The following is a 55,775-nucleotide window of genomic DNA, read 5'->3' as shown; positions in this document are numbered from 1 at the left end:
CGTGCGCTCGCTGGCCACGCACCCCGCGTCCACCACGCACCGCCAGCTCAACCCGGCCGAGCTGGCCAAGGCGGGTGTGTCGGAGGAGACGGTGCGCCTGTCGGTGGGTATCGAGCACATCGACGACCTGCTGGCCGACCTGGACCAGGCATTGGCTGCGGTCTGATGTATTTATAGAAAAAGTGTCTTTAGCGCAGGTTCTATCTGCGCATGAAGCTCTTAATTTAATAGCAAAACCAGATTTTCATGACCCAACTCAACGCTTTGTCCGATCTGTCGCTGGACCAGCTGTTCCGCAAGGCCCGCACCGTCCACGCCTTCCAGCCCGTGCCGGTCACCGATGCCACCATCCTGCAACTGTACGAGCTGCTCAAGTGGGGCCCCACGGCTTTCAACGCCCAGCCCGCACGCTACGTGTTTGTGCGCAGCGCTGAGGCCAAGGCCCGGCTGCTGCCCGCGGTGTCGTCCGGCAACCGGGCGCAGACGGCAGCGGCGGGTGTCACGGTGATCGTGGCGCAAGACACGCAGTTTTACGAGCACCTGCCCAGCCAGTTTCCGGCCTACAACGCCAAGCCTATTTTTGAAGGCAATGCCCAGGCCGCCGAATCCACGGCCTTTCGCAATGCCAGCCTGCAGGGCGCCTACCTGATCCTGGCGGCGCGTGCCCTGGGGCTGGATGTGGGCGCGCAGTCGGGCTTCGATGCGGCAGCGGTGAACCAGGCCTTCTTTCCCGATGGCCGCTGGCAAGCCAATTTTCTGGTCAACCTGGGTGTGGCCGACCACCAGGCCACCCACCCGCGCGGGCCGCGTCTCGCGTTTGACGAAGTCGCTCACATCGTCTGAATTTTTTAGTTTTTTCAACCCTCAGGAGTATTCCCATGACCATCCAAGCCATCAACGTCCGCAACCAGTTCCGCGGCAAGATCAAAGAAATCATCCGCGGCGACGTGGTTTCTGAAATCGACGTCGAGACCCCCTGGGGCATCGTCACCTCGGTCATCACCACCCGCTCGGTGAATGACCTGGAACTGAAGGTCGGCAGCGAAGTGGTCGCGCTGGTGAAGTCCACTGAGGTGTCGATCGCCAAGCTGTAAGGGTCTTCAGGACTGCCAAAAAACGCCCCTCGGGGCGTTTTTTCTTTCAGACCGTCGTTATCTGGCTGATGCACAGCCATGGCCGCTTCCAATGGTTAACCAATGTCGGTGGTTAATGATCACAGTTTGTATAAAAAGTCTTTTAAAATCAAAATCTTGTTGATATTATTACAGTAAGGTAACTAAGCAGGAGTTGAAGCCATGAACATTGTTAACCGCATCAAGCGCTCGGTGGCGAATCGGAACGCCGATGTTTTTTTGCGCGCTGATTTCATGTCTTTTGGAAGCCAAGCCCAGGTTGGCCGTGCACTCACTGAACTGCAAAGTGAGGGTGCGCTGGTGAAGCTGGGGGTCGGTGTCTACGCCAAGGCCAAACCCAGCGTGCTCTCGGGCAAACCCATCCCCATCAAGCCACTTGAGGTCTTGGCACCTGAAGCCCTCAAGAAGTTGGGCATTCAGGTCGGAGAGTCTCGTCAGACGCGCGAGTACAACGCTGGCAGCAGTACCCAGATTCCGACCGGTGTCGTATTCAGCGTTGGCAAACAGCGCATTCAGCGCAAGTTGGGCTTCAACGGCAAGCTCGTTGAGTACGAACGTGCATGAGGGTTCTTGCCAAAGACCGTGCCGACCTTATTGAAGCCTTGGTTGCCGAAGCCGATATCGGCAGAGTAACGACCGGTCTTCTGGAAAAAGACGAGCACCTGACGGATGCACTGCGTGCAGTGTTTGCACTGGAGTTTGAATGCGTGCAGCTCGTCTTTTGTGGCGGAACGAGCCTGTCGAAGGCGCACAGCTTGATCGAGCGCATGTCTGAAGACGCTGACATCAAGCTTGTCCTTACAGAGGCAGGTCATCAGCTGAGCCGTACAAAGCTCCGGCGCTATCTCGGCGACGAAGTGCGAACCCGAGTGGCCAACGCGTTATCTGGCATCGGTTTGGTCGAAGAGCTCGACAAAGCCGTAAGCCTTAATGAACACCACTACTTGCATAGCCAGTGGATGTACCAGCGCAGCTATCCTGTGACTGCGGGTTTGCGTCCAAACCTCCAGCTTGAGCTGACTCTGCGCGCGTCGGCGCTTCCAGTCGAGCGCACCTCACTCTATGCGCTGGCTGATCGCTTTGCTGGGCAGTCTGGCTCACCCTTCGAGGTGTCGACCACCTCGGTAGCAGAGACCCAGTGCGAGAAGGTGCTCTCCTTCTTGCGCCGCTTCGCACAGCACCGCTCGGGGCAAATGCAACGAGCCTGGGACACTGCGCTCGTGCGCCATATCTACGACGTGCATTGCATCTTCACGCGCAACCCAGAACTCGTGGCCGTCAGCGCACAGGCTTTCGCAGCGCTGGTGCAGGGCGATGTCGCTGAGTTCTGTCAGCAGCAACCAGACTTTGCCACCGATCCACTGGATGTACTGCAGAGCGCTTTAGCCCAGGTCGGTATGGACGAACAGAGTCGGGCCGAATACGAACAGAACCTGCTGCCGCTGGTGTACGGCAGTTTCAAGCCCCACTTCGATGAAGCTTTCGCTTCGTTTGACAAAGTTGCACGCACGTTCTTTAGCCCCACCATCGACGGTGGTGTGCGGACCAGATCTAGGTAGGCTCGGTTTTTCGCCATGTCCCGATGGTTTCAGAGCCACCGGAAACTCGCCAGTGCATCAGCAGGATTAGCCCGCGAGCGGAAACCCCGTGTCAAACGTCTCTCGCACATCCAGCCGCTGCTTGAGCAGCCCTGCCTCCAGGTAGAAGTCGGCCGTGCGCTGCTGGTCGGCCAGCACGGGGGCGTCGATGGGCTGCCAGCGGGTTTGGCGGCGTTCGAACTGCAGGCGGGCGGCCTCGGCGGGGATGCCGATGATGCGGGCCAGGCTGGCGCTGAATTCGGTCGGGTGCTGGGTGGCCCAGGCCTGGGCGCGCACCAGGCGCTGGTGGATGTCTTTCAGCGCGGCGCGCTTGTCGCGCAAGGCGTTGTCGGTGGCGGCCAGAAAGCTCAGGCCCGTGGACAGGCCGCGCCCGTTCACCAGCACGCGGGCGTGGCCGCCGGTTTCGGCCAGCGCGGTGTACGGCTCCCAGGTGGCCCAGGCATCGACCGAGCCCTGGGTCAGGGCCAGCTTGGCATCCGGCGGGGCCAGGAAGCGCAGGTTGATGTCGTCGGGCTTCAGGCCCACCGAGGCCAGGGCTTTGAGGGTGACAAAGTGGCCGATGGAGCCGCGGTTGGTGGCCACGCTTTTGCCTTTGAGGCTGCTGGCATCTTTGAGTGGCGAGTTGGGTGCCACCAGCACCGCGGTACCGTAAGCGTCCGAGCGGTTGGCAGCAAAGGCCTTGACGCGGCTGCCTGCGGCCAGGGTGAACAGCAGGGGTGCATCGCCGATGGGGCCGAAGTCCACCGCGTCGGCGTTCAATGCTTCGGCCAGCGGGGCGGCCGCCGGGAATTCGGTCCACTGGATGTCGTAGGGCAGGGTCTTGAGTTCGCCTGCGGCTTCCAGCAGGGCGCGCAGGCCGCCTTTCTGGTCACCCGCGCGCAGCAGCAGCTTGGTTTGGCTGTGGCCCAGCACGGGGGAGAGGAAGGCCGCAGCCGACAGGAATTGTTGGAAAGTACGTCTTTGCATGGTGTGAGAGCTTTCGTTAGGAAATCAGGATGTGTTTGCCCGCCGCAATGCGGGCGCTGTCGTCTTGCGGCGTGTGGATGCGCCCGCACAGCACGTCGCGCAGGTGGCGTTGCAGCGGGTGGTGGCGCGACAGGCCGTGGTTGCCGGCCAGCGACAGTGCGGCCTCCACCGCCTGCACGGCGTTGTTCGTCAGCAGCGATTTGAGGAGACCGCTGTCGGTGGGGGATACCGGTACGCCCGTGTCCACATCGCGGGCCAGGCTGGCCAGCAGGCGGTCGTTGGCCAGCAGCAGGGCCTGGATGCTGCCCACGGTTTCCTGGGCGCGGGGCAGGGTGGCCAGTGCGGCCCCCAGGTTGGCGGGTTTGCGCTGGCGCAGGAATTCCACCGTCCAGTCGCGGGCGGCGCGGGCCACACCGGTGTACAGCGCGCCTAGCAGCACGGCCATGTCGGCCTGCAAACCGGCATCCACGCCGCCCCATGCCTGGGGTTCGCGCAGGTCGATGGCGTTGTCCAGATCGACCAGCACGTCGTCAAATACCACGTCGTGGCTGCCGCTGGCGCGCAGGCCCAGGTGGTCCCAGGTTTCCACGATGCGGGTGCCGGGCAGCCCAGCGGGCACCAGCAGCGTGCCCACGCGTGGCGTGGGCTCGTCGGTGCGCACCCACACCGCGTACCAGCGCAGGATGGGCGCACCGGTGGAATACACCTTGTGGCCCGATACGCGCCAGCCGTCGGGGGTCCAGCGCGCGGTGGTGCTGGGCAGGCCGCCCCGGGCGGGCGAACCCAGCTCGGGCTCGACGCGCAGGGCGTTGATCAGCGACACGCTGGCCACCGACTCGCGCACCAGCCGTTCGGCCAGGTGCTGCGGCCAAGTGCGCCCCGCCTGGCCGGTCTGGCCCATGCTGCGGTGCTGGATGTACTGCATCACCAGCACCAGGGCGGTGGCCGGGCAGCCGTAGCCCACCGCGCCAATCACTTCGCCCAGTTGTGCCAGCGTGGCCCCCTGGCCACCCAGGGCACGGGGTGCGGCCAGGGCCAGCAGACCGGCCTGCTGGAGTTCGGCGAAGTTGTCGAACGGAAAGCTGGCATCGCGGTCGTGGGCATCGGCGCGGGCCGCAAATTCCACGGCCAGGGTGCGGGCCAACTGGCCGGGGTTGAGCGAGGCATTCATGGCAACCCCAGTCAGGCGGCTTTGCGCGCCAGGTGTTCGGCTTGCTGTTCGCGCTCGGCCACTTTCTGGCGCACCAGGGGCAGCAGGTCGCGGCCATAGGTGATGGTGTCCACCAGCGGGTCGAAGCCGCGGATCAAAAAGGTGGTGATGCCCAGGTCGTAGTACTTCAGCAGCGCGTCGGCCACCTGTTCGGGCGTGCCGACCAGCGAGGTGGAGTTGGAGCGGCCACCGTTCTCGCGCGCCAGCGCGGTCCACAGGTGCGCGTCCACCCGGTCGCCCTGGGCGGCATCGGCCAGCAGGCGGCGTGCGCCCTCGCTTTGCTGCGGGCCACCGCGCGAGAAGCCCTGGCTGACCTTCAGGCGGCGGGTATCTTCCAGAATCTGTTCGGCCTTGGCCCAGGCCTGCTCCTCGGTGGCCCCCAGGATGGGGCGGAACGAGATGCTGAACTCCACCGTGCGCCCATGCTGCGCGGCAGCGGCCCGTACCTGGCGCACCAGGTCCCCGGCCTGCGCCAGCGATTCGCCCCACAGGGCGTACACGTCGGCATGCTTGCCCGCCACTTGCAGCGCCGGTGCGGATGCGCCACCGAAGTAGATTGGTACGTAGGGTGACTGCACCGGCTTCACTTCGGACCACGCACCCTTGGCCTGGTAGTAGGTGCCCTCGTGGTCAAACGGCTGCTCGGATGTCCACACCCGGCGCAGCAGGCCGATGTACTCGTCGCTGCGGGCGTAGCGCTCGTCATGGCCCAAAAAGTCGCCGTCGCGCTGCTGGTCTTCGTCCGATCCGCCGGTGATGTAGTGCACTGCGACGCGGCCGTTGGTGTAGTTGTCCAGCGTGGCCAGTTGCCGGGCCGACAGCGTGGGCGACACAAAGCCGGGGCGGTGCGCCAGCAGAAAGTGGATCTTCTGCGTGACCGAGGCGGCATAGGCCACCGTGAGCAGCGTGTCGGGGCTGGTGGCGCTGGCGGGCACCAGGATGCGGTCAAAACCCGCATGCTCGTGTGCCTGGGCAAACACCCGCACATACGCAGGGTCTACCGCCGGGCCGGTGTGGGGAATGGCTTCAGAAACCTCGTGCGGCTGGATCATGCCGATGAACTGGACACCCATGTGAATTCCTTGTTGTGGATTGATGGGTGGACGATAGAAGCGATGCCTTGCTGCGACAACGAAGAAAACCGTGTGTCTACATGCGGTTTCTGATTCAGCCCGCTAGTGCGGAAACCCGCCGCGTAGCAGCTGCACCGGTTCGTCGTCCATGCGGCGGATCAGGCCGTCCAGACCATCACTTGAAGAGGCTTCTGGGGCTGCGCTGGCCACGGTGGTGGTGCGGCACACCAGGTCGTCCACCGACCACGCCGCCTTGCCCGGCTGGCCCCGGGCGCGCAACCAGCCGCCGCGGTCTACCAGCAGCTGGTTGCCCGCCAACTGTGCAGTCGGCACGCCCACCACCAGGGCCAGGGCGGTGCGCAGGGTGGGGGCATCGGCCTGGCATTCGGCATCGGGCGCAGCAGTACCCACATAGACAGTCACCAGCCGGGGATCGTCTTGCAATGCGTCTGCGTCGGCGGCTATGCGCAGCCGTTGGCCGGTGAGTTCACGCACACTGCGGTGCGTGCCTTGGCGGCACAGCACGCGGGCATCGGGCATGCGTACCGGGTAGGTCCAGGCACCGGATTCCTGCAGTGTCTGGCCCGAGGCGTTGGCCTGCAGGTCGTCCAGCACCTGCCACACCTGGGTATCGCTGAGCTGCTGGTCGAAACCGGGCATGGTGGGGCTGCCATCGCGCGCCTGCATGCCGTGGCGTACGCGCCAGAAGAGTTCGCCGTCCAGCCGCTTCCACAGCAGGGAGCCGTTCAGCGTGGGCGGCCACATGGGCAGCTTGGCGGCATCCACGCCTTCGCCTTTGCCATCCGCGCCGTGGCAGCGCAGGCACTGCTGCTGGTACACGGCCTGGCCGCGCACGATGCTGTCGGCGGTGAAGCCGCTGGGCGAGATGTGCAGGCTGGTGGGCACGGCGGGAGCCAGCAGCAACTGGCTTTCAGGCCAAGGGGCCAGCAACAGCACGGCCACAGCGCCTGTCCACAGACCGTAGCGTGCACGCCGCCAGAAAAGGGATACCGCCAGAGTGAGCAAGGCCAGCTGCAGGCAGGCCAACGAGAGGGCAACCCGGCGCGCATGGCCTGCGTCCAGCGCCAGCATTTCCCCGGCAATGCGCTGCGCAAACGGCCAGGCGGGCTGGCCGTGGAGGTCGGGGGCCAGCCCCAGGGCGTGCAGCAGCGCCCGCAGGCCGAGCTGGGTTTCCTGCAGCAAAGCCAGCAGCCCGTTCAGCGCCTCGGGCGATAGAGATGCCAACCCAGGTCTACCAGCTCGCGGCCAGGCCCAGCAGCGACAAGGCCTGGTGGCGCAGCTCCGCCAGCCGCGGGTCGCCCCGGTGGCGCGGGTAGGGCAGGTCGTTGACCAGCACCTGTTTGATGCGCGCAGGCCGGTCGGACAGCACGACCACGCGCTGCGCCATGAACAAAGCCTCTTCCACATCGTGCGTCACCAGCAGCACCGAGAACCCATTGCGCTGCCACAGATCGACCAACTCAGTCTGCATGGCCAGGCGGGTCAATGAATCCAGCTTGCCCAGGGGTTCGTCCAGCACCAGCAGGCTGGGGTCGTTGACCAGGGCGCGGGCAAGTGCCACGCGCTGCGCCATGCCGCCCGACAACTGGTGCGGCAGGGCCTTGGCAAAACTTTGCAGACCTACCAGTGCCAGCGCTTCGTCCACGCGGTGGCGGTGGGTGGCGAGCAGCCCGCGCGCCTGCAGGCCCAGCGCCACGTTGTCCCACACGCTGCGCCAGGGGAACAGCGTGGGGTCCTGGAACACCACGATGCGCGACGGGTCGGGCTGGGTGATGGCCTGGCCGTCGTGCTGCAGGCTGCCTGCGGTGGCGGGTTCCAGCCCCGCCACCAGGCGCAGCAAGGTGGATTTGCCGCAGCCGCTGGGGCCCAGCAGGGCGACAAATTCGCCGGGCTGGATGTCCAGGTCGAGGTCGGCGATTACCTGCAAAGGACCACCGGGTAGTTCAAACCAGTGGCTGACGTTGCGCACGGCAATGTGCGCACCGGTGGTGGTTGTTTGTACGGGGGCTACCATTTCACAATTCCTTTTTGCCAGGACAGCACCCGGTCGCGCAGCAGAAACAGCAGGCTGATCAGCCCGGAAAACAACAGCGCCATCACCAGCAGTGCGGCGTACATATTGGGGTAGGCGGCCCAGCCCTGGGCCCAGGTGAGGTACCAACCCAGACCGGCTTTGACACCCAGCATCTCGGCCACCACCAGCGTGGCAAAGGCGTGGCCCAGGCCCATGAACAGCCCCACAAACACCTGGGGCAGGGCGGCCGGAATGGCCACCCGCAGCACTAGAAACCAGGGCGATGCGCCCAGGGTGCGGGCCACGTCATATAAGTTCTTGTTCACACTGGCCACGCCGGACGAGGTGAGGATGGCCACCGGAAACGCCGTGCCAATGGCGATCAAGAAGATGGCCGTGGACCAGCTGGACGGGAAGAAGTAGAACGAGATCGGCAGCAAGGCCGTGGTGGGCAGCGGCCCCAGCACGCGCAGTACCGGGTGCACCCAGTAGTTGGCCCGGCGCGACCAGCCAATCAGCACCCCGATCAGAAAGCCTGCGGTGGCCCCCATGCCAATGCCCAGAGCCAGCAGTTGCAGCGAATGCGCCGCGCTCTCCAGCAGGCGTGCCCAGTCGGTGATGTAGACCTCGGCCAGGCTTTGCGGCGGTGCAAAAAACGGCGGCGGTAGCGTGCCCAGCTTGGCGGTAAAGACTTCCCACACGCCCAGGCCGAGCGCCAGCGCGATCAGCCACGGCCCCAGCACGCGCACTTTGGCGGGTGCGGAAGGCGTCAGCCCCAGCACCAGCAAGGCCACGGCCACCGCCCCAGCGAACCAGGCGAATTCTGTCGTGTAGGCCCATTCGTTGAAGCCCACGGGCTTGTTGGGCCAGGCGGCGGTGAGCAGCCCCAGTGCGCCCCAGGCCAGGGCCGCGGCCAGGCCGGTCCACCAGGGCGTGTAGGTGGACGTAAAGCGTGCTGCGGGTCGGCTGCGCAGGCGCGGCAGGGTCAAAGCGTTTTCTGCGGTGGTCATGGTGTCAGGTCAAAACGTCGGCATACACGTACTCGGCAAACTTCACGGGGTCGGTGCCGGGCTTGAGCACGCCCACCAGCTTGAAGTCGCGGGCGTAAAACTCGATCTCTTTTTTCAGGTCGTTGCCGCTGGGGTGGTTGCGGTGCGTCAGCGTGCCTAGCACGGCGCGCAGGTCTTCTACCGGCACCTTGGAGTACGGGCTGTAGATGCGGGCCGTTTCATTGGGGTAGTTGGCGATGAAGTCCGATGCCTCGGTGATGGCGCGGGCCAGCGCGGCGGCGGCGGGCTTGTCGTTGCGCACCAGCTTGCCGCTCACACCCAGCACGCAGCAGGTCTTGTTGGCATACTCGCCCGACAGGTTGGTGGCCAGCTCGACCAGGCCCTTGGTGCGGCGCTCGACCAGGAACAGGTTGGGGTCGCCATCGGCGATGGCATGGGCTTCGCCTTTTTCCACCGCCAGGCCCAGCATGTCGGCGGGAAACTGCCGCCAGCTCACGTCTTTTTCCGGGTCCAGCCCGGCCTTGACCAGCAGCACCGAGAAGAAGTTTTTGCCGGGGCTGTTCAGGTCCGACACCGCAATGGTTTTGCCCTTGAGCTTGGCCAGGCTGGTTACGCCCGCCGGGGCGTAGCCCACCAGCCGGGTGCAGCCGCCGTGCGAGCTGCTGACCAGCTTCACGTCAAAGCCCGACTCCAGCGGCTTGATCCAGCGGTGCACCATGCCCACACCGGCATCGGCCTTGCTGGTGGCAATGCTCTCCAGCAGCTGGTCGGTGGAGCCCGCGAAGTTGACCAGCTCCACGTTCAGGCCGTGCTTTTCGAAAATGCCGCGCTCCAGCGCCACCGGCACTGCCGACAGGCACACCGCGCCCGCGTTCCAGGCCAGTTTGATGTCGCGCAGCTTGCCCGCCGCACGCACATTGCGCCCCGCGATGGCCGCCGCGCCTGCCACACCGGCCAGGCCCGCGGCGCGCAGCCATTGGCGGCGGGACCAGGGGGGAATCAAGCCCGGGTGATCGGGAAAAGTGTGCATGCCGTACCTCGTAGTAAATCTTGGATGGATGGCGATTGCACCGGATTTCGCGCCCCATGGGAAAGAAGGAAAACAGGAATCCATATGCAAAGAATCCGCACGCAAGCGCCCCCGTTTGGGGTGCAATGGCAAACTTCCCGCGTTTCTTCCAATGGACTGCTATGACTACCCCGATTCCTGAAAAAACCTACCTGGACGTGCGCCAGGCCCTGCTCGAAAAGCAGGAGATCGCCCTGATCGACGTACGCGAAGAAGACCCCTTCGCCCAGGCCCATCCGCTGTTTGCCAGCAACATCGCCGCCGGGCGCATCGAGCTGGATGCCTGGAGCCGCATCCCGCGCCGCGACACGCCCATCGTGCTGCTGGACAACGGCGAAGGCCTGGCCGCCCCGGCGGCGCGCACCTTGCAAAAACTGGGCTACACCGATGTGGCGCTGCTCGCCGGTGGCCTGCAAGGCTGGGTGGAGGCGGGTGGCGAAATCTTCAAGGACGTGAACGTGCCCAGCAAGGCCTTTGGCGAGCTGGTGGAGTCGCAGCGGCACACGCCGTCGCTTTCGGCCGAAGAAGTCAAGGCCCTGATCGACCGCCAGGCCGATGTGGTGGTGCTGGATGCCCGCCGCTTTGACGAGTACCAGACCATGAGCATCCCCAGCGGTATCAGCGTGCCCGGGGCCGAGCTGGTGCTGCGCGCCCAGGCCCTGGCGCCCAACGCCGGCACCCGCATCATCGTCAACTGCGCGGGCCGCACCCGCAGCATCATCGGCACCCAGTCGCTGGTGAATGCGGGCATTCCCAACCCCGTATCGGCCCTGCGCAACGGCACCATCGGCTGGACGCTGGCCGGCCAGGTGCTCGACCGGGGTGCCGCCCGCCAGGGCCGCACCACCACCGAACAGACCAGCCCCGATGCCGACCGCCAGGCCCGCGCCGTGGCCGACCGCGCCGGTGTGCAGCGTGCGCTGCCTGCCGACCTGCAGCGCTTTGCCGCCGACACCCCGCGCACCACCTACCTGCTGGACGTGCGTACCGCCGAAGAATTTGCCACCGGCCACCTGCCCGGCTTTCGCAACGCGCCCGGCGGCCAGCTGGTGCAGGAAACCGACGTGACCGCCCCCGTGCGCGGTGCCCGCATCGTGCTGGCCGACACCGACGGAGTCCGCGCCAACATGACCGCGTCCTGGCTGGCGCAAATGGCCTGGGATGTGTGGGTGCTGGACGGCACCCAGCCCGCCGACTGGAGCGCCACCGGCCCCACCGCAGAGACGCTGCCCGACCCCGTTGGCCCCATCGCCGCCACCGACCCCGCCCAGCTCTCCGCCTGGCTGCAGGCTGGCCCCGACGGCTACACCGCCGTGCTGGACCTGACCACCAGCGTCAACTACGTAAAACGCCACATTCCGGGTGCCTGGTACGTATCCCGCACCGGCCTGGCCGCGGCGTTGGCGAATATTCCGCCCGCCCACCGCTACGTGCTCACCTGCGGCAGCAGCCTGCTGGCGCGCTACGCGGTCGCGGATGTCGCCCGTTTAACCGGCGCGGAAGTGTGGGTGCTGGAGGGCGGTACCGCCGCCTGGATCGCCGCAGGCCTGCCCCTGGAAGAAGGCGAAACCCGCCTCGCCTCCCCGCGCACAGACCGCTACCGCCGCCCTTACGAAGGCACCGACAGCCCGCGTGAGGCTATGCAGGGGTACCTGGATTGGGAGTACGGACTGGTGGAGCAACTGGGGCGGGACGGGACGCATGGGTTCAGGGTGATTTGAACGGTGCGGTCTTGAGATTGCTATTGAATTAGTAGCTGCTTGTGCTGGTTGGATAAGCACGGGCGGCATATTTTGTTTGAATATTTAGCCAAAAATACACCGAGTTTCTAAACCCGTAAACACCTCATGCGGAGTTAGGTGCTAGGTGTGACCTCGTACGGGGTCATATATTGCGATTTAGATTTCGTTTCGTAAAACCTTCCAAATCATCAATTCTATTAATCAATATGCCAAGGTTTGCGTATGCTGTTTTGTATGAATTCCAGTCCAGCACTTTAGAGGAGAACTCTTCTTCTCCTCTAGCGTAATTAAAAGTATTGTTGATGAGCGCTTGAAGTTCTCCTAAGCGGAAGATGTATGTGACTACATTTTGGGCAATGGTGAGCCTGTGACTGTTTGGCTTCTGGCTCTCAATCAGTTCGCAGATTCTTGAATGGTGAATTTGTAGGCATGTGAGGATGTAGGAAAGATGCTCCGCAAGCGCCGTATCGGCAAGAGAAATACAGCGACTAAAAACCTCTTTGTGGTGATTTGGCGGGGGAATAGGTTTTGCATCGAGAGCTTTTGCCGTAACTCGATCATCTCGCTTGGCGAGTTGGTACGCCGTAAATAAAAGGCTGCTGCACTCCTTGAAGTACTGTGTCAGTTCGCTAAGTGAATCTGGAAGGAATGCGCGTGCTGCTACAAGTTCGCGCCTCCGCTGTTGTGTAGCTTGATATCTAGAGATGTTGAATGCAATAACGCTGGCCGCAAATGCAAGAATTCCAACATTAAGGGATTGCCACTCCAGCCAAACCGCATGGGCGTACTTCCACCCCCCGTTGAATAAAGGGTGGAAAAGCATGCTGTATATGTACATGGAAAATAGTGCAACGAATAACCAGTTTGCAAATACAAGTCCGCGCTCAACTAATGAATTCATATTTATAGAGTCGATGTGTTCGTACAAATACTTAATTGAGCCACCCGAAGATGCCTTGTGCTGATGTGGCATTTGTCTCACTGCTTGCAGTTACTGACGAAAGCTGAGATTCGGCCCTTGTCCTGCTGGGGCACGTCGATCATGAGGCCTACGAAGCTAGGTGCTTCTCTTGTTACCTGCATGGCATAGCCGATACTGTTTGCCATGCTCAGACTTCTGGCTTGGCTCACAGACAAAGTGTTGTAGGTGAACAGGTAGTTGCCGTCATACCGCATGGCCTTTTTGTCGCCCTCGAGTGGAGATGTTTCGGAGTCAAGCAACATGGAGTGAAGCCATTCACCCCGTTGCATGGAGGCGGCTTGTTCTCTGTCTACCCCTGTGATCGCCGTCATGACCACTCCCTTGCCGCACACAAAGAGGAGTCGACCTAAGCCCCAGACCGTGGATTGCTCGCCTCGGAGGTAAAGGGTGTTGTCTATCGCATCAATGCTCCACCTGGGCTTCAGCCTGCCGTTGTTGACCACGTTCAGGTCAACCATTTGCTTGGTGGTCAGCACATAGATTTCGTCTTTGGAGGCGGTTGCCATCAGGTCAAATAGACCGGTGTCCACGTCCATTTCCTTCATGTAGGCCGTGATTTGGGAGGAGACGATTTGGGCCAGCTCCAGATCCCGTGGGGACGAACTGGTACTGGAGAACCTGTGCACTCCGTACCTTGATCCAGTGGTCGGATACCTGTAGAGGCCACCCAAGAAAGTAAGGGAGCACGAGCTATAGCAAACACCGGGACTAGGCTTCTCTCCTTCGCCGTTGAAGGTTCCAACATTGGTGGAAAGGCCTGTCTTCCTGATAATGCGTCCGAGCTGCAGGCCAGCAGCTAGGTTGCCACCAGGTGAATTTAGGTAGTAAGTGGTCTGGTTGCGCGGCAGCCGGTCTAGCTGGGCCTGTAGGCGGGCTGGGGCCCCGGCATCAATCGTTCCTTCTAGCTGGACAATATAGCTGTTGATATTCATAACTATGGAGCCCATTCCTGGCTTCCAGACCTTGATGGTCATTTCTTGGGCATGAACACAGAAGCTCAGGAGGAGTGCGATAAGGGTGCTAGTGATCTTGAGCATAGACAGTTCTGATTTTTCAGGATTGTCGTTCAGCAGAATGTCTCGGCCAACGATGGACTATGGTTTAGAAGTTCGTTGTGCTCAAGCGTCTCAATATTTGTCGTCTAGAGCCTGTAGTGACCCGATCTACAGATGGATAAGCGTTCTGTGTGACAGCTCTCGAATATATAGCTGTCAGTGGCAGTTCTATAAGCACGAGCGGTACTTTTTTCATCGAACTTTATGTTCGGAAGAGACCCCTCAAGCCTTGCCCGCCACCACGTAACGCCCAAAGCTGTCCAGGATGGCCTGCCAGCCCGTGCGCTGTTGCTCTTCGGGGTAGGTGTCTTCGGCATCGAAGGTCACCGTCACGGTGACACCGGCGGGGCCTTCGGCAAATTCCACGCGTCCGGTGCGCTCGCCAAAGCGGTACTCCAGCAGGTGGGGTGCCTCGACCTTGGTGTACTCGCCTGCAAAGTCGAAGCCAAACGAGCCGTCCTTGGCTTCCATGCGCGACTAGAACTGGCCGCCCACCCGCAGATCGACCGTGGAGGCCGTGGTGTGCCAGTCGGGCGAGGCGGTGTTCCAGACCTTGATGGCTTCGGGGTTGTTGTACGCGGCCCAGACGGAGGCGATCGGTGCGGCGACAACGGTGGACACGGTGATTTGCATGGATGCTCCTGTGTGGGTGGACGCGGGCGGTGCTGGGCTGAAATTTAACACCAGGCGTGCACCGCCCCGGGAGGCGCTAGCCGGTCTGCCCGGTGGAAGCTGCCGTGCTGCTGGCGGGCCCATCGATGGGTTGCCACCATGCGTGCACGTGCGGCGGCGACAGGGAAAACCGGAAGTAGTTGCCCCCGTTGTTGGGCGGCTGGTCAAAGCGGCGGCTGATGGCCTGGCCGGTAAGCTGGCAGTAGAGCAGGGTGCCCACGGCCCCGTGGGACACGATGGCGATGGCACCCGTAGTGGTGTCTTGGGCGGCGATGCGGGCAACGGCCGATGCGATGCGCGCCTGTGCGTCCACCGCTCGCTCCCAGCCGCGCACGGACACGTTGGGCTGGGCAAAGAAGGCATCGGCTACCTGCTCAAACTCTGCGGGCACCAGGAAGCCCGTGGCGCTGCGGTCGTTCTCACCCAGATCTTCCACCTGGGTGAAGCCCAGCGACAGGTGCTCCGCCAGGATGGCCGCGCCGTCGATGGCTTTTTGCTCTGTGCTGCAATAGACGGCGGTGATGTCGGCCACCCAGGGCTGGCGCAGCGATTGGCGCATACGCTGCTTGCCCAGTTCAGACAGGGGCCATTGCGGGACCGGTACGTCGCGGCTGATGACGACGTTGGGGTGGGTGATGAAGTAAATGGATCGGGTCATGGTGAGAGGGGGGCTGTATCGTCTGAATCGTACTGCGTGGGGCTACCCGGTCGCCATGCTACTTAATTGAGAGCTGCTCGTGCTTGTTCCATCAGCACAGACAGCTCTTTTTATCCACGACTCGCAGGTCTTTGGCCATTGCAGGCGGGCCCGCCAGAACCATGAAGACACCCATTTACACCCATTCCACACGGCGAGGCAGTCGGCGTGGTGTTGGGTACGAGCCCAGGTGACCCCGTCGCTTGATTGCCTCCGAAAAAAGTTACGTTCGCTACCAAATAAAGAGCTGCTCGCGCCCATTCCATCAGCACAAGCAGCTCTTTTCATTCACAAACTGCAGGCGCTCACTTCCTCCTCGCCGCCCTCGGCCTCTTCCACCTCCACATAGCGGTTCACCGGCACCGGCAAATCCAGGTTGTCGCGCAGCGTGCCCTGGCCGTACTCGGTGCGGTAGATGCCGCGCGCCTGCAGCAGCGGCACCACCAAGGCCACAAAGTCTTTCAGCGAGGTGTTGGGCAGGGCTTCGAAGAAGTTGAAACCGTCGGCACCGCCCAACTCGAACCAGCGCTGGATTTCGTCGGCCACCTGCTCGGCGGTGCCGACGAAGCTGCGCTTGGGGCGTGCGTGCCACAGGGCCACTTCGCGCAGCGTCCAGCCTTTGTCCTTGGCGACCTGCTTGATGCGGTCGCTGGCGCTTTGCTGGCTGTTGCGGCCCAGGTCGCCCAGGTCGGGGAAGGGGGCATCCAGCGGGTAGGCCGAGAAGTCGTGGTCGTTGAAGGGCCGGGCCAGCGCGGCGATGGCGTTCTCGATGGGCACCAGGGCGGCGGATTCTTCGTACTTGCGCTCGGCCTCCTCGGCGGTGCGGCCCACGATGGGGCGGATGCCGGGCAGCAGGTGTACGGCGTCGGGGTTGCGGCCCGCAGCGGCCACGCGGGCTTTGACATCGCGGTAGTAGGCCTGGGCTTCTTCCAGGGTGTCGGCGTGGAAGAAGATGGCATCGGCCTGGGTGGCAGCGAAATGCTTGCCGTCTTCGGAGGCTCCGGCCTGGAAGATCACCGGCTGGCCCTGGCGCGAGCGGCTGATGTTCAGCGGGCCTTCGACTGCAAAGAAGTCGCCCTTGTGGTCCAGCCGGTGCAGCTTGGCGGGGTCGAAGAACACGCCGGTGGCCTTGTCGCGCACCAGCGCGTCGTCTTCCCACGAATCCCACAGGCCTTGCACCACGCCCAGGTGTTCCTTGGCCAGTGCGTAGCGCACGTCGTGGTCGTAGTGGGTGGGCTTGCTGTAGTTGCGGGCGCTGCCGTCCAGCCACGAGGTGACCACGTTCCAGCCCGCGCGGCCGTTGCTGATGTGGTCCAGCGAGGCGAACTGCCGTGCCACGGTGAAGGGCTCGCTGTAGCTGGCGGTGACGGTGGCCACCAGGCCGATGTGCGAGGTCACCGCCGCCAGCGCCGACAAAATCGTCAGCGGCTCGAAGCGGTTCAGGTAATGCGGGCTGGAGCGCGGCGTGATGTGCACGCTGTCGGCCACAAACAAGAAGTCAAACCGGCCCTGCTCAGCCAGTTGCGCCTGCTGGGTGTAGAACTTGAAGTTGACGCTGGCATCGGTGACCGCCTCCGGGTGGCGCCAATCGCCCCAGCCTGCGCCCACCCCGTGCAGCACGAATCCAAATTTGAGTTGTCTGGCCATGGTGGCGCTTTCCGAAAAGTTGAAGAACTTCAACACCTTAGTGGCGTGGACGGGGTGGGGGAAGGAAGGGTTTCAGATATGGATATGCGGGGAAGTGGCACCTCCCTCAAATCACATAATTGATCGCCTCCGCATTCCCCGCCAGCGCCTGCTCCACCGCCCCCCGGTCCAGCGTGGGCGCAAAGGACTCAATGAACGCGTACACATACCCCCGCAGATAGGCCCCGCGCCGCACGGCCAGCTTGGTCATGTTGATGCCGAACAGGTGGCCGGCATCGACGGCGCGCAGGGCCAGGTCGCGTTCGGCCTCGAAGGCGATGGAGGCCACGATGCCCACGCCCATGCCCAGCTCCACATAGGTCTTGATCACGTCGGCATCCATGGCGGCGATGGCGATGTGCGGCACCAGTTGCTGTTGCGCAAAGGCCTGGTCGATGCGGGTGCGGCCGGTGAAACCGTTGTCGTAGGTGATCAGCGGGTAGCGGGCCAGTTGCTCCAGCGTCAGCGGGCCGTCCAGCAGCGCGTGGCCGGGCGGCACGATGACCGAGTGCGTCCAGGGGTAGCAGGGCAGGGCGACCAGTTCGTCGTACTGGGTGAGCGCCTCGGTGGCAATGCCCACGTCGGCCTCGCCAGACAGCAGCATCTCGGCCACGTGCGCGGGCGAGCCCTGGTGCAGGTGCAGGGTGACGTTGGGGAACTGGCTGCGAAACTCCTGCACCGCCATGGGCAGGGCGTAGCGGGCCTGGGAATGGGTGGCGGCAATCGACAGCATGCCGCTTTGTCGCGAGACGAATTCTTCTCCGGCTTTGCGCAGGTTGCTGCTGTCTTGCAGCATGCGCTCGATGATGGGCAGCACATGGCCGCCAGGGTCGGTCAGGCCGGTGAGGCGTTTGCCTGCGCGCACAAACAGCTCGATGCCCAGCTCTTCCTCCAGCTCGCGGATCTGGCGGCTCACGCCGGGCTGGGAGGTGTGCAGCACGTTGGCCACCTCGGTGAGGTTAAAACCGCGCCGCACGGTCTCGCGGACGGAGCGCAATTGCTGGAAATTCATATAAGAGTGCCATATTTAATAACTGAATTTGATTATTTGCCAGATCGTGGTTTACACAAACTAACAAATCGTAGATTCGATATGGCGTAACTGTCTGAGGGGTTGGCGGCGTGGGGTAGCCGCATATGCATAAACGTTTTGCTTCGTTGGCAGCGGCAGGGGGCAGACTTACGCTTGGCTCCATTGATATACCGGATGCCCACCATGCCCCACCTGCCAACCTCCTTTGGTTCCGACATTGCCAGCCAGCGCGCCCAGGCCATCAGCGTGTTTTTGGACACCGTGCGCGGCCTGCTGCCCAACCCCGCGCAGGCCCAGCCCGCGCAGTTGGCTGCGGTGGCCCGGGCGCTGGAACAGTTGGGCCTGCGCCAGGATTTGTTTGTGCCCGCGCACTTTCCGGTGTCGGTCGCCGACCCGGCCCACATCTACCGCCTGGCCGAAGATGCCGATGGCCGCTATGCGCTCTACATCTCGGCCGCGTTGCCGGGCAAGGGCCAGCCGCCGCACGACCACACCACCTGGGCCATCATTGCCGGGGTGCAGGGGAAAGAGCGCAACGTGGTGTATGGCCGCCAGCCCACCGACGACCCGGCGCAGGACCGCCTGGAGCCGCTGCGCACTATCGACGTGGTGCCCGGCACCTCGGTCACGCTGACCCCCGACGAGGTGCATACCATCGTGCTGCTGGACGGCACGCCCGGCCTGCATCTCCACCTCTATGGCCTGGCACTGGACCGGCTGGTGAACCGGGTGGTGTTCGCCGGTACGGATGGCGGCAGCTACCGCACCTTTGCGCCACCCGCGTTGATCCGCCATGCGCGCATTGCGCCCCAGGCTTTGCAAGCTGCGCTGGAGGATGGCCACGACATTGCCGTGCTGGACGTGCGCGAAAAGGCCGAGCGTCTTGTTGGCCACATCCCCTATACCGTGTCCGCATCGCTGGAGCGGTTGGAGCAATGGATTGAGCGCCTGGTACCCAACCGCGGCACGCGCACCGTGCTGGTCGATGCCGACGAGACCCGCGCCCACCTGGCCGCTGCCACATTGGTGCGCCTGGGTTGGTTGAACGTGTCGGTGCTGACCGGCGGCACCGATGCCTGGTTTGCGGCAGGTTTTGCACTGGTGGGCGGCAGCCAGCAGGTGGAGGCGCTGGCTAGCTGATGCTATGTTAAAAGGAGCTGCTTGCGCTGAATTAATAAGCGCGGGAGGCACTTTTCATTTAAATTTTTGTAGAGGGCAACTGTGGGAACTTAGGCTGGTGGCTTGCATGCGGGCCACCAGCCATTTTTTTGCCTGCAGCAATATCCGCATAAGCACATGTGGAACGCGTCGTTGGCAACGCTCGCCTGGGCCGCTACCGTGGTGGTTTCGTTTTCTGCAAAGTGAATCCATGCAAGTGCAAGCCCTCGGCCCCACCATTGGTGCGCTGGTGTCCGATATCGACCTGACCCTCCCCTTGAACGACCCCCAGCGCGACGCGCTGCTGGCGGCGCTGCTCCAGCACCACGTGCTGTTCTTTGAAAACCAACCGCTCACCGCACCCCAGCACCGCGACCTGGCGGCCTGTTTTGGCAGTCTGCACATTCACCCCATCTACCCGCAGCACGCCGAGGCCCGCGAGATCATCCTGCTGGACACCGACCTGGACAACCCGCCCGACAACGACAACTGGCACACCGATGTGACCTTCATCGACACCCCGCCCATGGGGGCTTTGTTGTCGGCCCGGCATTTGCCCCCATCCGGCGGCGACACGCTGTGGGCCAGCGGCATTGCGGCCTACGAGGCTTTGTCGGAGCCGTTTCGGCGCTTCATCGACCCGCTGCACGCCGAGCACGACTTTGCCCAGTCGTTCCCGGCCTGGCGCTATGCCCGCACACCCGACGAGCGGCAGCGCTGGGAGGCCGCCTGTGCCAAGAACCCGCCGGTGGTGCACCCGGCGGTGCGCACCCACTCTGTCAGCGGGCGGCGCGGCCTGTTCGTGAACGAGGGCTTTACCAGCCGCATCGTCGAGCTGGAGAAGAAGGAGAGCGATGCGGTGATGGCCTTTTTGCGTGTCCACATCGCCAAGCCCGAGTTCACCGTGCGCTGGCGCTGGAAGCAGTTTGACCTGGCCTTCTGGGACAACCGGCTGACCCAGCACTACGCCACGGTGGACTACCTGCCGCACCGCCGCGTGATGCACCGGGCGACCATCGTGGGCGACAAGCCGTTTTAAGAAACTCTACTGCCGGATGTCGGCCAGAAACTGCTGCGCCCGTGGGTGCTGCGGTTGGCTGAAAAAGTCCTGCGGCGTGGCCCGCTCCAGCACCCGGCCCTGGTCCATGAACAGCACGCGGTCGGCCACCTCGCGGGCAAAGCCCATTTCGTGGGTCACACACACCATGGTCATGCCGTCCTGGGCCAGAGAGCGCATCACCTGCAGCACCTCGCCCACCATCTCGGGGTCGAGCGCGCTGGTGGGTTCGTCGAACAGCATCAGCGGCGGGCGCATGGCCAGGGCCCGCGCAATCGCCACGCGCTGCTGCTGGCCGCCCGATAGCGCGGCTGGAAAGGCATCGGCCTTGTGCGCCAGGCCTACGCGCTCCAGCAGGTTCAAGGCTTCTTCGCGCGCCACGGCCGGGCGCAGGCCGCGCAGGCGCAGCGGGGCCAGGGTGCAGTTTTGCAGCGCGGTGAGGTGCGGGAACAGGTTGAACTGCTGGAACACAAAGCCGATGCCCGAGCGCAACTGGTTTACGTCTACGCCCCGGCGGTAGATGTTCTGGCCGCCCAGCTGGATGCTGCCGGACTGGATGGATTCCAGCCGGTTCAGCGTGCGGATCAGGGTGGACTTGCCCGAGCCGGACGGCCCGCAGACCACCACCACCTCCCCGCGCGCGATGGTCTCGCTCACGTCCACCAGGGCGTGGTAGTCGCCGTACCATTTGTTGACGTTGTGCAGCTGGATCATGCGGAAACTCTCACGGTGTGGGTGCGTTGCTCCAGCCAGTAGGCGCATCGCGACAGGCCAAAGCACAAAACAAAATAGGCCAGCGCCAGCAGGGTGTAGACGGCGGTGCTCTGGGTGAACACCTGCATGTTGATCTGCGCGGCGATGAAGGACACCTCGGTCAGCCCGATGATGTAGCCCAGCGAGGTGGCCTTGATGGTGGCCACAAACTGGTTCACCAGCGAGGGCAGCATGTGGCGCAAGCCTTGCGGCAGCACCACCAGGCGCATGGTGGCCAGATAGCCAAAACCCAGCGAGCGGGCTGCTTCCACCTGGCCCTTGGGAATGCCCTGGATGCCTGCGCGCACGATCTCGGCTAGGTACACGCTGTCAAACACCACCAGGGCCATCAGCATGGTGCTGAACTGGTCGGTCTTGTGGCCGGTGAGGCTGGGCAGAAAGAAGTAGGCCCAGAAGATCACCATCAGCAGCGGCACACCGCGCACGATGTACACCCCGGCAGTGACCGGCCAGCGGATGGCGCGCCAGGGGCTGACCCGTGCCAGGCCCAGAGCTATGCCCAGCGGCAGCGACAACAGCAGCGCCAGCGCGGCCAGCAGCACCGTCAGCGCCAGCCCGCCCAGGGGGCCGTTCGGGTACTGCCCGACCAGAAAATAGACCCAGTAGGTCTGGATAAGCTCCCACATGCTGGTGGCCCTAAACGGTGCGCACCGGGTAGCGGTGGTGGTACCACGCGCCCAGTCCGGTAATGGCCAGCGACACCAGCAGGTAGGCGCTGGTGGCAAAGGCAAACGCTTCGGCGCTGCGGAAGGTGGCCGACTCGACCTTGGCCGCCTGGTACATCATCTCGGCCACGCCGATGACGGTGGCCACGCTGGTGTCCTTCCACAGGTTCAGGGTTTGCGACAGCAGTGGCGGGATGGTCACGCGCAGCGCCTGCGGCAGCACCACCAGCCGCATGGTGGCCAGAAAGCCAAAGCCCAGCGCACGGCTCGCCTCGGTTTGCACCGTGGGTATGGCGCGGATGCCACTGCGGATGTCTTCGGCCATGTAGGCTGCCGTGTACAGCGTGAGCGCCACCACGGCGCTGATGGCTTCGATATTGCGGGCGTACAGCCATTCCTTCAGGGCATCGGGCAGCAGCTCGGGCGCACCGAAGTACCAGAACAACAGGTGCGCCAGCAGCGGCACATTGCGGATACTTTCCACATACAGCCAGCCCAGGCCACGCAGCAGCCTTAGCGGCGACAGGCGCAGCAAGGCAATGGCCGCGCCCAGCGGCAGCGCCAGCACCAGGGTGGTAGCCGCCAGTTGCAAGGACAGCACAATGCCGCTGACCAGCCAGTCGTGGTACTGCCCGGCGCGCAGCAGGTTCAGATCAAAATTCAACATGGAAATAGGCACAGGCCGCAGTGCGGCCTGTTGTGGGTACCAAAGGGTTTAGATCTGGTCGCTGTCGATTTTGAAGGTGCGCTTGTCGAACTGCAGCTTGGTCTCAGGCCCGTACCATTTGACGAACAGCTTGTTGGCATCGCCCGAGCTTTCCAGGTCGCGCAGAACGCCGTCCACCAGGGTCTTCAGACCTTTCTCGCCCTTCTTCAGGCCCAGCGCCAGCGGCTCCACGCTGATGCTTTGCGACAGGATGGCGTAGTCTTTCTTGGCCGCGCCCAGCTTGGCGTGGTCGTTGACCAGCGAGGCCTCGTCGTTCACATAGCCCACGCCTTTGCCCTGTTGCAGCGCCAGAAAGGCCTGCTGGGTGGTCTCGAAGGTCACCACGTCCACGCCGGGGACGGCTTTGCGGATGTTGGGCTCTTGCGTGCCGCCCTTGACGGTGAGCACCTTCTTGCCGCTGAGCGCGGGCAGGTCGGTGATGCCGCTGCTGGTCTTGACCAGCACCTTCTGGCCGGTGACAAAGGTGGTTAGCGAGAAATCGATCTGCGCTTCACGCTCCTTGTTGTGCGTGAGCGAGGCGGCCAGGATGTCCACCCGGCCTTGCTGTAGCTCTGGGATGCGGGCGGCCACGGCCAGTTGCTTGAACACCGGCTTCACGCCCAGTTTCTTGGCGATGGCGTTGCCGATGTCCACCTCGTAGCCCACGATCTCGCGCGTTTTAGGGTCTACGAAACTGTTGGGTTCGTCCGTGCCGAGTACGCCAATCACGATCTCGCCTTTCTTCTTGATGTCGTCCACCTGGTCGGCCCAGGCGGCGTGGGCAAACAAGGATGTGGCGAGCGTGGCGGCCAAAACAACGGAGGGGCGAATGTGCATGGTGTGGATTTCCTGTAAGTGGTGAGGAGCCCGAATGTAGAGAGCTAAATCGCCGCCGTGAACGAAGCATTTGGGATATGCAAGCGAGGAAATCGCATAACCGGACCACAGACGATTTGCTTGTTTACAACTGATTTTTAAGTCGTTGGTGCGCGCCTGCTTTCGCCCTAGAGTGGCCGTTTTTATCCATCTAGAAAGCACTGCCATGTCCTCGATTTATGCCGACAACTCCCTGTCGATTGGCCGCACGCCGCTGGTGCGCCTGAACCGCATCACCGACGGAGCCGCAGCCACCGTGCTGGCCAAGATCGAGGGGCGCAACCCGGCGTATTCGGTGAAATGCCGCATCGGCGCAGCGCTGATCTGGGACGCGGAAAAGCGCGGTCTGCTCGGCCCCGGCAAGGAAATCATCGAGCCCACCAGCGGCAACACCGGCATCGCGCTGGCCTTTGTGGCGGCGTCCAAGGGCATCCCCATCACCCTGACCATGCCCGAGACCATGAGCATCGAGCGGCGCAAGATCCTGCTGGCCTATGGTGCCAAGCTGGTCCTCACCGAAGGTGCCAAGGGCATGAAAGGGGCCATCGCCAAAGCCGAGGAAATCGCGGCCAGCGACCCCAAGTACGTGCTGCTGCAGCAGTTCAAGAACCCGGCCAATCCGGCCATCCACGCCACCACCACCGGCCCGGAAATTTGGCAGGACACCGATGGCCAGATTGACATTCTGGTCTCCGGCGTAGGCACCGGCGGCACCATCACTGGCGTGTCGCGTTACATCAAGCAGATCCAGGGCAAAGCCATTATTTCGGTGGCGGTAGAGCCCACGGCCAGCCCGGTGCTGACGCAAAAGCGCGCGGGCGAAGAAATCAAACCCGGGCCGCACAAGATCCAGGGCATAGGCGCAGGCTTTGTGCCCGATGTGCTGGATTTGTCGCTGGTGGATGCCATCGAGCAGGTCAGCGTTGATGAAGCCGTGGAATACGCCCGCCGCCTGGCCCGTGATGAAGGCATTCTGGCGGGGATCTCTTGCGGCGCGGCGGTAGCGGCGGCGGTGCGCTGGGCGAAAAAGCCCGAGAGCGCGGGCAAGACGATTGTGGTCATCCTGCCGGATTCGGGCGAACGCTACCTGAGCTCGGTGCTGTTTGAAGGCGTGTTCGACGCTGCAGGTGTTGCGGCCTGAGATGTATAAAAAATCGGGCTCTAGCGCTTATTCCATTGGCGCTACCAGCTACTAAAAATGTAGCGTAGGTAAAAACACAGGCAACGGTTCATTTCGGCCAACTTGCGCCCTGGGGCGGCCAAGTGGGCCAGGGCCTGCCCGCTTGTGCCGAAACGCGGGGCGATGCAGCATTACATTCGCGGCGAAGGCAGCACCGGCTGCCAGCCCCGAAACCTGTGCATTGCAAGAGATACCCCATGAAAACCAAAGCCGCCGTCGCCTGGAAAGCAGGCTCCCCCCTGACCATCGAAACCGTGGACCTGGACGGCCCCAAATTCGGTGAAGTGCTGGTCGAGATCAAAGCCACCGGCATCTGCCACACCGACTACTACACCTTGAGCGGTGCCGACCCCGAAGGCATCTTCCCCGCCATCCTGGGCCACGAAGGCGCAGGCATTGTGGTGGACGTAGGCCCCGGTGTGACCACGCTCCAAAAGGGCGACCACGTCATCCCCCTGTACACCCCCGAATGCCGCCAGTGCAAGTTCTGCCTGAGCCGCAAGACCAACCTGTGCCAACTCATCCGCGGCACCCAGGGCAAAGGCCTGATGCCCGATGCCACCAGCCGCTTCAGCCTGGACGGCAAACCCATCTTCCACTACATGGGCACCTCCACCTTCAGCAACTACACCGTGGCCCCAGAAATCTCGCTGGCCAAGATCCGCAAGGACGCACCGTTTGACAAGGTTTGCTACATCGGCTGCGGTGTCACCACCGGCATTGGCGCCGTGCTGTTCACCGCCAAGGTCGAAGCCGGTGCCAACGTGGTCGTCTTCGGCCTGGGCGGTATCGGCCTGAACGTCATCCAGGGGGCCAAGATGGTGGGCGCCGACAAGATCATCGGGGTGGATATCAACCCCGAGCGCCAAGCCATGGCGCGCCAGTTCGGCATGACCCACTTCATCAACCCCAAGGAAGTGCCGAATGTTGTCGATGCCATCGTGCAACTCACCGACGGCGGGGCCGACTACAGCTTCGAGTGCATAGGCAACACCCAGGTGATGCGCCAGGCGCTGGAATGCACCCACAAGGGCTGGGGCCGCAGCATCATCATCGGCGTGGCCGAAGCCGGGGCAGAAATCAGCACCCGGCCTTTCCAACTGGTCACGGGTCGCAAATGGGAAGGCTCGGCCTTTGGTGGCGCGCGTGGGCGCACCGATGTGCCCAAGATCGTGGACTGGTACATGGAGGGCAAGATCAGCATCGACCCGCTGATCACCCACACCATGCCGTTGGAGGACATCAACAAGGGGTTTGACTTGATGAAGAGTGGTGAGTCGATTCGGGGTGTGGTGCTGTTCTAACTTCCAGAATCGGTGCGCGGCCGTTCCGCGTGAACTTCCAGGAGACAACAACATGAGCCTCTTAGCTTTGCACCCGGCCATCGGCCAAAGCAAACAGCCCGGCGCAGCGGGTTTCAGCGGCGGCACGCTGACCTGCCATTGCAGCCACGACCCGGTGGTGGTCCGGGTGGAGTCCCAGGTGGCGCACAACCATGCCTGTGGCTGCAGCAAGTGCTGGAAGCCCGCGAACGCGCTGTTCTCCATCGTGGGCGTGGTCCCGCGTGACAAGGTGCACGTCACATCGCGCCCGGAAAAACTGCACGTGGTGGATGCCAGCGCCACCATCCAGCGCCATGCCTGCAAGGCCTGCGGCGTGCACCTGTTTGGCCGCATCGAGAACAAGGACCATGCGTTTTACGGGCTGGACTTCATCCACACCGAGCTGTCCAAAGAGACCGGATGGACCGGGCCGGAGTTTGCGGCCTTTGTGTCGTCCATCATCGAAACCGGCACCCCGCCCGAGCAGATGGCGGACATCCGCAAGGAGCTGCACGGGGTAGGGCTGGAAACCTACGATTGCCTGTCGCCCACGCTGATGGACGTGCTGGCCACGCAAGTCGCCAAGCTGCGCAAGGCGGCTTAAAAGAGCTTTAAGGCCGGGCCCCGCCAAAGCGTTCGCGGTACGCCTGCGGCCCCACGCCCAGGCGTTTGAGGAACAGCTTGCGCAGCGGTTGCTCGGACGCAAAACCGACGCGCCCGGCGATGGACTTCAGCGGCAGGTCGCCTTCTTCCAGCAGGCGGCGGCCCGCTTCCAGCCGGGCAGATTCGATGAACTGCAGCGGGCTGCTGCCCACCTCTTTGGCGAACACGCGGCGAAAGTTGCGCTCGCTCATGGCTGCCCGGTCGGCCAGCAGGGCCACGTCCAGCGGCAGTGACAGGTTGGACAGCACCCAGTCCTGGATGGCGCGGATGCCGGGGTGGCTGGTGCTCTGGCTGCTCAGGTGCACGCTGAACTGCGACTGCCCTCCCGGGCGCTTGAGGTAGACCACCAGGTCGCGCGCGACCTGCAGCGCCAGGCCGCGGCCAAAGTCTTCTTCCACCAGGGCCAGCGCCAGGTCAATCCCGGCGGTGACCCCGGCCGATGTCCACAACCGGCCCGAGCGCAGGTAGATCGCGTCGGCCTGTACCTGCACCTTGGGAAACTTCTCGCGCAGCAGGGCGGCCACGCTCCAGTGGGTGGTGGCGGGCAGGCCGTCCAGCACGCCCGCAGCCGCCAGAAAAAAGCTGCCCGAGCACAGGGCCACCAGGCGCTCGATACGCGGTGCCACGGCCACCGCCCAGTCCACGATGGCCGGGTGGGCCGCCAGCGCCACCTCGATCTGCCGCGCCCCCACGATGATGGCCGTGTGCGGCAGGTCGTCCGCCTGCAGTGCCTGCGCCTGCAGCAGCATGTGGGTGTCGGAGGCCACCGGGCCCGCCGCCACCGACACGATGTGCACCGCATAGCCCGTGGGGCGGCCCTCCTGCACCAGGTGCAGGTTGGCGTACTCGAACACGCTCATCGCGCCGATGGCCTCGATGGCCTTGAACCCGGGGTAGACCACCATGTCTACGCGGCGGCTCCCTGTGCTGATTTTTTCCATGCTGGATTGTCCTACGGATGTTTTCGTTGTTTAGAACTGATTTCTTAGTCGTTTGAGATTGGCGGCAGGGCTTCTACAGTGGCTTCCAACAACCCCGCACGCAGGTGTGCGGGGCCAAACCACAGGAGTTGCCATGTCTAGCGCTATCGCTGAATTGATCAGCCTGCCCCCCGAACTCGAGTCTGCCCGCGCGGTCGCTCTGTCTACCAATTTGCCTTACGCGGGCGGTGTCAGCCCGGCAGTGGCCTGGCGTTTGTTTGAAGCTGGTGCGGCCCAGTTGGTGGACGTGCGCACGGCGGAAGAGCGCAAGTTTGTCGGCCACGTGCCCGGCAGCGCCCACGTGGCCTGGGCCACCGGCACCAGCCTGACGCGCAACCCGCGCTTCGCCCGCGAGCTGGAGGCCAAGGTCGGCGGCAAGGAGGCGGTGGTCCTGCTGCTGTGCCGCAGCGGCAAGCGCTCGGCCCTGGCGGCCGAAGCCGCAGCCAAGGCGGGCCTGACGCGCGTCTTCAACGTGCTCGAAGGCTTTGAAGGCGAGATCGACGGCCAGCAGCACCGCGGTGGCGACGACGGCTGGCGCTTCCACAATCTGCCGTGGGTGCAAGACTGATGGCCGCGCCGGTTTTTGACATCGGCCACGTGGTGCAGGCCCTGCACGGCGTGCGCAGCGAATGGCGCGCGGCGCAGGGGCGCTCCAGCGAGCCGGGCGGGCGTGAGTTTCCGTCGCGCAATGCGCTGGCGGGCATTGTGGATTCGCTCAAGGGCGTGCTGTTTCCCATGCGCCTGGGCCCGGTGGACCTGCGCCAGGAAAGCGAAGATTTCTATGTGGGCTACACCCTGGACGCGGCCCTGCACGGCCTGCTGGCCCAGGTGCGGCTGGAGCTGCGCCTGGTGGAGGACGTGCCGGTCGGCACGCAGCCGACCCAGGTGGTGCAGCAGTTTGCCCAGGCCTTGCCCGGCATCCGCCGCCTGCTCGACAGCGACGTGCTGGCCGCCTTCCATGGCGATCCGGCGGCCCGCAGTGTGGACGAGGTGCTGCTGTGCTACCCCGGCATCCTGGCCATGCTGCACCACCGCCTGGCCCACCAGTTGTACCGCCAGGGCCTGCCGCTGCTGGCACGCATCGTGGCCGAGCTGGCGCACAGCGCCACCGGCATCGACATCCACCCCGGTGCCAGCATCGGCCCGGGCTTCTTCATCGACCACGGCACCGGCGTGGTGATCGGCGAGACGGCGCGCATCGGTGCGCGGGTGCGGATCTACCAGAACGTTACGCTGGGGGCCAAGCGCTTCAGCACCGATGCCCAGGGCCACCTGGAAAAGGGCCAGCCGCGCCACCCCATCGTGGAAGACGAGGTGGTCATCTACGCCGGGGCCACCGTGCTGGGCCGGGTGACGCTGGGGCAGGGTGCCAGCATCGGCGGCAATGTGTGGCTGACCCACGACGTGGCACCCGGTGCCCATGTGACACAGGCCAGCTCGCGGCAGGAACCCCGCCCCGCCGCATCCGCACCGTTGGAACCTGTGACTGCATGAGTGCGATTGTGGAGAGCCTGGGTGTGGTGGTGCGCCAGTTGCGCGAAGCCCAGGGCTGGTCACAGGAGCAACTGGCCGAGCACTCCGACCTGAACCGCTCGTACGTGGGTGAAATTGAGCGCGGGCGGGCCATTGCGTCCATCGTCACCGCCGACAAGCTGGCCCGCGCGCTGGGGGTTTCGCTGTCGGTGCTGCTGGCGCATTGCGACCAGATTGCCCAGCGCCGCACCGCCCAACGCATCCATTTGGCGGCTATAGCATGTTGAAAGATGCCTCCAGGCACCAGACACTGCAGGCCGTTCTGACATCTTGAACGCGGCGTGCCCGGCCCCACCGGCTGCGCGCCGCCCCCCACCCCCGTTTTCTTTTCTTTTTCAATCCAAGGGAGTTTTCCATGAGCAGCCAAATCACCACCCTCGGCGACAGCGCCGCGCGCCAGTTAGCCAACGCGACCAAGACCGCGCCCCAGCTGGAAACCATTTCGCCCCGCTGGCTCACGCATTTGCTGCAGTGGGTGCCAGTGGAAGCCGGTATCTACCGCCTGAACAAGGTGAAGAACCCCGAGTCCATCAAGGTTACCTGCACCGCCCGCCAGACCGAGAACCAGCTGCCCCGCACTTTTGTGGACTACGAAGAGCAGCCACGCGAGTTCTTCCTGAACGCGGTCAGCACCATCCTCGACGTGCACACCCGCATCTCTGACCTCTACAGCAGCCCGCACGACCAGATCAAAGAGCAATTGCGCCTGACCATCGAGACCATCAAGGAAAACCAGGAAAGCGAGCTGATCAACAACCCCGACTACGGCCTGCTGTCGCAAGTGACGGACGCACAGCGCATCTTCCCCCTGACCGGCGCGCCCACGCCCGACGACCTGGACGAGCTGCTGACCAAGGTCTGGAAAGAGCCCGCTTTCTTCCTGGCGCACCCGCTGGCCATTGCCGCCTTTGGACGCGAAGCCACCCGCCGTGGCACGCCACCGCCCACCGTGAGCCTGTTTGGTTCGCAGTTCATCACCTGGCGCGGTGTGCCGCTGATTCCTTCGGACAAAGTGCCGGTGGCCGACGGCAAGAGCAAGATCTTGCTGCTGCGCGTGGGCGACAAGCGCCAGGGTGTCGTTGGTTTGTTCCAGCCCGGTCTGCCCGGCGAGCAAGCGCCCGGCCTGTCGGTACGCTTCATGGCCATCAACGACCAGGCGATTGCCTCGTACCTGATCTCGCTGTACTGCTCGCTGGCCGTGTTGACCACCGACGCGCTGGCCGTGCTGGACGACGTGGAAATCGGCAAGTACCACGACTACGCCGATACCTACAAGTAAACCGACATGGCGAACATTCCACAACCCAACTTGCCAGCGGGCTTGCCCGACCCGGCGGCGTTGGCGGCCATGGCCAGCGCGCTGTTCCAGGCTCTTCCTGGTTCAGCTGGGCAGGCAGCGCCGGGGGCACAGTTCCCGGCCAACATCGCACCACCGGGCTCGCCGCTGTCCAGCTCTGCGGGCTTCGGCCCCAGCGTGCCGGGTACGCCGATTCCGCAGGGCCAGATTCCGGGCACCAACCTGCTGCCGTCGTCGCCCAGCCAGGTGCTGAACCTGGGCAACCGCGCACCCGCGCTGCTGCCCCATGCCCAGGCCGGTAACGGCGTGCCCGATACGGCGGTCAGCGCTGTGCCGGGCTACGACCCGCGCGTGGGTGGTGTGCTGCAAGGCGTGCCGGAAGCGTCTGGTTCACCGTTTTACTTTGTGGCCGAAAAGCTGGGTCCACCGCAGGGTGCGCCGTCCAGTCTGGATGCCCTGAGCAGCCAGCCGTTCCAGCCGCCCGCCGTGCCCACGGCCAGCGCCCCCAAGGCCCCACCGGTGCCGCAAAACACGCCCGCGTTCTACTTTGTGGATGCGGTCACGCTGCCGAACGGTTACGTCACGCCAGCCACGCCCCGCGCACGCGAAGTACCGGCTTACCAGGGCGGTGCCCATCCCGCGTTCGACGTGCACGCCGTGCGCCGTGACTTCCCCATCCTGCAGGAGCGGGTGAAGGGCAAGCAGCTGGTGTGGTTCGACAACGCCGCCACCACGCACAAGCCCCAGTCGGTGATCGACCGCATCGCCTATTTCTACGCGCACGAGAACTCCAACATCCACCGCGCCGCCCATGACCTGGCCGCCCGCGCCACCGATGCTTTTGAGGCCGCTCGGGAGCGGGTGAAGAAGTTCATCAACGCGCCGGACGTGAACGAAGTGATCTTTGTGCGCGGCACCACCGAAGCCATCAACCTGGTGGCCCAAAGCTGGGGCGGCCAGCACGTGGGCGAGGGCGATGAAATCATCGTCTCTAACCTGGAGCACCACGCCAACATCGTGCCCTGGCAGCAACTCGCCGCCGCCAAAGGTGCCAAGCTGCGCGTGATCCCGGTGGACGACAGTGGCCAGGTGCTGCTGGACGAATACCGCAAGCTGCTCAATGACCGGACCAAGATCGTGGCCGTGACGCAGGTTTCCAACGCCCTGGGTACCGTGGTGCCGGTGAAGGAGATCGTAGAACTGGCCCACCGTGCCGGTGCCAAGGCGTTGGTGGATGGCGCGCAATCCATCTCGCACATGCGGGTGGACGTGCAGGACATCGGGACCGATTTCTTCGTTTTCTCCGGTCACAAGGTCTTTGGCCCCACCGGTATCGGCGTGGTCTGGGGCAAGCGCGAGGTGCTGGAAGACATGCCTCCGTGGCAAGGCGGCGGCAACATGATTGCCGATGTGACCTTCGAGAAAACCGTGTTCCAGCCCATCCCGAACAAGTTCGAGGCGGGCACCGGCAACATCGCCGACGCGGTAGGCCTGGGCGCGGCCATCGACTACGTGAACAAGGTGGGCATCGAGAACATCGCCCGCTACGAACACGAGCTGGTGGCTTACGGCATGCAGGCGCTAGGAGCCATCCCCGGTGTGCGCCTGATCGGTACCGCCCACGACAAGGCCAGCGTCATGTCTTTCGTGCTGGCAGGCTACAGCACCGAAGAAGTCGGCAAGGCGCTGAACGAGGAGGGCATTGCGGTGCGCACCGGCCACCACTGCGCCCAACCCATCCTGCGCCGCATGGGCGTGGAAACCACCGTGCGCCCCTCGCTGGCGTTCTACAACACCTTCGCCGAAATCGACCTGATGGTGGCGGTGGTGAAGCGTCTGGCTTCCGCACGACGCAACGGGTAGTGCTATGGATAGAAGAGCTGCTTGTGCTTATTTGATAAGCGCAGGCGGCTCTTTTTATACTGAAAATTTCTCGTGTTGGAGTTGCGGCAGATGCGCAAAATGTTTGGCGTTGCAGGTCAGCAGCGTCAGTCCGTGCTCGATGGCCGTGGCTGCGATCAAAGCATCGCCGAGTTGCAGGCCATGCGAGAGGGCGAAGCCATCAATCAGACCCATGGCAGTATCTGAAATGGTGGGTGTCAGCGCCAGCACCTCGGCGTGGGCCATGGCAAGACCTTTTTTGAAGGTCAGCAGTTCTTGCTTGTTGCGGCAGCCCTGGGCCATCTCGATATAAGTCACTACCGACAAACGCCAAGGCTGTATCCGCGACAAACGCAGCGCCGCACCTTCGTGCCCACGGCCCATCCAGATCAGCACATCGGTATCAATCAGCATCGCCAGGCACCCGGCGTGTGCCATCAGGCTGGAAGCGGGTGGCCCGCAGCGCACGCACATGGGTCGCCACGTCGGCCAGGCCGTCGTGGTCGCGCCACATGCCGAACAAGGGGTTGGAAGTCATGGCCGACAGGGCGCTGGCATCGGTGGCAACAGGGTGCACAGGCTCTTCTTCGATTCGCACCGTTACCTGCATCAGGCGGTCCAAAGGTGCCCCAGACAGCTTGGCGCGCCATGCAGGGGGCAGATCGCTCAGGGGGACGTGTTCAAAAACGACTTCGTTCATAAAGTCCTCCGAGGAATGTCTTCGCCAATAGTAAGGCGAAATGTTCAAACCATGGCGAGGGCATGGAAAAACCATCCTTTAGACCTTTTGGTTCTGAGCTCATGCGCATATGCAAACCACGATTCGGTTGTTTGTTTCTGGGCTCATCTTGCCCACAATCCGGGCCATGACAACGCCCCGCATCCTCATCGTCCCCGGCTGGCGCAACTCGGGTCCCGGCCATTGGCAAAGCCTGTGGGCCGAGCAGTTTGCCGGGGTGGAGCGGGTGGACCAGGACGACTGGATCACCCCGTCCCGCGCCGCCTGGACCCGCTCCATCAGCCACGCCATCCTGGAGCGCCCCGGCCCGGTGGTGGTGGTGGCGCACAGCCTGGGCTGCATCGCCACAGCCCATTTGCCGCCCGAGGCGGTGGAGCGCATCCAGGGCGCGTTGCTGGTGGCTCCGGCCGACCCGGAGCGCCGGGCCGTGCTGAGTGACTTTGCGCCCGTTCCTTACGCCCGGCTGCCGTACCGCAGCGTGCTCGTAGCCAGCAGCAACGACCCGTATTGCCCGGTGCGGCTGGCCGGGGCCTACGCGCGCGCCTGGGGCAGCGAGCTGGTGCGCATGCCGGATGCAGGGCACATCAATATCGCCTCGGGCCACGGCGACTGGCCGCTGGGGCTGGCGCTGCTGGCCTCGCTGACCGGGCGGGCTTTGGAGCCCAAGGAGGCGCTGGCAACTGCGGTTTAATTGGGGGCTGCCATTCCTTAGGAACCCCATGTTGCTCGATGCCTCCGAATCCCAGCTGGTGCTGGTCGATTACCAAACCCGCCTGCTGCCCGCCATTTTTGACAACGCGGCGGTCGTCGCCAACGCCCTGCGGCTGGCACAGGCCGCCGACTTGCTGGATGTGCCCGCCTGGGGCACGGAGCAAAACCCGTCCAAGCTGGGCGAGAACCCGCCCGAACTGCGTGCCCTGTGCCGCAACACGCTGAGCAAGATGCAGTTCAGCGGCGTGGAAGAGGGCCTGGGCGAATGGCTGCGCCCGCCCGCCAAGCCGGTGCAGGGCAACGCCCGCAGCCTGCCCAAGCACCTGCAAAAGTCCAGCGCCGGGGAAGAGCGCAACACCATCGTCATCGCAGGCTGCGAGGCCCACATCTGCCTGCTGCAAACCGCGCTGGATTTGCTGGAAGACGAGTTCGAGGTCTGGGTGGTCACCGATGCCTGCAGCTCGCGCACCGAGCGCAACCGCGACGCAGCGTTTGACCGGCTGGCCGGTGCCGGTGCCGAACTGGTGACCACCGAAATGGTGCTGTTCGAGTGGCTGCGCACTGCCGAGCACGCCGATTTCAAGGCCATCCAGGCCTTGGTCAAGTGATTAGGACTTACGCGGCGCCCCTGTATCGCCCTTCGGGCTTACAGGGGGAACTTGCGTAAGTCCTGGTGATGTTTCACCCGCACCACACGCAAATTTAAATAAAAAATGCCGCTTGTGCTTATTCCACCGGCACAAGCAGCTATCAAAAGCAGAGCATTCACCTGTTCTTTGCCTGTAACCCTGCGGTTACTGTGTGCATTGGGGTGATAATCCGCACCGAACTAGGCCCTTCCTGCCACAGTCGCATCCGCCAATCGGTCCAGCCGTGTCGCGGAAGGTTAATTAAACCCAGCTTTAACCAGCTAATGTTTCCTTCAGGGAAACGGAGGTCAGCGGAATATGAGTGATCCAGTGTCTTCGGTGTACAGCGCCTACCAGGGCAACACCTATCTCTTCGGCGGCAATGCGCCCTATGTCGAAGAGCTTTACGAAAACTATCTCGACAACCCCGGCAGCGTGCCCGACAACTGGCGCGACTACTTTGACGCGCTCCAGAATGTGCCCGCCGTGGATGGCAGCAATGCCAAAGACGTGCCACATCTGCCCGTGGTCAATGCCTTTGCCGAACGCGCCAAAAAAGGCCAGACCAAGGTGGTGGTGGCCAGCGCCGACTCCGAAATGGGCCGCAAGCGCACCGCCGTACAGCAGCTGATTGCCGCCTACCGCAACGTCGGTGTGCGCTGGGCCGATCTGGACCCGCTCAAACGCACCGAGCGCGAACACATCCCTGAGCTGGACCCGGCCTTCTACGGCTTCACCGATGCCGACCAGGAAACCGTGTTCAACACCAGCAACACGTTCTTCGGCAAAGAAACCATGTCGCTGCGCGACCTGATGAACGCCCTGCGTGAAACCTACTGCGGCACCATCGGCGCCGAATACATGTACACCAGCGACCAGAGCAAAAAGCGCTGGTGGCAGCAAAAGCTGGAAAGCATCCGCAGCAAACCCAATTTCTCCAAAGAGAAGAAGCTGCACATCCTGGACCGCGTGACCGCTGCCGAAGGCCTGGAGCGCTTCCTGCACACCAAGTTTGTCGGCCAAAAGCGTTTCTCGCTCGAAGGCGGCGAAAGCTTCATCGCCTCGATGGACGAACTCATCCAAACCGGCGGCACCAAGGGCCTGCAAGAAATCGTCATCGGCATGGCCCACCGGGGTCGCCTGAACGTGCTGGTCAACTCGCTGGGCAAGGTGCCTGCCGATTTGTTCGCCGAGTTCGACCACACTGCCCCCGAAGACCTGCCCTCTGGCGACGTGAAGTACCACCAGGGCTTCAGCTCCGACGTGTCCACCCCTGGCGGCCCGGTGCATTTGACGCTGGCCTTCAACCCCTCGCACCTGGAAATCGTCAACCCCGTGGTGGAAGGTTCGGTGCGCTCGCGCATGGACCGCCGTGGCGACCCGCTGGGCAAGCAGGTGCTGCCGGTGCTGGTGCACGGCGACGCGGCCTTTGCCGGCCAGGGCGTGGTGATGGAAACCCTGGCGCTGGCCGAAACCCGTGGCTACTTCACGGGCGGCACGGTGCACATCGTGATCAACAACCAGATCGGTTTCACCACCAGCGACCCGCGCGACAGCCGCTCCACGCTGTACTGCTCCGACGTGGTCAAGATGATCGAAGCGCCGGTGCTGCACGTGAATGGCGACGACCCCGAAGCCGTGGTGCTGGCCACCCAGATCGCCCTGGACTACCGCATGGAGTTCCAACGCGACGTGGTGGTGGACATCATCTGCTTCCGCAAACTCGGCCACAACGAGCAAGACACACCGGCCATGACCCAGCCGCTGATGTACCGCAAGATTGCCAAGCACCCCGGCACCCGCAAGCTGTACGCCGACAAGCTGGCTGCGCAGGGCCTGGGCGACACGCTGGGCGACGACATGGTCAAGGCCATGCGCGCCGCACTCGATGCCGGTATCAACACCTTCAACCCGGTCATCACCAACTTCAAGAGCAAGTACGCGGTCGATTGGTCGCCGTACCTGAACCGCAAGTGGACCGACGCAGGCGACACCGCCATACCCCTGGCCGAGTGGAAACGCCTGGCCGAGAAGATGACGGCCATCCCCGTCAACATCACCCCGCACCCGCTGGTGAAAAAGGTCTACGACGACCGCGCCGCGATGGGCCGGGGCGACATTCCGGTGGACTGGGGCATGGGCGAGCACATGGCTTTTGCGTCCCTGGTGGCCAGCGGCTACCCGGTGCGTTTGAGCGGTGAAGACTGTGGCCGTGGCACCTTTACCCACCGCCACGCCGTCATCCATGACCAGGACCGTGAAAAGTTCGACGAAGGCACCTACACCCCGTTGCAAAACGTGGCCGACGGCCAGGCACCGTTCACCGTGATCGACTCCATCCTGTCCGAAGAGGCGGTGCTGGCATTCGAATACGGCTACGCCTCCAACGACCCGAACACCTTTGTGATCTGGGAAGCCCAGTTTGGCGACTTCGCCAACGGTGCCCAGGTGGTGATCGACCAGTTCATTGCTTCCGGCGAAGTCAAGTGGGGCCGCGTCAACGGCATCACCCTGATGCTGCCGCACGGCTACGAAGGCCAGGGCCCCGAGCACAGCTCGGCCCGCCTGGAGCGCTTCATGCAACTGAGCGCCGACACCAATATGCAAGTGGTGCAGCCCACTACCGCCAGCCAGATCTTCCACCTGTTGCGCCGCCAGATGGTGCGCAACCTGCGCAAGCCCCTGGTCATCATGACACCCAAGTCGCTGCTGCGCGCCAAGGATGCGGCATCGCCTTTGAGCGAGTTCACCAAGGGCGGTTTCCAGACCGTCATTCCGGAGAGCAAAGAACTCAAGGCCGACAAGGTCAAGCGCATCGTCGCCTGCTCGGGCAAGGTTTACTACGACCTGACCAAGAAGCGCGAAGAAAAGGGCGCCGACGACGTGGTGATCCTGCGCGTGGAACAGCTCTACCCGTTCCCGCACAAGGCTTTTGCCGCCGAGCTCAAGAAGTACCCCAATGTGACCGAGCTGGTGTGGTGCCAGGACGAGCCGCAAAACCAGGGTGCCTGGTTCTTCGTGCAGCACTACCTGCATGAAAACATGAGCGAAGGCCAGAAGCTGGGCTACTCGGGCCGTGCAGCATCCGCATCGCCTGCTGCCGGTTACTCGCACCTGCACCAGGACCAGCAAAAGTCGCTGGTGGATGGCGCGTTCGGCAAGCTCAAAGGCTTTGTCCTTACAAAGTAACCCAAAAAATAAATAGGCTGCATCCGCCACTGCACCGCCGCTATGCGGTGCAGTGCCTGCGCCCCTCGTTGGAAGATTTGGAGAAATTTAAATGGCTATCGTAGAAGTAAAAGTTCCGCAACTGTCCGAGTCCGTGGCCGAAGCCACCCTGTTGCAGTGGAAGAAGAAGGTGGGCGACGCAGTGTCCATCGACGAAATCCTGATTGAAGTCGAAACCGACAAAGTCGTGCTGGAAGTGCCCGCACCTGCTGCCGGTGTGATCACCGAGCTGCTGATGGGTGACGGTAGCACCGTGATGGCCGAGCAACTGATTGCCCGCATCGACACCGAAGCCAAAGCCGGTGCTGCGGCACCCGTGCCCGGCTCTGTAGCGGCTGCCGCTGCCGTTACCGCCGCTGCCGCCGCCCCCGCGCCCGCACCTGCCGCTGCAAGCACCTCCATGGCCGGTGTGCCCATGCCCGCTGCCGCCAAGCTGATGGCCGACAACGCCCTGGCCGCTGGCTCGGTGGCCGGTTCCGGCAAAGATGGCCGCGTCACCAAGGGTGATGTGCTGGCGGCTGTGGCTGCCCCCAAGGTCACCGCTTCGGTGATCCCCACCGGCGTGCCCACCAAGTCGCTGGCCCAGGTGGCCACCGTGGCCCCTGATTTGGGCGACCGCCCCGAGCAGCGCGTGCCCATGAGCCGCCTGCGTGCCCGCGTGGCCGAGCGCCTGCTGCAATCGCAATCCACCAACGCCATCCTGACCACGTTCAACGAGATCAACATGGCCCCGGTGATGGACATGCGCAAGCGCATGCAAGAGCGCTTCGAGAAAGAACACGGCTGCAAGCTGGGCTTCATGAGCTTCTTCGTCAAGGCCGCGGTGCACGCGTTGAAGAAGTTCCCGGTGCTGAACGCCAGCGTGGACGGCAACGACATCGTCTACCACGGCTACTTCGACATCGGTATCGCCGTGGGCTCGCCCCGTGGCCTGGTGGTGCCGATTCTGCGCAACGCCGACCAGATGAGCTTTGCCGACATCGAGAAGAAGATCGCCGAATTCGGCAAGAAGGCGGCCGAAGGCAAGCTGGGTATGGACGACATGACCGGCGGCACCTTCTCCGTCTCCAACGGTGGCACCTTCGGCTCCATGCTGTCCACACCCATCATCAACCCGCCACAGTCGGCGATTCTGGGCATCCACGCCACCAAGGACCGCGCCGTGGTCGAAAACGGCCAGGTCGTGGTGCGCCCGATGAACTACTTCGCCATGAGCTACGACCACCGCATCATCGACGGCCGCGAAGCCGTGCTGGGCCTGGTGGCCATGAAAGAAGCGCTGGAAGACCCAGCCCGCTTGCTGTTTGACATCTAAGGAGACGCAGCATGTCTAAAAACTTTGACGTGATCGTCATCGGCGGCGGCCCTGGTGGCTATATCGCCGCCATCCGCGCGGCCCAACTGGGCTTCAACGTGGCCTGTGTCGACGAGTGGAAAAACGCCAAGGGCGGCCCGGCACTGGGCGGCACCTGTACCAACGTCGGCTGCATCCCGTCCAAGGCGCTGCTGCAGTCCAGCGAGCACTTTGACCAGGCCGGCCACCACTTTGCCGACCATGGCATCGAGGTCAAAGGCCTCAGCCTGGACCTGGCCAAAATGGTCGCCCGCAAGGACACCGTGGTCAAGCAGAACAACGACGGCATCCAGTACCTGTTCAAGAAGAACAAGATCACCTTCTTCCATGGCCGCGGCTCGTTCGTGGCGGCGGTAGACGGCGGCTATGCCATCAAGGTCGGCGAAGAGTCGCTGGTCGGCAAGCACATCGTGATCGCCACCGGCTCCAACGCCCGCCCCTTGCCCGGCACGCCGTTTGACGAGGAATACATCCTGTCCAACGACGGCGCATTGCGCATCGGCGCGGTGCCCAAGAAGCTGGGCCTGATCGGCTCCGGCGTGATCGGCCTGGAGATGGGCTCGGTCTGGCGCCGCCTGGGCTCTGAGGTCACCATCCTCGAAGGTCTGCCGACTTTCCTGGGCGCGGTGGACGAGCAGATCGCCAAGGAAGCTAAAAAGGCTTTCGACAAGCAAGGCCTGAAGATCAACCTGGGCGTGAAGGTCGGCGAGATCAAGAAGGCCAAGAAGGGCGTGAGCATTGCCTACACCGATGCCAAGGGCGAAGCCCAAACGCTGGACGTGGACAAGCTCATCGTCTCCATTGGCCGCGTGCCCAATACCATTGGTTTGGGTGCGGACGTGGTCGAGCTGGCGCTGGACGAGCGCGGCGCGATTGTGGTGGACGGCGACTGCAAAACCAACCTGCCCAATGTGTGGGCGATTGGCGACGTGGTGCGCGGCCCCATGCTGGCGCACAAAGCCGAGGAAGAGGGCGTTGCCGTGGCCGAGCGCATTGCCGGCCAGCACGGCCATGTCAACTTCAACACCGTGCCGTGGGTGATCTACACCAACCCCGAAATCGCCTGGGTCGGCCAGACCGAGCAGCAGCTCAAGGCCGCGGGCAAGGCCTACAAGGCGGGCAGCTTCCCGTTCCTGGCCAATGGCCGTGCGCGTGCGCTGGGTGACACCACCGGCATGGTGAAGATGCTGGCCGATGCAGTGACGGACGAAATCCTGGGCGTGCACATCGTGGGCCCGCAGGCCAGCGAGCTGATCGCCGAATGCGTGATGGCGATGGAATTCCGCGCCAGCGCCGAGGACATCGCCCGCATCTGCCACGCGCATCCATCCTTGAGCGAGTCCACCAAGGAAGCCGCTTTGGCGGTGGACAAGCGCACCCTGAACTTCTAATCCAGATTAGATGTAAAAATAGCTGCTACCGCTTATTCCATAAGCGCTAGCAGCTATTTAATTTGTAGTAACGGGAGTGTTTCTCTTTGAGCGTTAAAGCAGCCTACGAGGCCGAACTGGCCCAGCGCGGTTACACCGCCGACCCGGCGCAGTTGCGCGCCGTCGATGCCTTGGAGCGCTGCGCCACCGAGTGGGCCGCGTACAAAGAAAAGCGTTCCAACAGCTTCAAAAAGCTCATCTTCCGGCCCGAGATTCCGCGCGGCGTGTACATGTACGGCGGGGTAGGGCGGGGCAAGAGCTTTTTGATGGACTGCTTCTTCAACGCCGTGCCGCTGAAGCGCAAGACCCGGCTGCATTTCCATGAATTCATGCGCGAAGTGCACCGCGAGCTGGCCGACCTGCAGGGCACGGTGAACCCGCTGGACGAGCTGGGCGCACGCATGGCCAAGCGCTACAAGCTGATCTGCTTTGATGAATTCCACGTGGCCGACATCACCGACGCGATGATTCTGCACCGCCTGCTGGACGCGCTGTTTGCCAACGGCGTGGGCTTTGTCACCACCTCCAATTTCAAGCCCGACGACCTCTACCCCAACGGCCTGCACCGCGACCGCATCCTGCCCGCCATCGCGCTGCTGAATGAAAAGCTGGAAGTGCTGAGCGTGGACAACGGCACCGACTACCGTAGCCGCACGCTGGAGCAGGTCAAGATCTACCACACCCCCCTGGGCCCGCAGGCTGATCTGGAGATGGCCGAGGCCTTCACCCGCCTGGCCGAAACCCAGGACGAAGACCCGGTGCTGCACATCGAAGCCCGCGAGATCCAGGCCCGGCGCAAGGCCGGTGGCGTGGTGTGGTTTGACTTCCAAACCCTGTGCGGCGGCCCGCGCTCGCAAAACGACTACCTGGAAATGGCCAGCCAGTTCCATACCGTGCTGCTGAGCAATGTGCCTGCCATGGGGGTCAACATGGCCTCACCCGCGCGGCGCTTCACCTGGCTGGTGGATGTGCTGTACGACCGCCGGGTCAAGCTCATCCTATCCGCCGCCGTACCCCCTGAAGAGTTGTACACCGAGGGCCCGATGGCGCACGAGTTCCCGCGCACCGTGTCGCGCCTGAACGAGATGCAGTCGGTTGAATTTTTAGCGCTGGAACGGCGCATTGTGGACACCCATCTGACATGAACAAATATTGGATAAGCCTCTGGTGCCTGTTTGCCAGCACCTCGGTGCTGGCGCAGGTGGCCGATGGCGGCCTGCACGTGGCCGCCGAGCAGGCCCGTATCGATGCCGAGCGCAAGCGGATCGAGCAGCGCTTTGCCGAAGAAGAAGCCGCCTGCTTCCAGAAGTTTGCGGTCAACGACTGCCGCGATGAAAGCCGCGCCCGCCGCCGGGTCGATATGGCCGATTTGCGCCGCCAGGAAATCGCGCTCAACGATGCCGAGCGCAAGCGCAAGGGCGCAGAGCAGTTGCAGCGCATGGAGCAAGCCGCCGCCGCCAAAGACGGCCCCCCGGTGGCCGTGGGCACCGCCACCCCGCGCACCAAGGCATCCGCACCGGTGCGCACCCCTGCCGAGCCGCGTAAACCGTATGACGCAGCCGAGGCCGCCCAGGCCCAGGCCGCGCGCAAAGCCACTGCCGAGAGCAAGGCCCGCAAAGCCCAGGAAGAGCAGGCCGCCCGCGCCCGCCGCGCCGCCGAGGCCGCCGATGAGCCCGCGCGCTATGCCAAAAAGCTGCAGGAAGCCGCCGACCACAAGGCTGCTATCGACAAGCGCAACGCCGCCCGCACCAAGCCCAAGGCGGCCCCGCTGCCAGAGCCTGCTCCTTGAGAAGGAATGCTCCTGTTTTTAACTATAAAAATAGGAGCTTGTCACGCTGATGGAATAAGCACGGGATGCCGATTTCGTGCCTTAAAAAAGGCCCAAAATCCTGAAATCGCCTAAGGCAGCTTCTCCAGCGCACCCGTGGGTTCGGCCAGCACCCGGGCGGTGTCATTCAGGTTGGCCAGGATGTGGTTGGCAAAATAGCTGTTTTGCGTGTCGGGCTCCAGCGCGGCCAGCACCAGGTTGGCCAGGGGTTGGCCCAGCGGCACGTAATAGCTTCCCTGTGGGGTATCCACCAGGCTGCGCACCAGCTCGACCTGGGTCAGGTTGATGGGCTGGGCATCGGCAATGCTGCCGCGCACGTCTTGCCGCGCGCCGCTGCTCTGGCCGGTGGCGCGGTACAGCTCGCCCCGCACCGATCCGCCATCCACCACCCGCATCACCTGCACGCCCAGCAGTTGCAGCCGGTCCACCGCAGCGGTGGCTGCAGCCGATAGCCAGTAGCCGCAAGGCCGGGCGCGCGCCTTGACGGTTTGCAGCTCCAGCGCCGAATTCCAGTCCACCGAGACCTTTTTGTCGGCCCCGGTGGTGGGGTCCAGCATGGCCAGGTCGTACTGGGCGGGGGTGGGGCCGGCCTCCACCACCGCCTGGCCGCGGCAGGCCTGGCTGCTGACTTCGCGCTCGATGAACGAGCGCAACTGGCCCATCTGCTCAGCCCGGGTGGCAGTGCTTTGCAGCATGCTGACCATGGCGGTGACCTGGGTGTGCACCCGGCGCTGGAGGTGCAGGCGGCCAATGCCCACGCCCCGGGTTTCGATCAGCATGCTGACGGAATTCTTCAGGCCGTTGACGTTGCGCCCGGTGTCGGGCTGGGTGCCGCCCATGGAGACCACGTGGTCGTCGATGTCGGTGGAGGTGGTGTAGTACCACTCGCTGCTCAGGTTTTGCGACTTGAGCGCGGCCACCACCGGGCGGCGGTACCACTCTTCCGAAGCGCGGGTCAAAAACGGCGGCACATTGGCCGCCATGGCGTACTGCAGCAGGGCATCGAACTTCTGGACGGTGCCAAACTTTTGCAGGTAGCGGCCCACCACGGTGTACTCGTGTGCGTCCAGCACCACCGTGGGCTGGTAGTCGCGGCCCAGCTGGGCCAGGGCGCGGGCCTCGGGGCTGTTGAGCAGCAGGTGGTCGCGGTTCATGTCGATGCCGTTGGCCGTGGTGCGCTGGTTGGCGGCGGCCCCGTCGGGGTTGGCCCGCGGCACGACCAGCACGTTGAGCTTGTCCAGCAGCGGCTCCAGCAGGCCCTGGGCCAGCTCACGCGCCACCACCAGGGCAGCCTCGCTACCCGCAGGCTCGTTGCCGTGCTGCTGCGCCACGATCAGCACCAACGGCCGCCCGGTGGCGAGGATGGTAGGGGCATCCGGGCTGCTGGCCCGTGTCAGCAGCAGGGCCTCTAATGGCACGCCCTGTTGCGAATAGCCGACGCGCAGCACGCTGGCCTGCACGTTGCGGCTGGGCTTGTTGCTCAGCTGGGCCAGCCAGGCGGCCACTTCGGCATTGGTGGTGAAGCCGGTGCGCCCCGGCTGCAGGCCCGGCGTGCTGTACACCGTGGACGGGTCGGGGAAACGGGCCGCCACGGCGGCGCTGTAGGGTGCGCCGACTGCGGTGGCCGCTGGCGCATCGCTGGGGCTGACGCTGGCTTGCGCAACGGGTTGGGTGACGGCGGGAGCAGGGGCAGCCGCAGCGGGCGTGGCCGGTGTCGTTGCGGGCCGGGGGGCCAGTACGGCGGGGAAGGACTGCCACGGCGGCAGGGGCGTGGAGCCGCACCCGACCAGTGCCAGGACGGCTGCGGCACAGGCAGCCTGTTGGCTTATTTTGGCGAACGCAGGCGTTGCGCGGGGGAGCCGGAGGCTGTTGCTGGAAACCATGGTGCGGATGCTCCTCCATCTTTGGGTCTCGGCATGTTACCCGCGCGCCAACGGTCGGTTGCTCAAATTGCGGTCCATAGCGCAGGTAGGCCGGGCAGGGTGCGGAAAATGCCGCTGATGGCGCCGCTGCGCACCATTTCGGTGGCATGGGCGATGTCGGGTGCGAAGTAGCGGTCGTGGTCCATGCGGGGGATGTGGTCGCGCAGGGCGGCGTGCAGCAGCTCCAGCGGGGCCGAGCTGGTCAAGGGCCGCAAGAAGTCGATGCCCTGGGCCGCGGCCAGCCATTCGATCGCCAGAATGTGCGCCGTGTTGCTCACCATGGCCTGCAGGCGGCGTGCGGCGAAGGTGGCCATGGACACATGGTCTTCCTGGTTGGCGCTGGTGGGCAGGCTGTCTACGCTGGCCGGGTGGGCCAGGGATTTGTTCTCGGAAGCCAGCGAGGCAGCGGTGACGTGCATGATCATGAAGCCGCTGTGCAGCCCGGCATCGGCCGTCAAAAACGGCGGTAGGCGCGAGACACTGCTGTCGATCAGCATGGCGATGCGCCGCTCGGAAATTGCGCCGACTTCGGCAATTGCCAGGGCCATGCCATCGGCGGCCAGGGCGACGGGTTCGGCGTGGAAATTCCCTCCAGAGACCATCACGCCGTCTTCCGCAAACACCAGCGGGTTGTCGGTCACCGCATTGGCTTCGATCAGCAAGATGCGGCTGGCGTGGCGCAACTGGTCCAGGCAGGCACCTACCACTTGCGGCTGGCAGCGCAGCGAATACGGGTCTTGCACACGGTCGTCGCCGGTGGCGTGCGATTGGCGGATGGCGCTGCCCGCCAGCAGGGCGCGGTAGTAGCGGGCCACGTCGATCTGGCCGGGCTGGCCGCGCAGCGCGTGGATGCGCGGGTCGAACGGGCCGTCGCTGCCGCGTGCGGCCTCCACCGACAGGGCTCCGATCAACAGTGCCGCTTCCAGCACCGGCTCAAAGATAAACAGCCCGTGCAGGGCTAGCGCCGCCGAGGTCTGGGTGCCGTTGATCAGCGCCAGGCCTTCCTTGGGGCCGAGCGTCAGCGGTGCAATACCGGCCTGCGCCAGGGCATCTGCGGCGGCCATGCGCTGGCCATCAACCCACATTTCGCCTTCGCCCAGCAGCGCCAGCGTCATGTGCGCCAGCGGGGCCAGGTCGCCCGACGCACCCACCGAACCCTGCGACGGTACATGCGGTACCAGCCCGGCGTTGTGCACCGCCAGCAGGGTATCCACCACCACCTCGCGCACGCCGGAGTGGCCACGCGCCAGGCTGGCGGCCTTGGTGGCCAGCATCAGCCGCACGATGGGCGCGGCCAGCGGCTCGCCCACGCCCACGCTGTGCGAGCGGATCAGGTTGAGCTGCAGCGTGGCTAGTTGCGCCTTGCTGATGCGCTGGTTGGCCAGCTTGCCAAAGCCGGTGTTGACCCCATACACAGGCGCATCGCCATCGGCAGCGGCCTGCACCAGAGCCGCGCTGGCGCGGATGCCGTCGCGGCAGGCGGGGTCCAGCTCCAGGGGGGTGATGCTGGCATGGATGCGTTGGAGTTGCTCCAGGGTGAGGAGGCCGGGGGTGATCAGCATGGGGGTCTCGCTTTCGTCAAATAATGGCTGCAACTGTACTTGTGTAGACATGGCTAGTCAACCACGTACAACTACAATTTACACATGGTCTTTCTTCGACACTCGCCGCTGGCTTCCTCCGAACCCGCCAACCAGGCACCGTTCGCACGGGTCAAGGCGCATCTGAAAAAAGAGCTGTCACAAGGCCGCTGGCCGCCGGGCAGCCTGATGCCGTCCGAGCCCGAGCTGGTGGCGCAGTTCCAGGTCAGCCGCATGACGGTGAGCCGCGCCCTGCGCGAGCTGCAGGCCGAAGGCCTGGTGACCCGCCTACAGGGCGTGGGCACCTTCGCCGCGCACCTGGGCGCGGTATCGTCCAACCTGACCATCCACGACCTGCAGCAGGAAATTGCCGCGCGCGGCCACCGCCACCACGCCGTGGTGCACCTGGCGCAGGAAGAGCCTTGCCCCGAGACCATTGCCCAGCCGTTTCGCCTGGCCCCCGGCACGCGCGTTTTCCACACCCTGCTGGTGCATTTTGAAAACGACGTGCCCATGCAGTGCGAAGACCGTTACGTCAACCCTGCCTGCGCGCCCGACTACCTGCACAACGACTTCACCCAGCTCTCGCCCACCTACTACCTGCGCACCGTGGCCCCGCTGTGGGAGGCGCAGTACGCGGTAGAGGCCAGCCTGCCCACCGCGAAAGAGGCCGAACTCTTGTGCATCCCCCCCAGCGCCCCCTGCCTGGTGGTGCTGCGCAAAACCGCCAACGCCGACGTGCCCATCACCCTGGCGCGCCAGGTACACCCTGGGGCGCGCTACCAGTTGAACGGGCATTTCAAGCCCTGAGGAATTTTGTGGGCTTGTGTCGGGGAGAGTTCAATGCTTTTTGGCTCTCTACCGCCTATGGATTGGGCGCAAGCAGCTATTTTTTGGATAGCAATCAAGACTCTGTACCTGGCTGGGAGTCAACGCTGGTGGTAGTGGAATACGCTATTGCAAGACCTGATCCGTGCTCATTGACTCCGCGCTCCACGGATCGGTATCCTGGGGCTTGGGCCCGCCACATCGCGGCGTTTGTAGAAGGCACTCTGCTGGGTTAACCATTGCGTTGTAGGCCGTGGGTACTGCAGGGTGTTGAACCCAAGCTCGCTGCCCGCCCATCGCCATTCCACCTTTAGTGATTTTTAGGTTTGACCAAGGAGTTCCCGTGAAAGCCATAACCCAACTTTCGACGCTGGACGCGTGGCTAGCCGAAGAGGCCGCTGTATTGGCACGTTTGAGCGCGGGCCCCGGCCCTGGCGTGGCCCGCCTGGATCAGATCGCCACTCTTAGCGGCCTGGAGCAATTGCAGGCCATGTTGCGTGGCGAATTACCCTACGCCGCCATCGGCAAAACGCTGGACTTCACCATCATGGAAGTGTCTGAAGGGCACGCGCTTTTCCAGGGCACGCCAGGCCCCTCCCATCTCAACCCCATGGGCAGCATCCACGGAGGTTGGTACGCCACGTTACTGGACTCGGCATTAGGCTGCGCCGTGCACACCATGATGCAGGCTGGGCGCGGCTACACCACTGCCGAGCTGGGTGTAAACCTGGTCAAGGCCATTGGCACCAAAGTCCAGCGGATTCGTGCCGAGGGCAAAGTTATCCACTGCGGCCGCCAACTCGCCACCGCCGAAGCACGCCTGTATGGTCCGGACGGCACTTTGTACGCGCATGCAACCACTACCTGCCTGGTTTTCGACCTCAAGCCCCAAGCCTAGGGCCATCTCATTCCATGGGCGGTAGAGGTCTAAAAAGCATCCAAGCCTCCATGGTCCTCAGCCGCGAACCGGGCCGGGGTCACAACCGGACCGGGTCTTGTAGTAGCACATTCGGCTACCACTAACGACCATTCCCCTCGAGGTGTGCAGTCTTAATTGCTATCTAAAAAATAGCTGCTTGCGCACATTGAATAAGCGCCAAGGGCCTAAAAGGTATCTGGTTTTCATGGCTCGAAATCTTTAGTTCCCGGTAGCCGCGCGCTGGATACCGGACTCGGTGGGACCTGGTGCAGATGGGCGACTGGCATACCGGTGCGGTCTGGAGGGGCCAAGACCAGACTGGGATAATTGCTGGATGACCTTCTTATCCCACCGCGTCTCCGTCGCCCCGATGATGGACTGGACCGACGCCCATTGCCGCTACCTGCACCGCCTGCTGTCGCGCCACACCTTGCTCTACACCGAGATGGTGACCACCGGCGCGCTGCTGCATGGCGACGTGCCCCGCCATCTGCGCTTCAATGCCGAAGAGTACCCGGTCGCCTTGCAACTGGGCGGCAGCGAACCGGCGGACCTGGCCCGCTGCGCCAAGTTAGGCGAGGAGTGGGGTTACGACGAGATCAACATCAACTGCGGCTGCCCTAGCGAGCGGGTGCAGCGTGGCGCGTTCGGGGCCTGTTTGATGGCCGAGCCGCAGCTGGTGGCCGACTGCGTACGGGCCATGCGCGACGCGGTGGATATTCCGGTGACGGTGAAGCACCGCATTGGCGTGGACAAGACCGAGAGTTATGGGTTTGTGCGCGACTTTGTGGGCACGGTGGCCGAAGGCGGCTGCAGCACCTTTATCGTGCACGCCCGCAATGCCTGGCTCAAAGGCCTGTCACCCAAAGAGAACCGCGAGATCCCGCCGCTGCGTTACGAACTGGTGCACCGGCTTAAACAAGACTTCCCGGTGCTCACTTTCTCCATCAATGGCGGCTTCACCACCGAGGACCAGATTGCCGAGCAGTTGACCCAGCTCGACGGTGTGATGGTGGGGCGTGAGGCCTACCACAACCCCTGGTTTCTGGCCGGTTGGGACGCGGCGTTTTTCGGCGCGGCACCTAGCGAGGCCACGCGCGAAAGCATCGAGGAGCAGATGGTCGTCTACATGGAACGCATGGCCGCCGAGCAGGGCACGGGCTGGTACAGCATTGCCCGCCACATGCTGGGCCTGCGCCACGGCCTGCCGGGCGCGCGGCGCTGGCGACAGGTGTGGAGCGACCACCGCCTCAAAGCCACGCCGCCACGCGAGGTGATGGCCCTGGCGCATACCCGTTACGGGTTTGACGAGACGAAGAGCGCCTGACGCAACGCTTTACGGCAGGTTCGGGGTAGTTGTTTCGGGTGCGATCAGTCCCAACGCGGTGGCATGGTGTGCCATGTGGTCGGCCATGAAGCTGCTGATGAAATAGTAGCCGTGGTCGTAGCCGGTGTGGCGGCGCAGCAGCAGCGGCTGGTTGACGGCCTGGCAGGCGGCTTCAAAGATGTGCGGGTTGAGCTGCGGGGCCAGAAACTTGTCGGCCAGGCCCTGGTCGATCAGGATGCCGTGGGGGTAGGGCGCAGCGGTCTTGGCAGCCATCAGGAACACAGCATCGTGCGCGGGCCAGGGCGTGTTGTCGGAACCCAGGTAGCCGGTGAAGGCCTTTTGTCCCCAGGCGCACTGGGTGGGCGCGCAGATGGGCGCAAAGGCCGATACCGACTTGAACAGGCCCGGGTATTTCAGTGCCAGCGTCAGCGCGCCATGCCCGCCCATTGAATGGCCGAAGATGCCGATGCGCTCGGGGTCGATGGCCAGCTCTTCCACCAGCAGGGGTAGCAGCTCTTGGATAAGGTAGCTTTCCATGCGGTAGTGGGTGGACCAGGGGGCTTCGGTCGCATCGATGTAGAAGCTGGCGGCCAGGCCAAAGTCCCAGCTGTCGGACTCGCCCGGTACGTTGGCACCGCGCGGCCCGGTGTCGGGTGCGATCAGGGCGATGCCCAGTTGCGCGGCGTACTGCTGCGCCCCGGCCTTGGTCATGAAGGTTTCTTCGTTGCAGGTCAGGCCTGCCAGGTAGAGCAGGGCGGGCACCGGGCCCGTCGCACCGGGCGGCATGTACACCGCGAAACGCATGGGCAGGCCGATCTCCGAAGAGTCGTGCTGGTAGAAGGTCTGGATGCCGTCAAAGCAGGCGTGCTCTGAGAGGGTAGTGAGCTTGGCCATCAGAACAGCACCACACCGCGAATCGATTCACCACTCTTCATCAAATCAAACCCCTTGTTGATATCTTCCAGTGGCATGGTGTGGGTGATCAGCGGGTCGATGCTGATCTTGCCCTCCATGTACCAGTCCACAATCTTCGGCACATCGGTGCGCCCGCGTGCCCCACCAAAGGCCGAGCCTTCCCATTTGCGGCCTGTGACCAGCTGGAACGGCCGGGTGCTGATCTCTGCCCCGGCTTCGGCCACGCCGATGATGATGCTGCGGCCCCAGCCCTTGTGGGTGCATTCCAGCGCCTGGCGCATCACCTGGGTGTTGCCTATGCACTCGAAGCTGTAGTCGGCTCCGCCGTCGGTGAGTTGCACGATGGCATCGACAACGTTGGGGACTTCCTTGGGGTTGATGAAGTGCGTCATACCGAACTGGCGGGCCATGGCTTGGCGCTCGGGGTTGATGTCCACGCCGATGATCTTGTCGGCACCCACCATCTTGGCGCCCTGGATGACGTTCAGGCCGATGCCGCCCAGGCCGAACACCACCACGTTGGCCCCAGCTTCGACCTTGGCGGTGAACAGCACGGCACCGATGCCGGTGGTGACACCGCAGCCGATGTAGCAGACCTTGTCAAACGGTGCGTCCTTGCGGATCTTGGCCAGGCTGATCTCCGGGGCGACGGTGTAGTTGCTGAAGGTGGAGGTGCCCATGTAGTGGAAGATGGGTTTGCCATCCAGGCTGAAGCGGCTGGTGGCATCGGGCATCAGGCCTTTGCCCTGGGTGCCACGGATGAGTTGGCACAGATTCGTTTTACGGCTCAGGCAGAACTTGCACTGGCGGCATTCGGGGGTGTACAGGGGGATGACGTGGTCGCCCTTTTGGAGCGTCGTCACGCCAGGGCCGACATCGACCACGATGCCTGCGCCTTCGTGGCCCAGGATGGCGGGGAAGATGCCTTCGGGGTCGGCACCGGATAGGGTGTAGTAGTCGGTGTGGCAGATGCCGGTGGCCTTGATCTCGACCAGCACTTCGCCGAATTTGGGGCCGTCCAGGTCCACGGTTTCTATGGTCAGGGGGGAGCCTGCTTTCCAGGCGACGGCGGCTTTGGTTTTCATGGCGATGTCCTTGCGGCTGGCAAAGCTTCAACTATAAGCGGGCGCTGCCAGTTCCCTACCGAAGCACTACAGCATTTTTATAAGAAATAGGCCGCTCGTGCTGATGGAACGGGCGCGAGCAGCTACCAAAGAAGTAGCAAAAGAGTTTTTAGCCCCGCCATGGAAAAAGCCCCTGGGCGCAAACACCCAGGGGCTTTGAATCAACGCAAGCTCAGCTTATGCGAAGAACTTCTTGAGCTTGTCCGTCCAGCTGTCGCCGGTGGGCGAGTGCTTGCCGCCGCCCTTTTTGAACGACTCTTCCAGTTCGCGCATCAGCTTGCGCTGGTGTTCGGTGAGCTTGACCGGGGTTTCCACCGTGATGTGGCAGTACAGGTCGCCGGGCGAGCTGTCGCGTACGCCCTTGATGCCCTTGCCGCGCAGGCGGAACTGCTTGCCCGCTTGCGTGCCTTCGGGGATGTCGATGGCGGCTTTGCCGGACAAGGTGGGCACCTCGATCTCGCCACCCAGGGCGGCGGTGATGAAGCTCACCGGCACCGAGCAGTGCAGGTCGCCGCCGTCGCGCTCAAAGATGTCGTGCTTCTTGGTGCGGATCTCGATGTACAGGTCGCCCGAGGGGCCACCGTTCGAGCCCGGCTCGCCATTGCCCACGCTGCGGATGCGCATGCCGTCGTCGATACCGGCGGGGATCTTGACTTCCAGCGTTTTTTGCTTTTTGACCTTGCCCTGGCCGCTGCAGGCGGTGCAGGGGTCGGGAATGACCTTGCCCGAGCCACGGCAGGTGGGGCAGGTTTGCTGCACGCTGAAGAAGCCTTGGCGCATCTGCACCGTGCCCTGGCCCGCGCAGGTGCCGCAGGTTTTGGCCTGGGTGCCGGGTTTGGCACCACTGCCGTGGCAGGTGTCGCAGGCTTCCCAGGTGGGGATGCGGATCTGCGCTTCCTTGCCGCGTGCGGCTTCTTCCAGCGTGACTTCCATGGCGTAGCTGAGGTCAGCACCCCGGAACACCTGGCGGCCACCGCCCCGGCCACCCCGGCTTTGGCCGAACATGTCGCCAAAAATATCGCCAAAGGCCTCGGCAAAGCCACCGCCCGCAAAGCCTTCGGCCCCGGGGCCGCCGCGCATGTTCGGGTCGACACCGGCAAAGCCATGCTGGTCGTAGGCGGCGCGTTTTTGCGCGTCGCTCAGCATTTCATAGGCTTCCTTGATTTCCTTGAACTTGTCTTCGGCACCCTTGGCCGAATCACCCTGGTTGCGGTCCGGGTGGTGCTTCATCGCCAGCTTGCGATAGGCCTTCTTGATTTCTTCCTCGGAGGCGTTCTTGGGAACGCCGAGGGCTTCGTAATAATCTCGTTTGCTCATGCTGCCATCACTTTCTCACTACGGCGATCGGGGTGGGGCCGGATAGCCCGTTACGCAAAAAGCCGCGCCGGAAGTCCTGTCAAGGACCAGCCGGGCGCGGCGCGGGTTTGATCAAGCCTGCGGCTAGTCAGTTAGCCCTTTTTGACTTCTTTCACTTCGGCATCGACCACGTTGTCGTCAGCGGCCTTGGCGGCTTCGGCTTCCGGGGCGGCACCACCGGCGGCGGCTTCGTCGGCGGCCTGCTTGGCTTGCATGTCGGCGTACATCTTCTCGCCCAGCTTCTGGCTGACGGTCATCAGGGCGGTGTTCTTCTCGTCGATGGCGGCTTTGTCTTCGCCCTTCAAGACTTCTTCCAGTGCCTTGATGGCGGCTTCGATGCTTTCCTTCTCGGCCGCTTCGATCTTGTCGCCGTACTCGGTCAGGCTCTTCTTGACGCTGTGCACGCTGGCTTCGCCCTGGTTACGGGCTTGCACCAGTTCCAGCTTCTTCTTGTCGTCGGCGGCGTTCAGCTCGGCATCTTTCACCATTTGCTGGATTTCGGCTTCCGACAGACCCGAGTTGGCCTTGATGGTGACCTTGTTTTCCTTGCCGGTGCCCTTGTCTTTCGCGCCGACGTGCAGGATGCCGTTGGCATCGATGTCGAACGACACTTCGATCTGTGGCGTGCCACGCGCTGCCGGTGGGATGCCTTCGAGGTTGAACTCACCCAGCAGCTTGTTGACGTTGGCGATTTCGCGCTCGCCCTGGAACACCTTGATGGTCACGGCGGGCTGGTTGTCGTCGGCAGTGGAGAAGGTCTGGGCAAACTTGGTGGGGATGGTCGTGTTCTTGACGATCATCTTGGTCATCACGCCGCCCAGGGTTTCGATACCCAGGGACAGAGGGGTCACGTCCAGCAGCAGCACGTCCTTGCGGTCGCCGCTCAAAACCTGGCCCTGGATGGCAGCACCAACGGCCACGGCTTCGTCGGGGTTCACGTCCTTGCGGGGTTCCTTGCCGAAGAATTCCTTCACCTTCTCTTGCACCTTGGGCATACGGGTCATGCCGCCGACCAGAATCACGTCATGGATGTCGGCTACGCTCACACCCGCATCCTTGATGGCGGTGCGGCAGGGGGCGATGGTGCGTTCGATCAATTCTTCGACCAGGGCTTCGAGCTTGGAGCGGCTGAGCTTGATGTTCAGGTGCTTGGGGCCGGAGGCATCGGCTGTCACGTAGGGCAGGTTGATGTCGGTGGATGCGCTGTTGGACAGCTCGATCTTGGCCTTTTCAGCGGCTTCCTTCAGGCGCTGCAGGGCTAGCACGTCCTTGGACAAGTCCACGCCGGATTCTTTCTTGAACTCGGCAATGATGAAGTCGATGATGCGCTGGTCAAAGTCTTCGCCACCCAGGAAGGTGTCGCCGTTGGTGGACAGCACTTCGAATTGCTTTTCGCCATCGACATCGGCGATCTCGATGATGGACACGTCGAACGTGCCGCCGCCCAGGTCATACACCGCAATCTTGCGGTCGCCCTTTTCGTGCTTGTCCAGGCCAAAAGCCAGGGCCGCTGCGGTGGGTTCGTTGATGATGCGCTTCACGTCCAGACCGGCGATGCGGCCTGCGTCCTTGGTGGCCTGGCGCTGTGCGTCGTTGAAGTACGCGGGCACGGTGATCACGGCTTCGGTGACGGCTTCGCCCAGGTAGTCTTCGGCGGTCTTCTTCATCTTGCGCAGAATGTCGGCGCTAACCTGCTGGGCCGAAATCTTGTTGCCGCGCACTTGCACCCAGGCATCGCCGTTGTCGGCAGCCACGATGGTGTAAGGCATCAGGTCGATGTCTTTCTGGACTTCTTTTTCGGTGAACTTGCGGCCGATCAAACGCTTGACGGCGTACAGCGTGTTCTTGGGGTTGGTAACCGCCTGGCGCTTGGCGGATGCGCCGACCAGCACTTCGCCGTCTTCCTGGTAGGCCACGATGGACGGCGTAGTGCGTGCGCCTTCGGCGTTTTCGATCACGCGGGGCACATTGCCTTCCATGACGGAAACGCAGCTGTTGGTGGTGCCCAAGTCAATGCCAATAATTCTTCCCATGATTTCGTCCTTAGATTTGTGTAAATGGTGCGGGCTTCAAGCAAAGCCCTGATGCGTTCAAGGTGCGGATTACTTTCGCCACTTCAAGAGTGGGGTGATTGAAATCCCTGCGCTTTTTATTTATTTAGGTGCGGTAACCGTGACCAGGGCCGGGCGCAGCACGCGCTCCGAGATCAAATAGCCCTTTTGCAGCACGCTGACCACGGTGTTGGCTTCCTGCTCGGCAGGCACCACGCTGATGGCCTGGTGCTGGTGCGGGTCGAACTTGGTGCCAGCCGCGGGGGCGATCTCGATCACCTTGTTGCGTTCCAGCGCGCTTTTGAGCTGGCGCAGGGTGGCTTCGGCACCTTCGCGGATCTGGGCGGGCGTGCCGTCCTTGATGGCCAGGCCGGCTTCCAGGCTGTCGGCCACGGGCAACAGGCTCTCGGCAAAGCTTTCCAGGCTGAACTTGCGGGCCTTGGCGATGTCGTCTTCGGCGCGGCGGCGGGCGTTTTCGGCATCGGCCTTGGCGCGCAGGAACTGGTCGGCCAGATCGGCGCTTTTGGCTTTCAGGGCAGCCAGTTCGGCCTGGGCCATGGCCAGCGCTTCCACGTCGCTGGTCGCTTGCTCGTCGGCGGGGGCCATGCCGTCCAGGGGCTGGTGGTCGGGATTGGTGTTGTTGTCAGACATTTTCTGGAGGGTGAATGGAGTGAACCAGTTACGCAAACTTGTGCCGCCCTGGCCTTTTGCAAGGGGGCGGCGTCGAAAAAATGGGCTGGCGCGGCGGGACCACAGGCCCCGCCCAGGGAAGTTTCAGCCCTTGATGGCCAGCAGTTCCACGTCAAATTTCAGCGTGGCGTTCGGGGGAATCACGCCGCCCGCGCCGCGCGCGCCGTAGCCCAGGGCAGCGGGAATGATCAGCGTGCGGGCACCACCGATTTGCATACCGGCCACGCCTTCGTCCCAGCCCTTGATGACCATGCCTGCGCCCAGCGAGAACACGAAGGGGTCTTTGCGGTCCTTGCTGGAGTCGAACTTGGCACCTTGCACGCCGTCGTTGAACAGCCAGCCGGTGTAGTGCACGGTGACGCTCTTGCCCTTGGTGGCGACATCGCCCGAGCCCTGGATGGTGTCTTCAAACTGCAGGCCGGAGGCGGTGGTGGTGAAAGCCATGTGTGTTCCTTGGATTGTGTGCTATGGAATATGTAGCTGCTTGTGCAATAAGAATGAGCACGAGAGCCCTAAAAGACCCTGGATTATGCCAGCGTGCCGTGGGGCTCCCGGGGGGGGCTCTATTACAAGCCCATACCGGCACCGGCACCCAACAGGGTCAGTACGCCCATGACCAGAAAAATCGCGGCTGCAATGCGGTGCACGATCTTGGTCGGCATGCGCTCGGCGATTTTGTGGCCCAGCAGCACGGCGGGCACGTTGGCCAGCATCATGCCCAGCGTGGTGCCCGCTACCACGGCCACAAAGTCGTGGTACTTGGCTGCCAGGGCGATGGTGGCAAATTGCGTCTTGTCACCCATTTCGGCCAGAAAGAATGCGATCAGCGTGGTGCCGAACACGCCGTAGCGGGCCAGCTTGGCATCTTCTTCCTCGAACTTGTCGGGCACCAGCGTCCAGCCCGCCATGGCTATGAAGGAGATGCCCAGCACCCAGCGCAGGGTTTCCGGCCCGACCACCGAAGTGATCCAGGAGCCGACGGCACCGGCAAAGGCGTGGTTGGCGATGGTGGCCACCAGAATGCCCGCGATGATGGGCCAGGGCTTTTTGAATTTGGCTGCCAGGATGAAGGCCAGCAACTGGGTTTTGTC

54 protein-coding genes and 1 pseudogene (2 of these 55 running past the window's edge) are annotated in these 55,775 nt (G+C 63.6%); 26 read left to right on the top strand and 29 right to left on the bottom strand.

What is annotated here, in order from left to right; translation table 11 throughout:
• The 5 genes from AC097O_RS04390 to AC097O_RS04370 all read left to right on the top strand — a co-directional run.
• Positions 1–166: the 3' portion of an O-acetylhomoserine aminocarboxypropyltransferase/cysteine synthase family protein gene (locus tag AC097O_RS04390; RefSeq protein ID WP_479591655.1), read on the top strand. 1,127 nt of this gene lie to the left of the window's left edge; 166 of the gene's 1,293 nt are visible here — the last part of the coding sequence; the start codon falls outside the window, past its left edge; the stop codon is at positions 164–166.
• An 80-nt stretch (positions 167–246) separates the two neighbouring features.
• A complete protein-coding gene (locus AC097O_RS04385; RefSeq protein ID WP_479591654.1) occupies positions 247–843 on the top strand; it encodes a malonic semialdehyde reductase in 597 nt (198 codons plus the stop codon).
• Between the two features lie 35 nt (positions 844–878).
• Positions 879–1,094, top strand: a complete 216-nt coding sequence (locus AC097O_RS04380) for a TOBE domain-containing protein (protein WP_315185761.1) — start codon at positions 879–881, stop codon at positions 1,092–1,094.
• 201 nt (positions 1,095–1,295) lie between these two features.
• Positions 1,296–1,697 (top strand): DUF6088 family protein, encoded by a 402-nt coding sequence (locus tag AC097O_RS04375; protein ID WP_479591653.1) that lies wholly within the window; start codon positions 1,296–1,298, stop codon positions 1,695–1,697.
• Positions 1,694–2,692 carry a nucleotidyl transferase AbiEii/AbiGii toxin family protein gene (locus tag AC097O_RS04370; protein ID WP_479591652.1) on the top strand — a complete coding sequence of 333 codons (999 nt, stop codon included), beginning with the start codon at positions 1,694–1,696 and terminating at the stop codon, positions 2,690–2,692. Before AC097O_RS04375 ends, AC097O_RS04370 begins: the two co-directional genes overlap by 4 nt.
• A 66-nt stretch (positions 2,693–2,758) precedes the next feature.
• Here AC097O_RS04370 and AC097O_RS04365 read toward each other — a convergent pair whose 3' ends face one another.
• From AC097O_RS04365 to AC097O_RS04335, 7 genes are all read right to left on the bottom strand, one after another.
• The gene (locus AC097O_RS04365; RefSeq protein ID WP_479591651.1) at positions 2,759–3,697 is read right to left on the bottom strand and encodes an ABC transporter substrate-binding protein; all 939 of its coding nucleotides are present in this window, start codon (positions 3,695–3,697) and stop codon (positions 2,759–2,761) included.
• A 16-nt stretch (positions 3,698–3,713) separates the two neighbouring features.
• Complete coding sequence (locus AC097O_RS04360) at positions 3,714–4,868, bottom strand: acyl-CoA dehydrogenase family protein (protein WP_479591650.1); 1,155 nt, start codon at positions 4,866–4,868, stop codon at positions 3,714–3,716.
• Between the two features lie 11 nt (positions 4,869–4,879).
• The gene (locus tag AC097O_RS04355) at positions 4,880–5,980 is read right to left on the bottom strand and encodes an LLM class flavin-dependent oxidoreductase (protein ID WP_479591649.1); all 1,101 of its coding nucleotides are present in this window, start codon (positions 5,978–5,980) and stop codon (positions 4,880–4,882) included.
• Between the two features lie 102 nt (positions 5,981–6,082).
• Complete coding sequence (locus AC097O_RS04350; RefSeq protein ID WP_479591648.1) at positions 6,083–7,225, bottom strand: c-type cytochrome; 1,143 nt, start codon at positions 7,223–7,225, stop codon at positions 6,083–6,085.
• A 7-nt stretch (positions 7,226–7,232) separates the two neighbouring features.
• Positions 7,233–8,015 (bottom strand): ABC transporter ATP-binding protein, encoded by a 783-nt coding sequence (locus AC097O_RS04345; protein ID WP_479591647.1) that lies wholly within the window; start codon positions 8,013–8,015, stop codon positions 7,233–7,235.
• Complete coding sequence (locus AC097O_RS04340) at positions 8,009–9,025, bottom strand: ABC transporter permease (RefSeq protein ID WP_479591646.1); 1,017 nt, start codon at positions 9,023–9,025, stop codon at positions 8,009–8,011. The genes AC097O_RS04345 and AC097O_RS04340 overlap by 7 nt, the downstream gene beginning before the upstream one ends.
• A gap of 4 nt (positions 9,026–9,029) precedes the next feature.
• Entirely contained in the window at positions 9,030–10,055 is a 1,026-nt protein-coding gene (locus AC097O_RS04335; RefSeq protein ID WP_479591645.1) for an ABC transporter substrate-binding protein, read from the bottom strand.
• Positions 10,056–10,216: 161 nt separating this feature from the next.
• Here AC097O_RS04335 and AC097O_RS04330 point away from each other — a divergent pair, with 161 nt between their 5' ends.
• The gene (locus AC097O_RS04330) at positions 10,217–11,815 is read left to right on the top strand and encodes a rhodanese homology domain-containing protein (protein WP_479591644.1); all 1,599 of its coding nucleotides are present in this window, start codon (positions 10,217–10,219) and stop codon (positions 11,813–11,815) included.
• Between the two features lie 163 nt (positions 11,816–11,978).
• Here AC097O_RS04330 and AC097O_RS04325 read toward each other — a convergent pair whose 3' ends face one another.
• The 6 genes and pseudogenes from AC097O_RS04325 to AC097O_RS04300 form a co-directional block, all read right to left on the bottom strand.
• A complete protein-coding gene (locus AC097O_RS04325; RefSeq protein WP_479591643.1) occupies positions 11,979–12,809 on the bottom strand; it encodes a hypothetical protein in 831 nt (276 codons plus the stop codon).
• 5 nt (positions 12,810–12,814) lie between these two features.
• Positions 12,815–13,855 carry a COG3904 family protein gene (locus AC097O_RS04320; RefSeq protein ID WP_479591642.1) on the bottom strand — a complete coding sequence of 347 codons (1,041 nt, stop codon included), beginning with the start codon at positions 13,853–13,855 and terminating at the stop codon, positions 12,815–12,817.
• Between the two features lie 240 nt (positions 13,856–14,095).
• A pseudogene (locus tag AC097O_RS04315) lies at positions 14,096–14,506 on the bottom strand (SRPBCC domain-containing protein).
• Positions 14,507–14,582: 76 nt separating this feature from the next.
• Positions 14,583–15,203: a histidine phosphatase family protein gene (locus AC097O_RS04310; RefSeq protein ID WP_479591641.1), complete on the bottom strand. Its 621-nt coding sequence runs from the start codon at positions 15,201–15,203 to the stop codon at positions 14,583–14,585.
• Between the two features lie 327 nt (positions 15,204–15,530).
• A complete protein-coding gene (locus AC097O_RS04305; protein WP_479591640.1) occupies positions 15,531–16,889 on the bottom strand; it encodes an LLM class flavin-dependent oxidoreductase in 1,359 nt (452 codons plus the stop codon).
• Between the two features lie 106 nt (positions 16,890–16,995).
• The gene (locus AC097O_RS04300; protein WP_315192423.1) at positions 16,996–17,940 is read right to left on the bottom strand and encodes a CysB family HTH-type transcriptional regulator; all 945 of its coding nucleotides are present in this window, start codon (positions 17,938–17,940) and stop codon (positions 16,996–16,998) included.
• 204 nt (positions 17,941–18,144) lie between these two features.
• Between AC097O_RS04300 and AC097O_RS04295 the strand changes: the two genes are divergently transcribed.
• On the top strand, positions 18,145–19,101 hold the full coding sequence (locus AC097O_RS04295; protein ID WP_479591639.1) for a rhodanese-like domain-containing protein: 957 nt from the start codon (positions 18,145–18,147) through the stop codon (positions 19,099–19,101).
• Between the two features lie 229 nt (positions 19,102–19,330).
• Positions 19,331–20,158 carry a taurine dioxygenase gene (gene tauD, locus AC097O_RS04290; protein ID WP_479591638.1) on the top strand — a complete coding sequence of 276 codons (828 nt, stop codon included), beginning with the start codon at positions 19,331–19,333 and terminating at the stop codon, positions 20,156–20,158.
• Between the two features lie 6 nt (positions 20,159–20,164).
• Here the strand turns inward: tauD and AC097O_RS04285 are convergent, their stop codons facing one another.
• From AC097O_RS04285 to AC097O_RS04270, 4 genes are read right to left on the bottom strand one after another with little or no spacing between them, the layout of a single operon-like run.
• The gene (locus tag AC097O_RS04285; protein WP_479591637.1) at positions 20,165–20,890 is read right to left on the bottom strand and encodes an amino acid ABC transporter ATP-binding protein; all 726 of its coding nucleotides are present in this window, start codon (positions 20,888–20,890) and stop codon (positions 20,165–20,167) included.
• Entirely contained in the window at positions 20,887–21,576 is a 690-nt protein-coding gene (locus tag AC097O_RS04280; RefSeq protein ID WP_479591636.1) for an amino acid ABC transporter permease, read from the bottom strand. Before AC097O_RS04280 ends, AC097O_RS04285 begins: the two co-directional genes overlap by 4 nt.
• A 10-nt stretch (positions 21,577–21,586) precedes the next feature.
• A complete protein-coding gene (locus AC097O_RS04275) occupies positions 21,587–22,282 on the bottom strand; it encodes an amino acid ABC transporter permease (RefSeq protein ID WP_479591635.1) in 696 nt (231 codons plus the stop codon).
• 48 nt (positions 22,283–22,330) lie between these two features.
• The gene (locus tag AC097O_RS04270; protein WP_479591634.1) at positions 22,331–23,158 is read right to left on the bottom strand and encodes an ABC transporter substrate-binding protein; all 828 of its coding nucleotides are present in this window, start codon (positions 23,156–23,158) and stop codon (positions 22,331–22,333) included.
• A gap of 205 nt (positions 23,159–23,363) precedes the next feature.
• Between AC097O_RS04270 and cysK the strand changes: the two genes are divergently transcribed.
• The 3 genes from cysK (at position 23,364) to gfa (ending at position 26,303) form a co-directional block, all read left to right on the top strand.
• Positions 23,364–24,338 (top strand): cysteine synthase A, encoded by a 975-nt coding sequence (gene cysK, locus AC097O_RS04265; protein ID WP_479591633.1) that lies wholly within the window; start codon positions 23,364–23,366, stop codon positions 24,336–24,338.
• Between the two features lie 236 nt (positions 24,339–24,574).
• A complete protein-coding gene (locus AC097O_RS04260; protein ID WP_479591615.1) occupies positions 24,575–25,681 on the top strand; it encodes an S-(hydroxymethyl)glutathione dehydrogenase/class III alcohol dehydrogenase in 1,107 nt (368 codons plus the stop codon).
• Positions 25,682–25,733: 52 nt separating this feature from the next.
• On the top strand, positions 25,734–26,303 hold the full coding sequence (gene gfa / locus AC097O_RS04255) for an S-(hydroxymethyl)glutathione synthase (RefSeq protein WP_479591632.1): 570 nt from the start codon (positions 25,734–25,736) through the stop codon (positions 26,301–26,303).
• 7 nt (positions 26,304–26,310) lie between these two features.
• Here the strand turns inward: gfa and AC097O_RS04250 are convergent, their stop codons facing one another.
• The gene (locus tag AC097O_RS04250) at positions 26,311–27,303 is read right to left on the bottom strand and encodes a GlxA family transcriptional regulator (protein ID WP_479591631.1); all 993 of its coding nucleotides are present in this window, start codon (positions 27,301–27,303) and stop codon (positions 26,311–26,313) included.
• 133 nt (positions 27,304–27,436) lie between these two features.
• Between AC097O_RS04250 and AC097O_RS04245 the strand changes: the two genes are divergently transcribed.
• The 5 genes from AC097O_RS04245 (at position 27,437) to AC097O_RS04225 (ending at position 32,035) form a co-directional block, all read left to right on the top strand.
• Positions 27,437–27,910, top strand: coding sequence for a rhodanese-like domain-containing protein (locus tag AC097O_RS04245; RefSeq protein ID WP_479591630.1), 474 nt, complete (start codon positions 27,437–27,439; stop codon positions 27,908–27,910).
• Positions 27,910–28,836: a serine O-acetyltransferase EpsC gene (gene epsC / locus AC097O_RS04240; protein ID WP_479592089.1), complete on the top strand. Its 927-nt coding sequence runs from the start codon at positions 27,910–27,912 to the stop codon at positions 28,834–28,836. The genes AC097O_RS04245 and epsC overlap by 1 nt, the downstream gene beginning before the upstream one ends.
• The gene (locus AC097O_RS04235) at positions 28,833–29,102 is read left to right on the top strand and encodes a helix-turn-helix transcriptional regulator (RefSeq protein WP_315204037.1); all 270 of its coding nucleotides are present in this window, start codon (positions 28,833–28,835) and stop codon (positions 29,100–29,102) included. Before epsC ends, AC097O_RS04235 begins: the two co-directional genes overlap by 4 nt.
• Before the next feature lie 128 nt (positions 29,103–29,230).
• A complete protein-coding gene (locus tag AC097O_RS04230; protein WP_479588123.1) occupies positions 29,231–30,154 on the top strand; it encodes a family 2A encapsulin nanocompartment shell protein in 924 nt (307 codons plus the stop codon).
• 6 nt (positions 30,155–30,160) lie between these two features.
• Entirely contained in the window at positions 30,161–32,035 is a 1,875-nt protein-coding gene (locus AC097O_RS04225; RefSeq protein ID WP_479591629.1) for a family 2A encapsulin nanocompartment cargo protein cysteine desulfurase, read from the top strand.
• Positions 32,036–32,089: 54 nt separating this feature from the next.
• Here AC097O_RS04225 and AC097O_RS04220 read toward each other — a convergent pair whose 3' ends face one another.
• Positions 32,090–32,467 carry a PIN domain-containing protein gene (locus tag AC097O_RS04220; protein ID WP_479591628.1) on the bottom strand — a complete coding sequence of 126 codons (378 nt, stop codon included), beginning with the start codon at positions 32,465–32,467 and terminating at the stop codon, positions 32,090–32,092.
• A complete protein-coding gene (locus AC097O_RS04215) occupies positions 32,457–32,753 on the bottom strand; it encodes a hypothetical protein (RefSeq protein WP_479591627.1) in 297 nt (98 codons plus the stop codon). The genes AC097O_RS04220 and AC097O_RS04215 overlap by 11 nt, the downstream gene beginning before the upstream one ends.
• 166 nt (positions 32,754–32,919) lie before the next feature.
• Here AC097O_RS04215 and AC097O_RS04210 point away from each other — a divergent pair, with 166 nt between their 5' ends.
• From AC097O_RS04210 to AC097O_RS04180, 7 genes are all read left to right on the top strand, one after another.
• A complete protein-coding gene (locus AC097O_RS04210) occupies positions 32,920–33,483 on the top strand; it encodes an RBBP9/YdeN family alpha/beta hydrolase (RefSeq protein ID WP_479591626.1) in 564 nt (187 codons plus the stop codon).
• A gap of 28 nt (positions 33,484–33,511) precedes the next feature.
• Positions 33,512–34,111, top strand: a complete 600-nt coding sequence (locus AC097O_RS04205; RefSeq protein WP_367846784.1) for an isochorismatase family protein — start codon at positions 33,512–33,514, stop codon at positions 34,109–34,111.
• A gap of 339 nt (positions 34,112–34,450) precedes the next feature.
• Positions 34,451–37,321 carry a 2-oxoglutarate dehydrogenase E1 component gene (locus AC097O_RS04200; protein WP_479591625.1) on the top strand — a complete coding sequence of 957 codons (2,871 nt, stop codon included), beginning with the start codon at positions 34,451–34,453 and terminating at the stop codon, positions 37,319–37,321.
• Positions 37,322–37,412: 91 nt separating this feature from the next.
• Positions 37,413–38,675 (top strand): 2-oxoglutarate dehydrogenase complex dihydrolipoyllysine-residue succinyltransferase, encoded by a 1,263-nt coding sequence (gene odhB / locus AC097O_RS04195; RefSeq protein WP_479591624.1) that lies wholly within the window; start codon positions 37,413–37,415, stop codon positions 38,673–38,675.
• A gap of 11 nt (positions 38,676–38,686) precedes the next feature.
• Positions 38,687–40,105, top strand: a complete 1,419-nt coding sequence (gene lpdA / locus AC097O_RS04190) for a dihydrolipoyl dehydrogenase (protein ID WP_479591623.1) — start codon at positions 38,687–38,689, stop codon at positions 40,103–40,105.
• 86 nt (positions 40,106–40,191) lie between these two features.
• Complete coding sequence (gene zapE, locus AC097O_RS04185) at positions 40,192–41,289, top strand: cell division protein ZapE (RefSeq protein ID WP_479591622.1); 1,098 nt, start codon at positions 40,192–40,194, stop codon at positions 41,287–41,289.
• Positions 41,286–41,933: a hypothetical protein gene (locus tag AC097O_RS04180; protein ID WP_479591621.1), complete on the top strand. Its 648-nt coding sequence runs from the start codon at positions 41,286–41,288 to the stop codon at positions 41,931–41,933. Before zapE ends, AC097O_RS04180 begins: the two co-directional genes overlap by 4 nt.
• Before the next feature lie 110 nt (positions 41,934–42,043).
• On the opposite strand, the gene AC097O_RS04175 is transcribed toward AC097O_RS04180, so the two are convergent.
• On the bottom strand, positions 42,044–43,855 hold the full coding sequence (locus AC097O_RS04175) for a M14 family metallopeptidase (protein ID WP_479591620.1): 1,812 nt from the start codon (positions 43,853–43,855) through the stop codon (positions 42,044–42,046).
• 62 nt (positions 43,856–43,917) lie between these two features.
• The gene (gene hutH, locus AC097O_RS04170) at positions 43,918–45,456 is read right to left on the bottom strand and encodes a histidine ammonia-lyase (protein WP_479591619.1); all 1,539 of its coding nucleotides are present in this window, start codon (positions 45,454–45,456) and stop codon (positions 43,918–43,920) included.
• Positions 45,457–45,540: 84 nt separating this feature from the next.
• On the opposite strand from hutH, the gene hutC reads away from it, so the two are divergent.
• The 3 genes from hutC to dusA all read left to right on the top strand — a co-directional run bounded on the left by hutC (position 45,541) and on the right by dusA (position 48,548).
• Positions 45,541–46,284 (top strand): histidine utilization repressor, encoded by a 744-nt coding sequence (hutC, locus tag AC097O_RS04165; RefSeq protein WP_479591618.1) that lies wholly within the window; start codon positions 45,541–45,543, stop codon positions 46,282–46,284.
• A gap of 370 nt (positions 46,285–46,654) precedes the next feature.
• Positions 46,655–47,200: a PaaI family thioesterase gene (locus tag AC097O_RS04160; RefSeq protein ID WP_479592088.1), complete on the top strand. Its 546-nt coding sequence runs from the start codon at positions 46,655–46,657 to the stop codon at positions 47,198–47,200.
• A gap of 355 nt (positions 47,201–47,555) precedes the next feature.
• A complete protein-coding gene (dusA, locus tag AC097O_RS04155; RefSeq protein ID WP_479591617.1) occupies positions 47,556–48,548 on the top strand; it encodes a tRNA dihydrouridine(20/20a) synthase DusA in 993 nt (330 codons plus the stop codon).
• Positions 48,549–48,557: 9 nt separating this feature from the next.
• Here the strand turns inward: dusA and fghA are convergent, their stop codons facing one another.
• The 7 genes from fghA to AC097O_RS04120 form a co-directional block, all read right to left on the bottom strand.
• The gene (gene fghA, locus AC097O_RS04150) at positions 48,558–49,442 is read right to left on the bottom strand and encodes an S-formylglutathione hydrolase (protein WP_479591616.1); all 885 of its coding nucleotides are present in this window, start codon (positions 49,440–49,442) and stop codon (positions 48,558–48,560) included.
• Positions 49,442–50,548 (bottom strand): S-(hydroxymethyl)glutathione dehydrogenase/class III alcohol dehydrogenase, encoded by a 1,107-nt coding sequence (locus AC097O_RS04145; RefSeq protein WP_479591615.1) that lies wholly within the window; start codon positions 50,546–50,548, stop codon positions 49,442–49,444. Before AC097O_RS04145 ends, fghA begins: the two co-directional genes overlap by 1 nt.
• 216 nt (positions 50,549–50,764) lie before the next feature.
• The gene (dnaJ, locus tag AC097O_RS04140) at positions 50,765–51,904 is read right to left on the bottom strand and encodes a molecular chaperone DnaJ (protein WP_479591614.1); all 1,140 of its coding nucleotides are present in this window, start codon (positions 51,902–51,904) and stop codon (positions 50,765–50,767) included.
• A gap of 131 nt (positions 51,905–52,035) precedes the next feature.
• A complete protein-coding gene (dnaK, locus tag AC097O_RS04135) occupies positions 52,036–53,976 on the bottom strand; it encodes a molecular chaperone DnaK (protein WP_479591613.1) in 1,941 nt (646 codons plus the stop codon).
• A 120-nt stretch (positions 53,977–54,096) separates the two neighbouring features.
• Positions 54,097–54,645 carry a nucleotide exchange factor GrpE gene (gene grpE / locus AC097O_RS04130; protein WP_315240540.1) on the bottom strand — a complete coding sequence of 183 codons (549 nt, stop codon included), beginning with the start codon at positions 54,643–54,645 and terminating at the stop codon, positions 54,097–54,099.
• A gap of 123 nt (positions 54,646–54,768) precedes the next feature.
• The gene (locus AC097O_RS04125; protein WP_295960049.1) at positions 54,769–55,128 is read right to left on the bottom strand and encodes an FKBP-type peptidyl-prolyl cis-trans isomerase; all 360 of its coding nucleotides are present in this window, start codon (positions 55,126–55,128) and stop codon (positions 54,769–54,771) included.
• A 122-nt stretch (positions 55,129–55,250) separates the two neighbouring features.
• A protein-coding gene (locus tag AC097O_RS04120) for a TMEM165/GDT1 family protein (protein WP_479591612.1) crosses the window boundary here: on the bottom strand, positions 55,251–55,775 show its 3' portion. It continues 51 nt past the right edge of the window; the window shows 525 of its 576 coding nt (coding positions 52–576); its start codon lies beyond the right edge, outside the window; its stop codon occupies positions 55,251–55,253.

The sequence above is a fragment of the Rhodoferax sp. LS1P39 genome, from assembly GCF_056521425.1.
This window is presented reverse-complemented; position numbering and strand designations above follow the sequence as displayed.

Excerpts from the sequence above, each read along its gene's own strand:
- AC097O_RS04385 (WP_479591654.1), top strand. The coding sequence starts at position 247 with ATGACCCAACTCAACGCTTTGTCCGATCTGTCGCTGGACCAGCTGTTC.
- AC097O_RS04380 (WP_315185761.1), top strand. The coding sequence starts at position 879 with ATGACCATCCAAGCCATCAACGTCCGCAACCAGTTCCGCGGCAAGATC.
- AC097O_RS04375 (WP_479591653.1), top strand. The coding sequence starts at position 1,296 with ATGAACATTGTTAACCGCATCAAGCGCTCGGTGGCGAATCGGAACGCC.
- AC097O_RS04370 (WP_479591652.1), top strand. The coding sequence starts at position 1,694 with ATGAGGGTTCTTGCCAAAGACCGTGCCGACCTTATTGAAGCCTTGGTT.
- AC097O_RS04365 (WP_479591651.1), bottom strand. The coding sequence starts at position 3,697 with ATGCAAAGACGTACTTTCCAACAATTCCTGTCGGCTGCGGCCTTCCTC.
- AC097O_RS04360 (WP_479591650.1), bottom strand. The coding sequence starts at position 4,868 with ATGAATGCCTCGCTCAACCCCGGCCAGTTGGCCCGCACCCTGGCCGTG.
- AC097O_RS04355 (WP_479591649.1), bottom strand. The coding sequence starts at position 5,980 with ATGGGTGTCCAGTTCATCGGCATGATCCAGCCGCACGAGGTTTCTGAA.
- AC097O_RS04345 (WP_479591647.1), bottom strand. The coding sequence starts at position 8,015 with ATGGTAGCCCCCGTACAAACAACCACCACCGGTGCGCACATTGCCGTG.
- AC097O_RS04340 (WP_479591646.1), bottom strand. The coding sequence starts at position 9,025 with ATGACCACCGCAGAAAACGCTTTGACCCTGCCGCGCCTGCGCAGCCGA.
- AC097O_RS04335 (WP_479591645.1), bottom strand. The coding sequence starts at position 10,055 with ATGCACACTTTTCCCGATCACCCGGGCTTGATTCCCCCCTGGTCCCGC.
- AC097O_RS04330 (WP_479591644.1), top strand. The coding sequence starts at position 10,217 with ATGACTACCCCGATTCCTGAAAAAACCTACCTGGACGTGCGCCAGGCC.
- AC097O_RS04325 (WP_479591643.1), bottom strand. The coding sequence starts at position 12,809 with ATGCCACATCAGCACAAGGCATCTTCGGGTGGCTCAATTAAGTATTTG.
- AC097O_RS04320 (WP_479591642.1), bottom strand. The coding sequence starts at position 13,855 with ATGCTCAAGATCACTAGCACCCTTATCGCACTCCTCCTGAGCTTCTGT.
- AC097O_RS04310 (WP_479591641.1), bottom strand. The coding sequence starts at position 15,203 with ATGACCCGATCCATTTACTTCATCACCCACCCCAACGTCGTCATCAGC.
- AC097O_RS04305 (WP_479591640.1), bottom strand. The coding sequence starts at position 16,889 with ATGGCCAGACAACTCAAATTTGGATTCGTGCTGCACGGGGTGGGCGCA.
- AC097O_RS04300 (WP_315192423.1), bottom strand. The coding sequence starts at position 17,940 with ATGAATTTCCAGCAATTGCGCTCCGTCCGCGAGACCGTGCGGCGCGGT.
- AC097O_RS04295 (WP_479591639.1), top strand. The coding sequence starts at position 18,145 with ATGCCCCACCTGCCAACCTCCTTTGGTTCCGACATTGCCAGCCAGCGC.
- tauD (WP_479591638.1), top strand. The coding sequence starts at position 19,331 with ATGCAAGTGCAAGCCCTCGGCCCCACCATTGGTGCGCTGGTGTCCGAT.
- AC097O_RS04285 (WP_479591637.1), bottom strand. The coding sequence starts at position 20,890 with ATGATCCAGCTGCACAACGTCAACAAATGGTACGGCGACTACCACGCC.
- AC097O_RS04280 (WP_479591636.1), bottom strand. The coding sequence starts at position 21,576 with ATGTGGGAGCTTATCCAGACCTACTGGGTCTATTTTCTGGTCGGGCAG.
- AC097O_RS04275 (WP_479591635.1), bottom strand. The coding sequence starts at position 22,282 with ATGTTGAATTTTGATCTGAACCTGCTGCGCGCCGGGCAGTACCACGAC.
- AC097O_RS04270 (WP_479591634.1), bottom strand. The coding sequence starts at position 23,158 with ATGCACATTCGCCCCTCCGTTGTTTTGGCCGCCACGCTCGCCACATCC.
- cysK (WP_479591633.1), top strand. The coding sequence starts at position 23,364 with ATGTCCTCGATTTATGCCGACAACTCCCTGTCGATTGGCCGCACGCCG.
- AC097O_RS04260 (WP_479591615.1), top strand. The coding sequence starts at position 24,575 with ATGAAAACCAAAGCCGCCGTCGCCTGGAAAGCAGGCTCCCCCCTGACC.
- gfa (WP_479591632.1), top strand. The coding sequence starts at position 25,734 with ATGAGCCTCTTAGCTTTGCACCCGGCCATCGGCCAAAGCAAACAGCCC.
- AC097O_RS04250 (WP_479591631.1), bottom strand. The coding sequence starts at position 27,303 with ATGGAAAAAATCAGCACAGGGAGCCGCCGCGTAGACATGGTGGTCTAC.
- AC097O_RS04245 (WP_479591630.1), top strand. The coding sequence starts at position 27,437 with ATGTCTAGCGCTATCGCTGAATTGATCAGCCTGCCCCCCGAACTCGAG.
- epsC (WP_479592089.1), top strand. The coding sequence starts at position 27,910 with ATGGCCGCGCCGGTTTTTGACATCGGCCACGTGGTGCAGGCCCTGCAC.
- AC097O_RS04235 (WP_315204037.1), top strand. The coding sequence starts at position 28,833 with ATGAGTGCGATTGTGGAGAGCCTGGGTGTGGTGGTGCGCCAGTTGCGC.
- AC097O_RS04230 (WP_479588123.1), top strand. The coding sequence starts at position 29,231 with ATGAGCAGCCAAATCACCACCCTCGGCGACAGCGCCGCGCGCCAGTTA.
- AC097O_RS04225 (WP_479591629.1), top strand. The coding sequence starts at position 30,161 with ATGGCGAACATTCCACAACCCAACTTGCCAGCGGGCTTGCCCGACCCG.
- AC097O_RS04220 (WP_479591628.1), bottom strand. The coding sequence starts at position 32,467 with ATGCTGATTGATACCGATGTGCTGATCTGGATGGGCCGTGGGCACGAA.
- AC097O_RS04215 (WP_479591627.1), bottom strand. The coding sequence starts at position 32,753 with ATGAACGAAGTCGTTTTTGAACACGTCCCCCTGAGCGATCTGCCCCCT.
- AC097O_RS04210 (WP_479591626.1), top strand. The coding sequence starts at position 32,920 with ATGACAACGCCCCGCATCCTCATCGTCCCCGGCTGGCGCAACTCGGGT.
- AC097O_RS04205 (WP_367846784.1), top strand. The coding sequence starts at position 33,512 with ATGTTGCTCGATGCCTCCGAATCCCAGCTGGTGCTGGTCGATTACCAA.
- AC097O_RS04200 (WP_479591625.1), top strand. The coding sequence starts at position 34,451 with ATGAGTGATCCAGTGTCTTCGGTGTACAGCGCCTACCAGGGCAACACC.
- odhB (WP_479591624.1), top strand. The coding sequence starts at position 37,413 with ATGGCTATCGTAGAAGTAAAAGTTCCGCAACTGTCCGAGTCCGTGGCC.
- lpdA (WP_479591623.1), top strand. The coding sequence starts at position 38,687 with ATGTCTAAAAACTTTGACGTGATCGTCATCGGCGGCGGCCCTGGTGGC.
- AC097O_RS04180 (WP_479591621.1), top strand. The coding sequence starts at position 41,286 with ATGAACAAATATTGGATAAGCCTCTGGTGCCTGTTTGCCAGCACCTCG.
- AC097O_RS04175 (WP_479591620.1), bottom strand. The coding sequence starts at position 43,855 with ATGGTTTCCAGCAACAGCCTCCGGCTCCCCCGCGCAACGCCTGCGTTC.
- hutH (WP_479591619.1), bottom strand. The coding sequence starts at position 45,456 with ATGCTGATCACCCCCGGCCTCCTCACCCTGGAGCAACTCCAACGCATC.
- hutC (WP_479591618.1), top strand. The coding sequence starts at position 45,541 with ATGGTCTTTCTTCGACACTCGCCGCTGGCTTCCTCCGAACCCGCCAAC.
- dusA (WP_479591617.1), top strand. The coding sequence starts at position 47,556 with ATGACCTTCTTATCCCACCGCGTCTCCGTCGCCCCGATGATGGACTGG.
- fghA (WP_479591616.1), bottom strand. The coding sequence starts at position 49,442 with ATGGCCAAGCTCACTACCCTCTCAGAGCACGCCTGCTTTGACGGCATC.
- AC097O_RS04145 (WP_479591615.1), bottom strand. The coding sequence starts at position 50,548 with ATGAAAACCAAAGCCGCCGTCGCCTGGAAAGCAGGCTCCCCCCTGACC.
- dnaJ (WP_479591614.1), bottom strand. The coding sequence starts at position 51,904 with ATGAGCAAACGAGATTATTACGAAGCCCTCGGCGTTCCCAAGAACGCC.
- dnaK (WP_479591613.1), bottom strand. The coding sequence starts at position 53,976 with ATGGGAAGAATTATTGGCATTGACTTGGGCACCACCAACAGCTGCGTT.
- grpE (WP_315240540.1), bottom strand. The coding sequence starts at position 54,645 with ATGTCTGACAACAACACCAATCCCGACCACCAGCCCCTGGACGGCATG.
- AC097O_RS04125 (WP_295960049.1), bottom strand. The coding sequence starts at position 55,128 with ATGGCTTTCACCACCACCGCCTCCGGCCTGCAGTTTGAAGACACCATC.